This is a genomic window from Pseudocitrobacter sp. 2023LY-00077 (assembly GCF_055796175.1).
On record NZ_JBSPEI010000012.1, the window covers coordinates 56,467 to 114,137 of the forward strand.

The window sequence follows — 57,671 nt, forward strand, 5'->3', positions numbered from 1 at the left end:
GCCGTCAACGGTACAGTAAGCCTATTGCCTGCGCGGGAATCCGCGATACGTTCCCGGACACGCTATCTGATTGAAAAGGGCTGCATTACACGGGAAGATACTTTCTTTAATGACAGTAAACGGACGTTGCACGTCAGTATAACCGGCGCGGTGTTTTCTGATGACATGTCTGTCGAATTCACCGGTTACGCGCAGACCAGCAAAACCCCGACATCCCTGTGCAGCCCTTATGGGCCGCTGCAAAGCGCATTCGTTGCCCGGCAAGAGATCGCCGAAAGTGATTGTTTTAAGGTGAGCTGGCGAGTGTGTTACTGACGCGTCACTTTTCAGGATGAGATACGATGGCAATACGGCGTGGTTACGGCAAGGATGTTACGTTACTTGAAACGATCGATCTTGATGAAACCGCGCTGTGTTTTAATCCCATGAAAAACACGCCTGCCGATTATTATCATTTTCATGAATGTACGGAACTGCTTTTTATCAGCAAGGGCGTGGGAATTGCCGTCGCAGAACATCACCAAATTACGGTCAAACCAGGGCGTTTGTTTGTGTTTCCGCCGGGCAGGGTGCATAAAATTCATGTCGAGCAGGATTCACGTAACCAATATCATCGGACAACGCTTCACTTTAATAGCGCGGTACTTGAGCCGTATCTCCGCGATTTCCCTCGGCTGCAAAAACGCTTTTGTCAGCTCAGCCGTTATGGCGAAAAGATACGCATCTTTGATGTTTCTGACATGCAGGCAAATTTTGAAGCGCTTTTCGTTCTGTTTGAGAAACGCTATTCCGCCTCTAAATCCACCGTCAACGACAGCGCCTTTCTGCTAATGCAGTTAATAAGCCTGCTTCCCGAGCAGGAAGAGGAAGAGTCGCTCGTCGTAGAGCAAAATGCATTTTCCCGAGAAATCATTGGCTGGATTGAACAACACTTCCAACAACATTGTTCTTTGAAAACGCTTGCCGGAGCGATGGGCAGTTCTGAAGGGCATGTTTCAAGACGTTTTCGTCAGGAAACCGGCGGAACGCTTCAGGAGTATCTGGTGATGCGCCGAATTCGGCACGCCTGCGAATTGCTGGTGCATACGCGGCTGTCGGTCAAAGAGGTGGGGGCGCAATCAGGATTTAACGAATATGCCTGGTTTATCACCAGTTTTCGAAAATATATGGCCAGGACGCCCCTGCAATATCGAAAATCATATAGTCTACGAGGATAGCGGGCGTGAATACGTCCTGGCCCTAATGAGCCAGGACGTTGAGGTTACGCTTTCAGCGCAGCCAGCGCCGCATCGTAGTCTGGCTCGTTGGTGATTTCGTCAACCAGTTGGCTGTAAACCACGTTGTCGTTCTCATCGATAACCACAACCGCACGCGCCGCCAGGCCTTTCAGTGCGCCGTCAGCGATACCCACGCCGTAAGTTTGCAGGAATTCTGGCGCACGCAGGGTGGACAGGGTAACCACGTTGCTCAGGCCTTCTGCGCCGCAGAAGCGAGACTGGGCGAAGGGCAGGTCAGCAGAAACGCACAGCACAACGGTGTTGTTCAGCTCGGAAGCCAGCTGGTTGAATTTGCGAACGGATGCCGCGCAAACGCCGGTATCGATGCTTGGGAAAATATTCAGCACTTTGCGTTTGCCCGCATACTGGCTGAGTGCGACGTCAGAGAGGTCTTTCGCGGTCAGCGTGAAAGGTTGAGCTTTGTCGCCTGCCTGCGGAATAGCGCCTTGAACAGAAACGGGATTGCCCTGGAAATGTACAGTTTGTGACATGATAATCTTCCTGTTTACATATAATTAACGTCGAAACTAGTGTATGTCATCAGGTGTTAACACGGCAAACCCTATTTACCGTTGTCCGTAAGGAGTATGGGATGAGAAATGTAAGAGTTTTTGAAGAGGCGTGGCCGTTACATACACCGTTTGTTATTGCGCGCGGTAGCCGCAGCGAGGCGAAAGTGGTCGTGGTTGAGCTGGAGCAGGACGGCATTAAAGGCGTCGGCGAATGTACGCCTTATCCACGCTATGGCGAAAGCATCCCTTCTGTGATGGCGCAGATTGTTTCGATTGGCGAACAACTGGAGAAGGGGCTCACCCGTGAAGCGCTTGCGCAATTACTTCCAGCGGGGGCGGCGCGCAACGCGGTGGATTGTGCGTTGTGGGAGCTTGAAGCTGGCCTTGCGAAAGCCACAGTACCCGCCATGCTCCATCAGACACTGGCAAAAACAGTAACTACGGCGCAAACCGTGGTGATTGGCACACCAGAGCAGATGGCGGCCAGTGCCAAAGCGCTTTTCGAAGGCGGCGCGCGCCTGTTGAAAGTGAAACTGGACGATCGTCTGATTGCCGAACGCATGGTGGCTATCCGCGCCGCTGCGCCGGATGCAACATTGATAGTTGATGCTAATGAGTCGTGGCACGGTGAAGGTCTGGCGGCGCGCTGTCAGCTGCTGGCCGATCTCAACGTGGCAATGCTTGAGCAGCCGCTGCCTGCTACAGATGACAGCGCGCTGGAAAACTTTATTCATCCGCTGCCTATCTGTGCTGACGAAAGCTGTCATACGCGGGCGAGCCTGCCCGCGCTTCGTGGGCGATATGACATGGTCAATATTAAGCTGGATAAAACAGGTGGCTTAACCGAAGCGCTGGCCCTTGCGCAAGAGGCGCGCGCGCAGGGGTTTTCCCTGATGTTGGGTTGCATGCTCTGCACCTCGCGCGCCATTACCGCCGCGCTACCTTTGACACCGCAGGTTACCTTCGCGGATCTCGACGGCCCAACCTGGCTGGCGGTAGATGCAGAGCCTGCGTTACATTTTACTACCGGTCAGCTTCATCTTTGAGCTGCCGCGCGCCAGCGTAGCAGGGCGGTCATCGCGCCGAGATATTTCTCGCTCGCTTCATCCGAGGAGATGGGCGGGAACTCGGCGGTGATACAGTGCAGGCCAATATCGTTGCACCAGCTGCCAAACGAGCCCGGCGTCTCATATCCGACGCTGCCGACCAGCGGCAGCGCGAAGGATTCAGCCAGCCAGCGGCCCAGTTCGGTGTGACGCGGGTCCTCAATACAGGCCAGCGGATCGTGAAAAGAGACAACCCAGGCGGGGTGGATCTGATGAATCAGCTGGCAAAGCGCCTCGCTTTCTGGCTCAGAACCGGGGCTATCCCCCGTCAGCAGCACGACGTCACGGCTGTCTGCCGAACTGTTCCAGCGATACACGGTTTCACCGGCTTTCCAGTTTGCCGACGGGAAATTACGATTTAAATCAACGCCGTTGGCATTGGCGCGTAACCCCAACTGACAGCCATCCGGATTCACCGTTAACACCACATGATGCCGTCGCAGCTCGGGCGAAAGCGTCCGCAGCGCGCAGGAGAGGGTGACGATGGAGGAATTTTCGTCGCCATGTGTCCCGGCAATAATTAACCCACTGGTATGATCGGCGAGGGGCGCGGGAAACCAGATAAGCGGCGCGCCCAAAAGTGAACGACCATAGTGTTGCGTACCGGGCGGAAAAGCGCCCCGCAGGGCGCGAGGACGAGTGGCGGACATAGAGAATCCTGATTATGAGTACTGATATAAGCAGTGTTGTGCAAAATTCACCGTGAATCAAATGGTTTCCGAATCAGAAAAACATTCGTTATATCAATTTTATGTGATAAGCCGTTTGCATTTAAGACGCCTGAAACAAATAATATTTTCATCAAGTTGGCTTATTAAGGGGATGTCATGAAGTATCCTTTCACGTTGTCGTGCTGTGCGTTATGGCTCAGTAGTCTGAGTTCTGTTGCCCTGGCGGCAGATGTACCCGCCGGGACGGCGCTGGCAGCGAAGCAGGAGCTGGTTCGTCACATTAAAGATGAGCCTGCGTCTCTGGACCCGGCAAAAGCGGTAGGCCTGCCGGAAATCCAGGTGATCCGTGACCTCTTCGAAGGGCTGGTTAACCAGGATGAAAAAGGGAACATTGTTCCCGGCGTTGCGACGCGCTGGCAGAGTAATGACCATAAAATCTGGACCTTCACGTTGCGTAACAACGCAAAATGGTCCGACGGTACACCTGTCACTGCTGAGGACTTTGTCTATAGCTGGCAGCGTCTGGTTGATCCTAAAACCACCTCACCGTTTGCCTGGTTTGCGGCGCTTGCCGGCATTAATAACGCCCAGGCGATTATTGATGGTAAAGCGAAGCCGGAAACCCTGGGCGTGACAGCAGTCGATGCGCACACCTTGCGTATCCAGTTAGATAAACCGCTGCCGTGGTTTGTGAATTTGACGGCCAATTTCTCGCTCTATCCGGTGCAAAAAGCCAATGTTGAAAGCGATAAAAACTGGACGCGTCCAGGCAAGCTGATTGGCAATGGCGCATACGTACTGGCCGACCGTGTGGTGAATGAAAAACTGGTGGCAACACCCAACGTTCATTACTGGGATAACGCTAAGACGGTGATTAAAAAAGTCACCTTCTTACCGATCAATCAGGAATCGTCGGCCACGAAACGTTATCTGGCCGGGGATATTGATATCACCGAGTCCTTCCCGAAAAACCTGTATAAGAAACTGCTGAAGGACATTCCGGGACAGGTCTATACCCCGGCACAGCTCGGTACGTATTATTATGCTTTCAATACCCAGAAAGGGCCGACGGCGGATGCGCGCGTCCGTTTAGCACTGAGCATGACCATCGACCGTCGCATTATTGCGGAGAAGGTGCTGGGTACCGGCGAGAAACCGGCATGGCACTTTACGCCGGATGTCACCGCAGGATTTAAAGCCGAGCCAACGCAAATGGAGCAGAGCAGCCAGGCGGAGCTGAATGCCCAGGCGAAAACCTTATTGCAGGCGGCTGGCTATGGCCCGAATCGACCGTTGAATTTGACGCTGCTGTATAACACCTCGGAAAACCACCAGAAGATTGCGATTGCGGTGGCATCAATGTGGAAGAAAAACCTGGGTGTAGATGTGAAGCTGCAAAATCAGGAGTGGAAAACCTATATCGACAGCCGCAATACCGGCAATTTCGATGTGATCCGCGCATCCTGGGTGGGCGACTATAACGAACCGTCAACCTTCCTGTCGCTGTTAACGTCGAACAATACCGGGAATATCTCCCGTTTCAGCAATCCGGCGTATGACAAGGTGGTGAATCAGGCTACGCTTGAGAACACTGAAAAAGCGCGGAATGCCGATTACAACGAAGCAGAGAAAATTCTTGCTGAGAAAGCCCCTATTGCGCCGATTTATCAGTATACCAATGGCCGTTTAATTAAACCGTGGCTGAAGGGTTACCCTATTGAGAACCCGGAAGATGTGGCGTATACCCGTACAATGTATATTGTGAAGCACTAAGTTTACGCTCACCCCCTGACGCACTGCTGTGCGTCAGGGGTTTTTACGCATGCTTCATCATATTTCGTCGAATGGGAATAGGCGGCGCAACGCTGCTCGTGGTGGTGATATTAAACGGCATTCGGTTTAATGCCGCATCAATATCCTGTGGCGGTACCGGCTCAGAGAACAGCGAGCCCTGCAAAGCATCGCATCCCAGTTGCGTCAGCAAACGCTGTTGTTCTTCCGTCTCAATGCCTTCTGCCACTACATTCATATTCATTGAATGCGCGATATGAATAATTGATGAGACAATTTTCACATTTTTACTGTCATCACGAATATCCTTCATAAAGCTTCGGTCTATTTTCAACTCCCGGGCGGGCAGGTTTTGTAACAACAACATATTGGAATAGCCGGTCCCAAAGTTATCGATGGATACGGTCAGGCCAATACGATTGAAGTCGTGGAATATTTGTAAGCTGCGATCGAGACCGCGCATGGCTGTCGTTTCGGTTAATTCAATGGTTAGCCGAAGCGGTGAAAGATGATATCGTGAAAGCGTATTGCACAGTAATTCGTAGATATTCTGCTGTTCGAACTGGTTAGCCGAAATATTAATGGAAAGCGTCCAGTCATCATGACCCTCTTTGCTCCACTGACGCAATTGCTTGCAGGCCTGGTCGATTGCCCAGTTGCCCACCGGAAGAATTAAACCGGTATTTTGCAAGGTCGGTAAAAACACACTCGGCAGTAAAATCCCTTTTTTGGGATGACGCCAGCGCAGCAACGCCTCGAAACCGTAAATGCGATTTTCCTGAACGTGATATTTGGGCTGATACCACAGCTCAAACTGATTACGTTCCAGCGCCTGCGTTAGGTCCTGTAACAGATGTGCCCCTTGCCACGAGCTATCGAGCATTGCATCACCATAGACTGCCCAGCCGTTACGCCCATTGCGTTTGACATGATACATCGCGGTGTCCGCGCACAGTTTGAGTTCTTGTGGAGAATCACCGTCAGCAGGATACATACTGATGCCCGCGCTCAGGGAGATTTGCAGGATTTGACCGGAGTGATAAAAAGGCCGACGAATACTCTCAACCATGCGATTACACAGTTCCGCCATTTCAGATTCGGTGCTATGAGGCGCCAGCAGAATAAACTCATCGCCGCCAATGCGGGCAAGCGTCATTTTGGGAGGCAGGCAGGTACTCAGCCGATTGGCAACGGAAACCAGTAGGTTGTCACCGACATGGTGGCCCCATGCGTCGTTAATCAACTTGAAACGGTCGAGATCCATCAACACCAGGCCAAACTCAGCGCCGGTAAGCCGCGCCTGTTGCAGGCAAGCTAGAAGCCGCATGTCGATCTGGCTACGATTCGCCAGCCCCGTCAGCCCGTCATAGCGTGCCTGTTGTTCGAGCTGCTTATTCAACTGTTGCAGGTTTTCGGTCAGGCGGGTGGTGCGCATTTGCGAATCTACCATCGAAATCACCAGCATCGTGCCCAATAGCAGTAACGTGATGGCAGAAACCCAGACCGAAAGCCCTTCTTCGCCAACCTGATGAACGTGGTTTGCCATCATATGAGCGTGGCTTGAAAATGTGGCGGCGCTCATCCCGGTGTAGTGCATCGCGGCAATGGCGATCCCCATTACCATCGCTGCAGCGATACGACAGAGCAGCACGCGCTTGCTGTTCAACCGCAAGCTGAAGGCCAGCCATAGACCCACGCAGGAGGCAATAACCGCAATCACCACGGAGATGATAATTCGTGGGATATTCCAGATAATGCCGTCATGCATCATCAGCGCTGCCATGCCGACGTAGTGCATCGTGACAACGCCGCTACTGAGTAACACGGTCGCGAGCGCCAGCCGCTTTGGCGATAACGTCGGCCCGGCAACGGCAATGTTAATCGCCAGGGTGGCCGCCAGAATCGCGGCCAGCAGCGAGAGCAGGGTTAATTCCAGGTGATAGCTCATCTCCATCGGCATTTTCATCGCCAGCATGCCGATGAAATGCATAGACCAGATGCCAATGCCTAAGGTTGCGCCACCTGAGACGCGCCAGAACATAGCCGCATTTTTATTGGATGCAGCAATTTTCCCTGCGCTATCAAGGGCCACGAAAGATGCGATGAACGCCACCAGAAATGAAATGCCAACCAGAACCGGGTCCCACGAAACATGCAGCATCATGTCATCCACATTTCTTAGATTTTGGAATTAATCTATCAGGAATAATCTGAAATAAGCTACAGAAATAACATGATAGATCACGGCTTTTTAACGGATTGACGGTATTTAACTGAAATAAGTATTGCTGAATCGCGTTAAACTAAAAGGGCGCAGATAATTTATTTTAAAATACCCATAACGATGATGTTGTTTAATTTGTTGGGTGTTATTTAATTTTATTGAATATGTGATCCTCATAAGATTATGTAAAAATATATTCTTGCGTGTAGCCGAAGCCTGAGCATTGGCAATAGTGCTTTTTCATTAAAATGCTTTATTGGACGGATATGGATGCTTTTATGAGCAATTTCAGCGTGATGGACGCAGGAGTGATTGCGTAACCGGGGCAGATGGCTAGACTAGCAGAAGGGCGAGTTGTCAGTGGAGGTAAAGTGGAAGCCATAAAGGGATCGGATCTTAATGTACCGGATGCTGTGTTCGCATGGATACTCGATGGCAAGGGTGGGGTAAAGCCGCTCGAGGCGAGCGATGTGATCACCAAAGAAAATCCATGCTGGCTGCATCTGAATTACACCAACCCGGATAGCGCGCAATGGCTGGCGTCGACGCCACTGCTGCCAAATACCGTGCGCGATGCGCTGTCCGGTGAAAGCCTGCGCCCGCGCGTGAGTCGGATGGGCGAGGGCACGTTGATTACGCTGCGCTGTATCAACGGCAGCACCGATGAACGCCCCGATCAACTGGTGGCGATGCGTCTTTATATGGATGAGCGGCTCATTGTCTCCACGCGTCAACGCAAGGTGCTGGCGCTGGACGATGTGATTAGCGATCTTGAAGAAGGGAGCGGGCCAGCAGACTGCGGCGGCTGGCTGGTGGATGTCTGTGACGCGTTGACCGATCACGCCAGCGAATTTATTGAGCAACTGCACGATAAAATCATCGATCTGGAAGATAACCTGCTGGAGCAACAAATCCCCCCGCGCGGTTTTTTAGCGCTGCTGCGTAAACAACTCATCGTGATGCGTCGCTACATGGCCCCCCAGCGCGATGTTTACGCCAGACTTGCCAGCGAACGTCTGCCGTGGATGACGGACGATCATCGCCGCCGTATGCAGGATATCGCCGATCGCCTGGGGCGTGGGCTGGACGAAATTGACGCCTGTATCGCGCGTACGGCAGTCATGACCGATGAAATCGCCCAGGTGATGCAGGAATCCCTTTCTCGTCGAACCTATACCATGTCGCTGATGGCGATGGTGTTTTTACCCACCACGTTTTTAACCGGTTTATTCGGTGTCAACCTGGGGGGGATACCCGGCGGCGAATGGCATTTAGGCTTCTACTCCTTTTGTATCATGCTGCTGGTACTCGTCGGTGGTGTTACCTGGTGGTTACATCGCAGTAAATGGCTGTAAAAATTAACCTTTTTAACAGTAATTGAACACAAAAACGGCAATTAAATTGAGCGAGGTCAATAAACGATACCCCCAATCAGGGCAATATCTCTCTCGCAGGTGAATGCAACGTCAAGCGATGGGCGTTGCGCTCCATATTGTCTTACTTCCTTTTTTTGAATTACTGCATAGCACAATTGATTCGTACGACGCCGGCTTGAATAGTCGGCTTTTTTTTGCCTGAATTCCTGCGGCATCTACCCTTAAAGAACCAACCTGATTTTTAGAGGGGAAGATGATGTACCAGGTATTACGACTCGACGCATACCTTCACATTCATTCGGTTCCGACCGATCCCATTCCGGTAGAGCCGCCTCCGGGGCGAGATCCCATCCCGCGTCCGCAGCCAATGCCGGACCCGCCACCGGACGAAGAACCGATTAAATTGTCGCATCAGACGCGCAGATCTGCGAGGATACGCGCCTGCTGACGATAGCCTTTTACCGCGAGAAAATATTGTGACCGCTTTTTCAACACTGAATGCACTGCCCACCGCCCAGATCGACAACCTTAACGATCTGGGCTACCTCTCTATGACCCCTGTTCAGGAAGCTGCGCTGCCCGCGGTGCTCGCCGGGAAAGATGTCCGCGTACAGGCGAAAACCGGGAGTGGGAAGACGGCGGCATTCGGGTTGGGCCTGTTGCAGCATATCGACGCCGGGCGTTTTCAGACGCAATCGCTGGTGCTGTGTCCAACGCGCGAGTTAGCCGATCAGGTGGCCGGTGAGATCCGCCGTCTGGCGCGCTACCTGCCGAATATTAAAGTGCTGACCTTGTGTGGCGGCCAGCCGTTTGGCGCGCAGCGCGATTCCCTCCAGCACGCGCCGCACATTATTGTCGCCACGCCGGGCCGTTTGCTGGATCACCTGCAAAAGGGCACGGTTTCACTGGAGAATCTGCAAACGCTGGTGATGGATGAAGCTGACCGCATGCTGGATATGGGCTTCAGCGACGCCATTGATGAAGTGATTCGCTTCGCACCAGCCAGCCGTCAGACGCTGCTGTTTTCCGCCACCTGGCCGGAGGCTATCGCCGCGATCAGTGGCCGCGTTCAGCGTGATCCCGTCACCATTGAAATCGACAGCGTGGATGCGCTGCCTGCTATCGAACAGCAATTTTTCGATGTTCCCCGCCATGGCAAAATTGCCCTGCTGCAAAAACTGCTGACCCAGCATCAGCCTGCGTCATGCGTCGTGTTCTGTAATACCAAAAAAGATTGTCAGGCGGTATTTGAAGAGCTCAATGCCGCAGGTCAAAGCACGCTGGCGCTGCATGGCGACCTTGAACAGCGCGACCGCGATCAAACGCTGGTGCGTTTTGCTAACGGCAGTGCACGCGTTCTGGTAGCAACCGATGTCGCTGCGCGTGGTCTGGATATTAAATCTCTGGAACTGGTGGTGAACTACGAGCTGGCATGGGATCCTGAAGTGCACGTACACCGTATCGGTCGTACCGCGCGCGCGGGGAACAGCGGCCTGGCGATCAGCTTCTGCGCGCCTGAAGAAGCGCAGCGCGCGAATATTCTGGCCGAAATGCTGCAACTGAAGCTGAACTGGATGCCGGAACCGTCTCAAAGCCGCATTGCGCCGCTGACGCCGGAAATGGCGACTCTGTGCATCGACGGTGGCAAAAAGGCTAAGATGCGCGCGGGAGATGTGCTGGGCGCGTTAACCGGCGATATGGGTTTAGTGGGTGCGGATATCGGCAAGATTGATGTGCATCCGGCGCATGTTTATGTTGCCGTGCGCGAGAAAGTCGCTCACCAGGCATGGAAGCAGTTGCAGAAAGGGAAGATTAAAGGGAAGGCGTGTCGCGTCAGACTGCTGAAGTAATGCTTTAGTCAGGCCGACCCGATTGTCGGCCTGACGCATGCGTTTATTTTACTTCAACCACATTCAGACGCAGCTCATCAAGCTGTGCATCGTCCTCTTCAGGCTGCCAACCCGCCGGTTGTAACGGCATCTCTTCCCGGTCAAACGCCAGATCGCCGCCGTTAACCACTTCAGAACCGTGCGTAATTCCTTTGAAATCGAACAGTTCGGTGTCACACAGATGTGATGGCACCACGTTTTGCATGGCGCTGAACATGGTCTCAATGCGGCCTGGATAACGCTTATCCCAGTCGCGCAGCATATCGCCGATAACCTGACGTTGCAGGTTGGGCTGTGAGCCGCACAGGTTGCAAGGGATTATCGGGAAGGCTTTGGCTTCAGAGAAGCGCTCAATGTCCTTCTCGCGGCAGTAGGCCAGCGGTCGGATGACAATATGTTTGCCATCGTCGCTCATCAGTTTCGGCGGCATCCCTTTCATTTTCCCGCCGTAGAACATGTTCAGGAACAGAGTCTGTAAGATATCGTCACGGTGATGGCCGAGGGCGATTTTGGTCGCACCCAGTTCAGTCGCCGTACGGTAAAGGATCCCGCGACGCAGACGTGAGCAGAGCGAGCAGGTGGTTTTGCCTTCCGGGATCTTCTCTTTCACGATGCCGTAGGTATTTTCTTCAACAATCTTGTACTCGACGCCCAGTGTCTCCAGATACTCCGGCAAAATGTGCTCCGGGAATCCTGGTTGCTTCTGGTCGAGGTTTACCGCCACCAGGCTAAAGCTAATCGGTGCGCTTTGTTGCAGATTGCGCAAAATTTCCAGCATGGTATAGCTGTCTTTACCGCCGGAGAGGCAAACCATAATGCGGTCGCCATCTTCAATCATGTTGTAGTCAGCAATGGCTTCACCGACGTTACGACGCAGGCGCTTTTGCAATTTGTTGAGGTTGTATTGCTCTTTTTTACTAATGTCTTGATTCTGTTGCATTTAATGATTACTCAAAAATCGAAAGGAGCGCGATGCATACGCGGAAACGTCCGCTAAGCATAGGCTAGCCTGAGTTAGCTTACGACTGTGTGGCGTGTATGGTACGGATTACGGCGACGAATGCCAGCATGTTTTGCAGTGGCGTTGCCTGACGGCGACAGCTCATGGGGCTGTGAATCAGCCTGCGAACCAGACCCAGGCTAATAATGATGGTGTTGGGGCGATGGTTAATCCGCAATCATGCGACAGCTTCACTCTGAGAGACGGGCGATAAAATGTTCTCACTGTGTAATAGATAATTGTCTTTTGACCAATAACTACGAGTCAGGCTGTGCAGGTCCACGACCCATTTGAACACGCCTGCATGAGCCAGCTCAGTATAAAATTGCTCATAAGTAGATTCCCCTGAGAAAATTCGTCTGGCTGCCTCACGTGTTAATTCGCTACAGGAACAACCATTTACCTTCACCAGGCGCCGATGATTTTTTAAGGAGATATACGAATCAGTACAGGTAATGAGTTTAATATTACCCGTCGCAACAAAATAGATGTAATGAGAGATGTTGTTACGGCGTAAATCCGATGACAGAGAAATAAAGTCCAGGTTATGCCTTACTCTTTCAAAAAAACCATAAAATTCATCATGTAACTCCATTTCTTCCTCGTATATTGTGTTGAGTTCTAATAATTATAATTGATGTCGTAATGATCAAGTTTTAGTGTTATTTGGATTCTAATAGTCACTAACTGTTATTTTATATGGCTGGGTAAAAAGGAACAGCGTTTCAATTGTTACGGAGTATTGCTATCAAGGCCTGGACGCGGCAGAGAACAGTGCAATAAGTCTCGACATTATTGATTACTCGAGCATTTCGACTCTTCTTTTATAGAAAGAGGAGGAGCCTGTTTTGTCTTGAAATGTATAGGGTTATCCTTGCAGGTAAATGTAAGGTGCGTTTTGGTTATACAGATTAAATGTTTCTTCTTTTCATTGAATATCTCAAAAATGGCTTATACTGTTACAGGCTAAGACAAAACGTTAACAGGAGAGTATGCGATGAAAAAAGTATTGTTAGGGACAATGGCTGCGTTATCTATGGTGGCATTTAGTACTTCTGCAGCAGACCTGATTTCCAAGGATGAAGCCCATCACTTTAAACTGGAATACATCGGTAACGTTTCAGTAGGCGCAACCAATGGACAGGTTTCTTCTCCGTCCGATCTGCACAAAAAACTGTCCGAGCTGGCGGATAAGAAAGGCGGAAAATATTACGTGATTATCGCGGCGCGTGAGCATGGCCCGAACTTTGAAGCCGTTGCAGAAGTCTTTAAGTAAAAGCTAAAGCATTCGTAATTGATAAGGCTCGCTTCGGCGGGTCTTTTTTGTATTTTAAGGCCATTAACGCGTTATGCGTGAAACTGGATGTTGTCGAGTGGACCGTGTCGCCGCATAATAACGCCGACCTCCGCAGGTGCGGGGTTAAGTTCGAGCTTTTACTCGTGACTGAAGGAATTGTAATGGAACGGCGTAATTTTCTAAAAAGCGCAGCCGCACTCTCCACGCTGGGTCTTGTCAGCCCGGTCTTCTCCGAAAGTAAACAGGTTGCTCAACCTGCTGTTGTCTCCTCAGGCAAAGCCCGTCGTTTCGTGATGACGCAAACCTATAGCCTGAAAGCGCCGAAAGGGTCTGAAGGGCTGGTGAATTTGTGGATCCCGGTGCCAGAAGATACCGCCTTCCAACAGTTACTCGATCTCTCCTTCAGTGGTAACTATCAGAAAGCAACGCTCAATGCCAACAACCGCTATGGCGCAAAAATGTTGTTTGTGACCTGGGCTGATTCGAAAGGTGCGCTGGATATTAAAGTCGAAATGACCATTGAAACACGCGACTGGGAAGTGCTTAAAGAGAATAAACTGGCGGACTGGCAGTTACCTGAAAGCGATGCCGTAATTCCGGATGAAATTAAACCGTTCCTGCAGCCGACAGCCCATATTCCGGTTGATGGTCTGGTGAAAGAGACCGCGCTGAAGATCATCGGTAAGGAAAAAGCACCGATAAAACAGGCTCGCCTGATTCATGACTGGGTCAGCACCCATATGCATCGTGACGATGCGGTGATTGGCTGCGGTACCGGTGACGTCGGTGAGATTCTGAAAACCAATAAACTCGGCGGAAAATGTACCGATATTAACTCCGTGTTTGTCGCGCTGTGCCGCGCGGTCGGTATTCCGGCGCGTGAGATGTTTGGTATTCGTCTGGGCTCAACCATTAAGCTTGATAGCTATTCCAAAAAAGCCTTTGGCAGCGCGGATGCTCAGGGTGTAGCGAAAGTGAGCGGGGGGCAGCACTGCCGCGCGATGTTCTGGCTGGCGGGTTTTGGTTGGGTGCCTGCGGACCCGGCGGATGTGACAAAAATGCGCCTCACCGAGAAAAAAGAAAACGGTGACCCGGCGGTGAAAGCGGTTAACGACTATCTCTTCGGCAACTGGGAGATGAACTGGGTCGGCTTTAACCACGCACGCGATTTCGCGCTGTTCCCGGCGTCTGAACAGGGTGACATTAACAACCTTGGCTACCCGTATGCGGAAGTGGACGGCGACCCGCTGAACTTCTACGATCCTGCGCTTTTCAGCTATGACTATGTCAGCGTCGAACAGCATTAAGGGCGGGCTGGTTACGCTTCTGGCGGCGGTTATCGCCGCCGGAGCGTCAACGCTGTGCTGCATCGGGCCGCTGTTGTATCTGGTATTTGGTATCTCTGCGGCGGGGCTTATCGGTATTCCTGGCGCAACCTGGTTACAGATCCCTATGTTACTGCTGTCGCTCGGTCTGATGGCGCGCGGTTTCTGGCGTTTATATCTGTCGCCGAAGCCCATCTGCGTGAACGTGGTGAGCCGTCGGGTACTGGTGTGGCTGTACTGGCTGTCGGTTCCGCTGGTGCTGGCTCTGCTCACGTATCCGTACGTGTTGCCCTGGATTTGGGAGATGATGGAATGAAAAAGCTACTGTGTATCGCGTTGCTGCTGGCCGCGCCCCTGAGCTGGGCGGGTGACAAGCTGGTGACCATCGATGTCGGTGAAATGAACTGTTCGTTGTGCGTGATTTCCATAAATCAGGCGTTGCGTAGCACCGATGGTGTGATTAAAGCCAAAGCGTCGTTGAAGACTCGTCAGGCGCTGGTAACTGTTCCTGACAACTTTGATAATCAGCGACTGCTCGCGGCAATTGCGAAGACCGGTTTTAAAGGCGAAATAAACAACGTCTCTGAAGTACAATAAGGCCTGGTTGGCGAGTCGGATAAAAACGGGCTCGCCACGATTGCCCTCATTGTATTTATATCCTGAATATATTCTATTTTTGGCTGATCGGCGCCATGAGCTCTTTTAAACGTTCATAGCGTTGCTCTGGGGTTAAATAATAGACCAAAAAGGAATTTTTAATTTTTGGCTCCCGCTGCCAGAGCTTTTTCATAATCTGAAGATATGATTCAATGTTTTTCATTGTGCACCTCCTGTGGTGTGATAAAAATATAACCCACAAAAAGATGAAGAAAAACGGATGGGATGGTTTGAAGTGTTCCGGGTTTAGGAAATGCCCGCCGTTGCCAGCGGGCGATAACGCTTAGAACTGATATACCAGACCGACACTGACAACGTCATCGGTAGAAATACCGTTGTTGTTGTAGAATGCATCGTCTTCGTCCAGCAGGTTGATTTTATAATCAACGTAGGTGGACATATTTTTGTTAAAGAAGTAGGTCATACCTACTTCAGCATATTTCACCAGATCTTTATCACCCACATTTACGCCGTTTGTCGCTTGCAGATCGATACCCTTGGACATCAGGAAAGAGAGGGACGGGCGCAGGCCAAAATCGAACTGGTATTGAGCCGTCACTTCGAAGTTCTGCGTTTTGTTAGCGATAGTATTGTCGAACTCATTACCGAACGGTGTCATATTGCGCGTTTCCGCGTACATGGTTGCCAGATAGATGTTGTTAGCATCGTACTTCGCCCCCAGCGTCCAGGCATCAGCTTTATCGCCGCCTGCTGTGGAGTTGTTGACCTGCTCGTTCGTACGATCAGAACTGGTGTACGCGGCACCCAGGGTGACCCCCATACCGGTGTCGTAGGTGGTCGAGAGACCGAAGCCGTCACCGTTGGAATTCTTCATGTTACGTCCGTTGCTGTTACCTGTGCCTTCCTGGTCCCAACCCTGGCTCTCATCAGATGCCTGATTTTCATTCGCACCCTGGTACTGCAGCGCAAAGTTCAGGCCATCCACCAGACCAAAGAAGTCGCTGTTGCGATAGGTTGCCACGCCGTTAGCACGGCCTGTCATAAAGTTATCTGCTTTGGTGTACGAGTCGCCGCCGAATTCCGGCAGCATATCGGTCCAGCCTTCAATGTCGTACAGGACACCATAGTTACGGCCATAATCGAAGGAACCGTACTCGCCAAACTTCAGGCCCGCGAAAGCCAGACGCGTCCATGACTGATCGCTGCTGGACTCAGTATTGTTCGCCTGGATGTTATATTCCCACTGACCGTAGCCAATCAGCGTGTCGCTAATCTGTGTTTCGCCTTTAAAACCGATACGCACATAGCTCATGTCGCCATCGCTGCTGGTATCATCAGAGAAATAATGCAGACCATCCACTTTACCGTAAAGATCTAATTTGTTGCCATCTTTGTTATAAATTTCTGCTGCGTGAGCGGCGCCTGCGCAAAGCAGTGCAGGGATGACAAGGGCCAGTACTTTTCTTTTCATTTAATTATTCCTTTAGATTGTTTTTATACACTCGATTCCCGTTAGGGAACTCACGCATGCTAATTGAGTCAAAGAAGAGATGGTAAAAAACAATTGTTACGGAATAAGTAAAATCTCAAGAATATAATTCCTGTGAAATGATGATAATTGTGGTGAATATATTCAGCAAATATATATAAAATAAAAATTATACAAGGCGATATTTTCGCAGTAAGATGCCGCCGTTATATGCCTTTATTGTCACACACTGTTTTATTGACGTGTGCCGTTTTTATTTTCGTCTTTATAAAAGACAAGCCCGAATAACAATTCGGGCTTTTTTTCTACTGATTGAGCAACAACTTATTCCCCAGCGGTTGGTTTTTCTGCTTTCCCGGCCAGCATCGCAAGGAAGTCATAGCGTTTTTGCAGATCTTCCGCCGCATCTTTCCAGAGCTGCTCCGCCACTTCCGGTTGCTGCGTATTAAGACGGCGGAAGCGCTGTTCGTTCATCAGCGTTTCGTCCAGCGCTGCTGACGGCGGGCGAGAATCCAGCATCAGCGGGATTTTCCCTTCATCGGCACGACGCGGGTCGAAACGGAATAACGGCCAGAAGCCGGATGCGGTTAGCTGACGCATCTGATCGTGGCTGAGTGCCAGGTCGTAACCGTGCTCTTCACACGGGCTGTAGGCGATAATCAACGACGGCCCTGGATACGATTCCGCTTCCTGTATCGCTTTCACCGTCTGGTTAAGCTGCGCGCCCAGCGAAATTTGCGCCACGTACACATGTCCGTACATCATCATGCTTACGCCAAGGTCTTTGCGTGCTTTACGCTTCCCATGCTCGCCAAATTTTGTGACTGCGCCGAGCGGGGTGGCTTTCGAGGCCTGGCCGCCGGTGTTGGAGTAACATTGGGTATCCAGCACCAGAATATTGACGTTCTCGGTCAGACTCATCACGTGATCCAGACCGCCAAAGCCAATATCGTAGGCCCAGCCATCACCGCCAATCAGCCAGACCGATTTCTCGACCAGCGCATCGGCGTCCGTCAGCAGCTCGTGTGCGCCCTCGACATTTACCAGCGCCGCGCGAAGCTGTGCGACCTGTTCCCGGCGGACTTCCGGCGTGGCGTCAGCGTGCAGCGCCTCATTCAGTTCTGCCGGAATGTGTTCTGCAAAGCCGTCCAGCAGACGCATCACGCGCTGGCGATGCTGATCGACCGTCAGGCGGAAACCAAGACCGAATTCGGCGTTATCCTCAAACAGTGAGTTCGCCCATGCCGGACCGCGACCATTAATATCGGTGGTATACGGCGTAGAAGGCAGGTTCCCGCCATAAATTGAGGAACAGCCGGTGGCGTTGGCAATCAGCATGCGGTCGCCGTAAAGCTGGGTCAGTAACTTGATATACGGTGTCTCGCCGCAGCCGGAACAGGCACCAGAGTACTCGAACAGCGGGGTGATCAACTGCGAAGTACGGATATCGATACGTTCCAGTTTGCTGCGGTCGATTTCCGGCAGGCCGAGGAAGAAGTCATAGTTCACTTTCTCTTCTTCCACATGTTCCAGGCGCGACATCATATTGATGGCTTTGATGTCCGGGTTCTGTCGGTCTTTGGCCGGGCAAACTTCGACGCACAAATTACAGCCGGTGCAATCTTCCGGCGCGACTTGCAGAACATATTTCTGACCGCGCATATCGCGGGATTTCACATCCAGCGAGTGCAGAGAAGCAGGGGCGTTATCCATCGCTTCCGGCGACACCACTTTGGCGCGGATTGCTGAGTGAGGGCAGGCGGCGACGCAGTGGTTGCACTGGGTACAGAGTTCCTCTTTCCAGATGGGGATCTCTTCGGCAATGTTGCGTTTTTCCCATTTAGTGGTGCCTACAGGCCAGGTGCCATCTGGTGGCAGCGCAGAGACGGGCAGGGCGTCGCCCAGGCCCGCCAGCATCGCGGCGGTGACGGTTTTCACAAAATCAGGTGCGGCGTCGGAAACGACCGGTGGGCGGTTCGGGCTGCTGGCGACAACCGGCTCCAGCGGCACGGCAAACAGCGATTCGCGGGCCAGCGCCAGCGCCTGCCAGTTACGCTCAACCAGATCCTGGCCTTTGCTGCTGTAGCTTTTGGCAATCGCGCCCTGCAATTCCATAAGCGCGCTATCGCCAGGCAGGATTTGCGTCAGATGGAAGAACGCCATCTGCATCACCGTGTTAATACGCGCTGCCAGGCCGCATTCACGGGCGATTTTCGCGGCGTTAATCACATAGAAACGTGCTTTTTTCTGATTCAGTACCGCCTGTACTTCCTGCGGCAGACGCGTCCATACTTCATCCGCGTGATACGGCGTATTGAGCAGGAAAATACCGCCAGGTTTGAGGCGTTCCGCCATCTGGTACTTATCAATAAACTGTAGCTGGTGGCAGCCGACGAAATCGGCCTGAGCCACCAGGTATGCTGAGCGAATCGGCTCCTCGCTGACGCGCAAATGCGACACGGTCAGACCGCCGGCTTTTTTTGAGTCATAGACGAAATAACCCTGCGCAAACCACGGCGTCGAGTTACCGATAATCTTAATATTATTTTTGGTTGCAGAAACGCTGCCGTCGCTGCCGAGCCCGTAGAAGAGGGCTTCCAGCTTCGCGCGTGACGGCAGACTGTTTTCTGGCAGCGCCAGCGACAGGTTCGTGACGTCGTCATAAATGCCGACGGTGAAGCGCGGTTTTGGTTTTGCCTGCGAGAGCTCGCTGAAGATGGCCAGCACGCATTCCGGGCCGAACTCCTTCGAGGAAAGACCGTAGCGGCCACCGATGACGCGCGGTAGTGTTTCGCGCTCGCCCTGATTAAAGGCTTCCGCCAGCGCGGTCATCACGTCGAGATAGAGCGGCTCGGCCTGTGCGCCGGGTTCTTTGGTGCGATCGAGCACCGCCACGCTACGTGCGCTATCCGGCAGCACCTGTAACAGATGTTGCGCCGAGAAAGGACGATAAAGTCGCACTTTCAGCACGCCCACTTTTTCACCGCGCGCCAGCAGTTCATCAACCACTTCTTCGCAGGTGCCGATGGCGGAACCCATAATAACGATGACGCGTTCCGCCTGCGGGTGGCCGTAGTATTCAAACGGTTTGTAATCACGCCCGGTCACTTCGGCGAAGTCGCGCATGGTTTGCTCGACGTGCTCGTAAACAGCGTTGTACCACGGGTTAGTGGCTTCACGAGACTGGAAATAGGTGTCCGGGTTGGCGGATGTGCCACGGATAACCGGATGTTCCGGGTTCAGCGCCCGGGCGCGGTGCGCGGCAATCTCGTCTTCCGGCATCATCCCACGAATGGTGTCGTCGGCCAGCGGCACAATCTTGTTAATTTCGTGCGACGTCCGGAAACCATCGAAGAAATGAATAAACGGAATGCGGCTCTTGAGCGTGGAGACATGGGAAATCAGCGCGAAATCCTGTGCTTCCTGTACGCTACCGGCGCACAGCATCGCGCAACCGGTCTGGCGGACGGCCATCACGTCAGAGTGATCGCCAAAAATTGAGAGCGCGTGTGTGGCCACGGTACGCGCGGCGACGTGCAGCACAAACGGCGTTAACTGACCGGCCAGTTTGTACAAGGTTGGGATCATCAGCAGTAATCCCTGCGATGACGTGAAAGAGGTGGAGAGGGCACCGGTCTGCAATGCGCCGTGCACCGCACCGATGGCCCCGGCTTCGGACTGCATCTCTACCACGCGGGGCGTATCGCCCCATACGTTTTTCAGGCCGTTGCCTGCCCAGGCGTCGGCCTGTTCAGCCATCGTGGAACTGGGTGTAATGGGGTAAATCGCGATAACTTCGCTGGTGCGAAATGCCACGCTGGCGACTGCGCCATTACCATCAACTGTGATCATTGAGAACACCTTACATTGCGCAAAAAGACGCTCGGGGAAAAATCCGCGAACCTGATAAACATCATTCTGTACGTCGTAAAGCCAACAAAAATCCGCGACGTTACTGGGGATGATTTCTTATAAAGTCTAGCAAACGTCAGGCTGAATCATTTTTGCTTTTGTGTCCTTGATACGGGTCAGTGACCCGCATCAGATGATTCTGGTCATAAAAATTGACAGAAAATGTTTCTGGAGCGCATAAATGCGCGTTCCCTCTCTCGACGGACCGGCTTGTGATGCCTATGATGCATAGGTTTGCTAATTATTTTGCTACGGAGAGAGACACATGCGAGCAGCGTTTTTCGTGGGGTGTGCTGCATTATTATTGTCAGCGTGCAGCAGTGAGCCCGTTCAGCAGGCTACCGCCGCACACGTTTCACCAGGGATGAGAGCCGCGATGTCCAATTCAGGGCAGGCTAATTGCGCCATGATTGGCGGGTCGCTTTCTGTGGCCAGACAGCTCGACGGTTCCAGTATCGGCATGTGCGCGTTACCTAACGGTAAACGTTGCAGCGAGCAATCCCTCGCCGTCGGAAGCTGTGGAAATTACTAACCCGGTTAATTCACCAGGTCAGACAGTTTATAAATCAGCGTGTGCTGCGCCGTGGCCAGGGTCAATTGTGACTCGGTCAAATCAACCTGCGCGCCTTGTGAAAGCATGGTGCTGATAGTTTTATCCAGTTCATTAAGCTGCGGGTCGGTGCAGAACTTGCGCGTCATCGCCAGTTCTTTCACTTTCAGCTCACCGTCAGATACACGGCCCGTGCCATTGAACTGGTTACACATATTGCCGGAAACGTGTAGCTGATGAATGATACCCGTTTGCTGGCCGAAACTGAGTTCCAGCGGCGTTTTACTCTTCGCTAACGCTTTGCCATCCACGCTTTCCAGTACGAAGCGGTGGTGCTGAAGTTGTTCTGCACCCGTCGAGACTTTGCTGTTGTAGACACATCCCGCCAGCAGTGCAACGGCTGCTACCAGGCAGACCTTTCTGTTCATTAGTATCCCCGAGAGATTATTCACACAATCAATGTTTCTGGAGTGTAACTTTACAACCAACAGAGTCTGTGGGGATTATCTGAAAGTGCTTCGGGGAAATCTTATGCGGGCATCAGTATCATCTTATGCCCGCATGCAATAAATCTAGCGATCGGCGACTCTTTTTCCAAGCGTATCAAAGAGATGGAGATGGGATTCCTGCACGCAGAGCGTTAGAGTTGTGCCCGGAGTGAAGCTCAACTGCTGGAAAGATTTCAGACAAAGTGAATGTCCGTTAAGGTCCATCCACACCAGTGTGGAATCGCCCTGAAGCTCACAAAGCCGCGTTTGAGCCGTCAGGGTGAAATCACCCGACTGCTGGTACTGAATGTTTTCCGGGCGGATCGCGACGAACACTTTTTCGCCCTCGCTAACGCCGGTTAGCGGACGAGAAAGGGGGAAAGTGAGCGTGTCCGTAATCTGTAGCGCACCCTCGCGCCAGACGGCAGGCAGAATGTTGATTTTAGGCGTGCCGATAAACTCCGCGACAAACAGGTTTGCCGGATGATTGTAGAGCTCGAGTGGCGTGCCAACCTGCTCAATTTTTCCTTTATATAACACCACAATGCGGTCAGCGAGGGTCATTGCTTCAACCTGATCGTGCGTTACATAGATCATGGTGTTTTGCAGGGTATTATGCAGTTGCTGAATTTCCTGGCGCATTTCGACGCGCAGTGCGGCATCCAGGTTGGAGAGCGGTTCGTCAAACAGAAACAGCTCAGGCTGCTGGACAATCGAGCGGCCAATCGCCACGCGCTGGCGCTGGCCGCCGGACAAGTTTTGCGGCAGTCGGTCGAGCATTTCATCCAGCTTAAGCATTGCCGCCGCCTGAGTGATGCGTTTTTCAATTTCATCGGCAGGCGTGCGCAGATTACGCAAACCAAACGACAGATTTTCTTTCACCGTCATATGCGGGTATAGCGCGTATGACTGGAATACCATCGACAGATTTCGCTTTCCGGCGGCAACGTCCGTGACGTCGCGATCACCCATTTTAAGCGTACCGCCATCGGGCGACTCCAGCCCGGCGATAATGCGCAGCAGGGTCGATTTCCCGCATCCTGATGGCCCCACCAGCACGATGAACTCCCCGGAAGCGATCTCCAGCGACAGGTTCTCAATAATGGTGCTTTTATCATAAACCTTGTGAATGTTTTTCAGACTTAGCGCGGTCATAGCGGCTCCTTGTCATTTGCGTACGCGGCAATCAGGGTGAGGAGTTCGTCCGTTTTATCCGCCAGCAGGGCAGCATTGGCGCGGGTTTCCACATTCAGTCGCAGCAGCGGCTCAGTGTTGGAGGCACGCAAATTAAAGCGCCAGTCGGCGAAATCGAGACTCAGGCCGTCGCAGTCGTCGCGTTGTGCTTTTTCATGCTGATAGTGCTGCGCCACGCAGGCCATCACATGCGCGGGATCGGCAACGGTCATATTCAGTTCGCCGGAAACGGGAAAACGCGCCTGTGCCAGGGTCACTAAAGAGGAGAGAGAGCACTTACCCTGGCCGACAATTTGCAGCATCAGCACCAATGGGATCATGCCGCTGTCGCAGTAGCCAAAATCACGGAAATAGTGATGACCGCTCATTTCACCGCCGTATATTGCGTCTTCCTCACGCATCCGAGCTTTGATAAACGCATGGCCGGTTTTGCTGATAATCGGTTTCCCGCCAAACTGACTGACCCTCTCCAGCGTGTTCCAGGTCAGGCGCGGGTCCAGAAGAATGGTGCCCCCCGTGACCTGCTGGAGAAAATGCTCGGCAAATAAGCCCACGAGATAATAACTTTCAACAAATTCGCCGCACTCGTCAAAGAAGAAACAGCGATCAAAATCGCCGTCCCAGGCGACGCCAAAATCGGCGTGATGTGCAATGACCGCCTGACGGGTGGCCTGACGATTCTCTGCCAGCATCGGGTTAGGAATACCCGCCGGGAAGGTGCCATCGGGTTGATGGTGAATGCGGATAAACTCGACGTTGATGCCGCGCGATTTCAACCCGGCGTCCAGCGCATCGAGCGCCGGACCAGCAGTACCGTGCCCGGCATTCACCACAATGCGTAACGGACGAACCGGCGCATGGTGCATAAATCGCAGCAGGCAGGCGACCCACGCCGGACGATTATCATAATGAATCACCTGGCCGCGATGGACGGTGGGGGGAAATTGGTTCCGTTCGGCCAGCGCTTTCACTTCCAGCAATCCATTATCATTGCTGACCGGGCGAGCCTCTTCGCGCACCAGCTTCATGCCGTTGTAGTTGGCCGGGTTATGGCTGGCAGTGACCTGAATACCGCCATCAGCACGCAGTTCGCGGGTGGCGAAGTAAATCTCTTCGGTGCCGCTCAGGCCAATATCAATCACATCGACGCCGCTGGCGATGAGCCCGTCGATCAGCGCGCTTTTCAGCGTTTCAGAACTCAGGCGGATATCGGCACCGACAACCACCCGGCGCGGATGCAACCACGCCGCCCAGGCGCGGCCGATGCGAAAGGCGATCTCCGGGGTAAGGTTGACGCCCACTTCGCCACGAATGTCATAGGCTTTATAACAAGTTAGTTCGTCCATAATCTACTCTTCGGTTTATCTAAAATCTCAGGCCGATTCCCGGATAACGAGCTGCCTTGGCAGTTCATGGTGGGTGACGGGCCCGGTGCTCAAAAGCAGTTCTACGGCGATTTCGCCTTTGCGTTCCGCGTTCTGCGCGATGGTGGTTAGCCCTACGCCATTCACCTCAACCGCCAGGTTATCGAAGCCGGTGACGGCGACCTGTTCAGGCACCGCCAGACCGGCGCGTTGACAATAGCGAATCGCGCCGACGGCAAAGCGGTCAGAAAGGCATATCAGGACGGTGATGTCGGGATGGGCGGTGAGGAGCGCCTGTGCAGCGGTTTCACCGTGCTCTTCATCGTGGCGAGTTTCGTAGAGCCAGCAGCGCTCAACATTTACGTTATTAGCAAGAAAAGCGTCGCGACAGGCGTTGACGCGGGTCAGCATCAGGATGTTATCGCCAGTGATTGGCTCGCGAAGCGAGCGCATTCCGAGGACATTGGCCTGTGACGCGAAGGCGATAATGCCAAAGCGACGATGACCTTTGCCCAACAGATAGTGGGCGATGTCGTGCATCGCTCCCGCGTTGTCGATGGAAACGCTGCTGTAGCCCGGAAACTGGAAATCCAGCGTGACCACGCGCTGGCCGCGAGCCAGGATCTGCTGGATCACATCCGCGCTGTTATGTGTGGCATTGAGTATGTAGCCATCGACCAACGCGGTGAGCGGGGCGGTTCCGGTCTGCTGCGGTTTACGCAGGGGAATTAGCGCCAGGTTGACGTCCTGCGCTTCACAGCGCGAGGCTATCCCGCGCATCAGCGCAATATCATGGGGATCGATAAACACATAGCTCATTGAGTCATTAAAAATGACGCCAATGGTATTGGCATTCCCGGTACGCAGGGCGCGCGCCAGTTTGTCCGGCCCCTGAAAACCGATTTCACTGGCATAACGTAAAATATGTTCGCGTAATTCTGGCGACAATTTTTCCGGGTTATTCCAGGCATTAGACACGGTGGTGTGTGAGACGCCTAATGTTGCCGCCAGGGATTTAATCGTAATACGCGGCGTGGCTGTATTATTACTTGAATTTATTTTCATTTAATAATTCATATTTGTTATTTATGTATTCTTGGTGTCTATGTGTTTGTCTTTTTTTTAAGATCTACAGGCGCAGAGTTTAACGTTAAACAAAAATCGTTTTGTGATTTGTTTAACGTTAAACAGAAAAACAGAGTGCTAATTTACACGCCATTAAATATCAGCTTTCAACAATTTAATTGCCCTTTCTATGGAAGAGGAGAGATAAAGTGAAGACCGCAATGATTGCTAAATTAACGGCGTCAGCGTTACTGATGCTTTCACTGTCTGGCTGCGGGCCAGATGAAAAACCAGCGGATGAAACGGCGAAAGCGCCAATTAAAATGTGGGTTGCGCCGAATGAGAATGAAGAAGCGTTCTGGAATGTGATGGTAAAAGAGTGGAATAAAGATCCCGCTCATACGCCCGTTGAATTTACAACTATTCCTGCGGCAAATAGTTCTGAAGAAGCCATAATGAATGCATTGGCTTCAGGAACGGAACCCGATTTATCCAGCAATATTTTTATCGGTTTCGCCAGCCAGCTCGATGAAATTGGCCAAACCGAAGATCTGTCAAAAATGCCGGGTTACGATGAGCTTATTAAAAATCGTCAAATGACGAATATTCTTCCGGCATGGAAACTGAACGGCAAACAGACAGTGTTGCCGATTTATGTTAACCCCATTGTCTGGTGGTGGCGCGGCGATTTGCTCAAGAAATACGGTTTTGATCATGTGCCTACGCGCTACGATGAACTCTATCAGCTGGCGGAAAAACGCGCGCAGGATAACAATGGCTACACCATCCAGCTCACCGCAGGGAAAAACTGGTGGGAGCGTTGGTTCGACCTTATCCCACTGTACTACGCGCAGAGCGGTGGCCAATCTTATATCGTTGATAATAAAACCCAGTTTAACGATCCGTCAGGGCTGGCTGTACTGACATTTATGGGGAAAGTCTTCAACAGCAAATGGAGCAGTTACGACTTCACTTCAGCGGACGATCCGCTGGCAAGTGGGCAGGTACTGGCTTCCGCACGTGGCCCGTGGGATCTCGCGCGTTACCGTAAGCAGTACCCGGAAGTGCTGAAATCTATTCAGATTGGCCCGATGCTGACGGAAAACGGTACCGCTCATCCGCACACTTTTGGTGACAGTAAAGGGATGGTTATCTTCAATTCCAGTAAGCACAAAGCCGAAGCCTGGGCATTTATGCAATGGGTGTTCAGCAATGCCGAACACGACCGTACCTGGCTTGAGCTGACCGGGATGCCGCCAGCGCGCGCTGACCTGCTCAGCAACCCAACCTTTGTCAGCTACTTTGATAAAAACCCGCTGGAAAAGGAAATTGCCTCCTGGGTTGATGTTGCGCTGCCGCCGGTTGCTACCACGCAAACTACCGAAATTCAGCGCAGCATGACGCAAATGCTGGAAGAGGTGATTTTCAATAACACCGATCCTGTTAAAGCGCTGGAAAAATCAACCCAGGAAATTAACACCCTGCTGGCTAAATAAGGGGAAATAATGGCTGGATATGATTCCCGCACCGGAGGCCTTTTGGCCTCCACCTGGGTCGGTTATTCGCTTTTATTCTGGTTTTATCCACTGGCATGGCTGGCGGTGTTAAGCGTGACGCAGTGGCAATTTATCGGTACGCCGAAATTCACTGGCCTGCAAAATTTAATGGGCGTGATGCAGGATAAATTATTCTGGCAATCCATGTGGAACGTGTGCCGTTTTCTGATGTGGTATTTGCCGATAGTTTTTATTTCATCAATGCTATTTGCGGCAGGTCTGAAGAAAATTAAGTATGGTAAATCGTTTATTGCTCTCAGCTTTCTTTTGGCCAATATTTCATCGGGCGTGGCATACTCGATCGTATTTTCAAAACTGTTTAGCGAATACGGCCCGGTGAACCAATTCTTACGTGAATGGTTGGGCGTCTCTGTGCCGTGGTTTACTAACCCGGACTGCGCCATGTTATCGATTGCGCTGATTGTGACCTGGAAATTTGTCGGCTATTACGGGCTTATTCTTTATTCCGGCATGTTGGCTATCCCGAAGGATATTTACAGCGCAGCATTGCTGGATAAAACCGGAAAATTCAAACAGAGCTGGGCAATCACCTTACCGATGATGAACGCGCAAATCGTGATGGTGGTGGTGCTGGCGATGACCGTGGCTTTCGCCATCTTTACTGAACCGTACCTGATTACCGGCGGCGGCCCGCTTAACAGCACTACCAGCCCGATGGTGGTGATGTATGAAGTGGCGTTCCAGAAGATGAAGCCCACCTGGGCGGCGACCATGTCGATTATTGTGGCGGCGTGCAGCTTCCTGGCGATCTGGATCTTCCGCAAACTGTACGAAAAAAATATCGAGATTGTGTGAATGAAAAAGCTCACTCCCATGAGTCTTATAATCCACGCGCTGATGTTTCTGTTGGCGCTCACCTGGCTCTATCCGTTTATCTGGATGGTCATCTCGTCGCTGAAACCGACGGCGGAAATCTATACCACTGGTTTGTTCTCCGGTCATTTAACGCTGGAGAACTACACCTTTTTGTTTGATAACAGCAATCGCGCCGACAAACCGTTTTTACGTACGCTGTGCAACTCACTGTTTGTCTCGATCACCATTACCGCCTGCGTGACAATCACTTCCATGCTGGTGGGGTATGCGGTGGCGAAAACGGAGTTTCGTGGCAAAAATGCATTTCGTAACCTGTTGATTGTGCAAATGGTCTTCCCGGTATTCATGTTCATTATTCCGCAGTTTGTACTGATGCGGGAACTGGGGCTTATCAACAGCTACAGCGCGATGATTCTGCCGTATGCCATGAGCGCGTGGGGGATTTTCATGGTGTCGCAAAGCTTTAAGGGCACGCCAAACGATTATCTCTATGCGGCACGTCTCGATCACGCCAGCCTGTGGGGGATCCTGCGTCACGTCATGATGCCGCTGAATAAATCCATTCTGGCGATCGTCGCATTGTTCACCTTTTCCAGCTCGTGGGACAACTTCCTGTGGCCGCTTATCGTGATGCGCGAAGTGGACAAAATGCCGTTCTCCGTGCTGCTGGCGACCTTTAGTAAATCGTATGGCGTATACCTCGGCCCGGTACTTGCCGGTTCAGTGGTGCAAATGCTGCCGATCGTCATTCTGTTTATTGTGTTCCGCAAATACTTCCTTGAAGGGATGTCGTTATCACTCAAATAAGGCGCGCTATGGACAGTAAACCGTGGTGGCAGGCGACAACCTGCTATCAAATTTATCTGCCGTCGTTCTGCGATGGCAATAACGACGGGCTGGGCGATTTCCCCGGCCTTATCTCAAAACTTGATTACCTTCAGTCGCTTGGGATAGGTGCGGTATGGATTACGCCGTTTTATCCGTCACCGCTGGTGGATAACGGCTACGACATCAGCGACTACTGCGCGGTGGATGAACGTTTTGGCGATATGGATGATTTTCGCCAGTTGGTGGCTGGCTGCCATGCGCGCGGTATTCGCGTCATTATCGATCTGGTGGTAAACCACGTTTCGTCTGAGCATCCCTGGTTTAAGGATGCATGGAATAACCCGGCCAGCCGCTATCGCGATTACTTTATTTTTCGCGACCAGCCCAATAACTGGCAGTCGTTTTTCTCGGGTAGCGCGTGGGCCGCAGAGCCCGATACCGGGCAGTACTATTACCATAAATTTGCCCCGCAGCAGGTTGACCTGAACTGGGCGAATCCGCAGGTGGAACGAGAAATTCATCGCGTCATTGATTTCTGGATTGCGCAGGGCGTCGATGGGTTTCGCTTCGATGTGATTAACTTCCTCACCACCGATGGCGTGCTGGCCGATAACCCGCAAGAAGAGGGCGAGCAGAAGCACGAACACGATATCAACCAACCGGGCATTATTGCGACTCTGGAACGGCTTTGCCGTTATGTTCGTCAGCGTGGGGATTTTTTCCTGATTGGCGAGATTGGCAGCGACGACCTGGCCGTACTGAAGCGTTATCAAAGCCCTACGCTTATGGATGTAGTGTTTAACTTCAACATTGGTAGCCAGAAAACCTTCAATGTCACCCAACTCTACCAGGCATTGAACGCCACGCTTGAACAGCAGACCGGCCTGCCCACGCTGTTTTTCTCCAGCCATGACATGTCACGCATGATCAGCCGCTTTGGCGAAAACGAACGGGATACCGCGCGGGCGCTGGCGGTGCTGGCCCTACAACTGACCGTCAGTGGCGTACCGTTTATTTTTCAGGGCGAAGAGCTGGGGCTGACGGACTATCGACCGCAAACCGCAGAACAACTGTTTGATATCCAGGGTATCACGCATTATCAAACTGCGCTGGCGGCAGGGAACTCGCCTGACGCTGCGCTGGCTCTGGCGATGGATCACTCGCGCGATGGCTCTCGAGCGCCTATCCCCTGGCGGGATGCGCCCAATGGGGGTTTCTCAACGGTCGCGCCATGGATGCCTGTCACCGCTGATTTCGGTGCGCTGAATGCGCAGGCGCAGCAAGCGGATGCGTCATCACTCTGGCATCAATACCAACAACTGATTGCACTTCGACGCTGTACCGAGGCGTTAAACCACGGCCAGCAAGGCCCGTTAACATTAAGCAACGCGTGCATCTCGTTTTCACGTCGCAGCGCCAGCGAACAGGTGTGGGTCGCGATTAATTTTGGCGATCCGCAGCCCAACCCGTGGCACACCCTCGCGGCCGACGTTCTCTATGGTGATGACGCCCCCGAGATTGCGAAGAATCGCTGTTTAATTAAAAGGAGAGTTTATGAACAGGCACAGTAATAACCCGCTGATCACCCCGGCAGACATCGTGCCTTCTCTGCCTGGCAGGAAGGTGGAATGCGTGTTCAATACCGGTGTGACCGAGTATGGCAATGAAATCATTCTGCTGCTGCGCGTAGCGGAAAGCGTGATTAGCCGCGATCCCAATCTGATCATCGTGCCGCTGCTGGAGAAAACGGACGCGGGCTGGGTGGAATCGACCACGTCGTTTGATAGACGCGATGATCGCTATGATTTCAGCGATCCGCGCACCATTGTTCTGAAGGACGACCCTGCACAGGTCTGGCTGACGTCGATGTCGCATCTGCGTCTGGCACGAAGCACGGATGGCGTGAACTTCACCATCGACGATCATCCTTTTATTATCCCCGACACCCAATATGAAGAATTCGGTTGCGAAGACGCGCGTATCACCAAAATCGACGACACCTGGTACATCAACTATTCCGCCGTTTCCTCGCTTGGGATCTCCACTGCGCTGGCGATAACGCGCGATTTTCTCTCTGTTGAGAAGAAAGGGCTGATCCTGTGCCCGGATAACCGCGACGTCTGTTTCTTCCCGGAAAAAGTGAATGGCCGCTATATGGCGTTGACGCGCCCGGCACCGTGTCACTTTGGCCACCCGGAAATCTGGATTTGCGAATCGCCGGATATGCTGCACTGGGGTAACCATCGTCACCTGCTTGGCCGTTCCGGCGATGAGTGGGATGCGCGCAAATCCGGCGGCGGTGCGCCGCTGATTAAAACCGAGCGCGGATGGCTGGAGATTTACCACGGCGTCGATGCCGATCAGCGTTACTGCCTCGGCGCGTTGCTGCTCGATCTGAACGATCCCACCATCATTCTGGCGAAATCACCTGTGCCATTGTTAGAGCCCGCCGCACCGTATGAACTGGAAGGTTTCTTTGGCAACGTCGTGTTCACCTGCGGGGCGCTGATTCGAAATGATGTACTGCACGTCTGGTACGGTGCAGCGGATGAGTACACCGCGCTGGCGACATGGCCGCTGGATACCCTGTGGCGTCACCTGAGGCTGGTGTGATGGTCGTCCGCGTCAGCGAACTCTATCAGCGCTATCTTGCGCAACGTATGCCGCGTAAGTGTGGAAAAATACGTTTTCACGGCGTGAAAGGCGTGGACGTTTATAATTCGTCCGCGCCATTTCGCGATGCGGATCGGAGGCTTATTGCCGCGCGTGTGGAAGCACGGGCGAGCGAAATGTCGCAGGTCTGTTTTTTTGAGTGGGATGGGCTTAACGATGCGTTGCTGGTGGAGGATGCGCCGCGTTTCGCGCTTCAGGACCCCTTCGTTTGCTGGATAGATAACCAGCGCGTTGTCGGTGGCGTAGAGGTCGAATTTGATGCGCATAACCAACCTGTACGCTGGCGCACCCAGTTTTGGGCGGGGCCATCGATTTTCCATATGCGTCTGATGACAAAGGGCCCGTGGGGAATGAAGGATATTCGGCTTGTCTCTTTGCCTGACGCACGTGTGCTGGTATTTACCCGGCCCCAGGGCGCGATTGGCGGGCGCGGGATGATTGGCTGGACGATCGTTGATACGCTTAAAGATCTCAATGCGTCATCGATAGACAAAGCCACTTTATTACATCACGTTGAAAGTATGGACTGGTGTGGCGTAAACGCAGCGCAGTTACTGCCTGACGGGCGTGTTGAGGTGCTGGCGCATGTAGCGCATTTTGATTCGGAGTTGAACCGCCACTACTATGCGGCGCGGTTTATCTTTGATTATCACAGTGGGCAAAGTTCGCCAATCGAGATCGTTGCGTGTCGCGATGATTTTCTGCCGGGTGAGAGCAAGCGCGACGACTTGCGTGATGTGGTGTTCCCTGCGGGATGGTTACAGATGCCGGAGGGAAGGCTGCTTTTCTGCGGAACAAGCGACTGCGAAGTGCAGTGGCTGGCGTGCTGAACTGCCGTCTGCTCTCACGTAGGCCCGATAAGCGTAGCGCATCGGGCATTGTGCAAGACTGCCGGATGCGGCTATGCCTTATCCGGCCTACAAGCGTTATCTTCGTTTGCCGGGCAAGCGCCACCCGGCAAACCGCGCGCACTTACGCCAGGGCGTTCGGGCAATCTGCGCCTTTGTCGATCTGACGCAGGTTTTCCAGCGTGGTTTCGGAAATACTGGTCAGCGCTTCGGCGGTCAGGAAAGCCTGGTGCCCGGTAAACAGCACGTTATGACAGGCCGACAGGCGACGGAACACGTCATCCTGAATCACGTCGTTAGACTTATCTTCAAAGAACAGATCGCGTTCGTTCTCGTACACGTCCATCCCCAGCGAGCCAATCTTCTGATTTTTCAGCGCATCAATTGCGGCCTGAGAATCAATCAGCGCACCACGGCTGGTATTGACGATCATCACACCGTCTTTCATCTGGGCAAACGCCTCGGCGTTCAGCAGGTGATAGTTTTCCGGCGTCAGCGGGCAGTGCAGGGAGATAACGTCCGACTGAGAAAACAGCGTCTGCAGGTCGACATATTCAACGCCCAGTTCCAGCGCAGCAGCGCTTGGATACGGATCGAACGCCAGCAGACGCATACCGAAACCTTTCAGGATACGCAGCGCGGCAATGCCGATTTTCCCGGTACCAATCACCCCGGCGGTTTTACCATACATAGTGAAACCCGTCAGACCTTCCAGCGAGAAGTTGGCATCACGGGTACGTTGATACGCACGGTGAATACGGCGGTTCAGCGTCATCATCATGCCAATGGCGTGTTCGGCGACGGCTTCCGGCGAATAGGCCGGAACGCGCACTACGCGCAGGCCAAGCTCTTTAGCCGCATCGAGATCGACGTTGTTAAAGCCCGCACAGCGCAGGGCGATGTACTTGACGCCATTTTTCTTCAACTCTTCCAGCACCGGGCGGCTGCCGTCATCATTGACGAAAATACACACCGCTTCGCAGCCGTGAGCTGTTTTGGCGGTTTTTTCCGTTAACAGAAAGTCGAAAAATTCAAGCTCAAAGCCATAAGCCTCATTCACATTTTGCAGATACTTTTTGTCGTACTGCTTTGTGCTATAAACGGCGATTTTCATAAGACTTTTCTCCGGTGATTTTTGAGCCAGATTAGCATGGCTAAAATTATCTTACAATTTATAAAAAATAGTTGATAACCAGTCTGATAGAGACGCTCCTGAAGGTCAGTATAAGACCTTTATTCTTTTCCGTATCAGATAATAATCTCCTGTTCGGGTTCGATTTACCTGTGATAGAAGCGCTATCCTCTATATGTGGCTAAAGGGGTAAGTTTCAACTTAAATGCTTCCGTTTCGCCAGCGCAGGCTACGCTATTAATGCACGTAAGCTTTATCTATCAGGTCTGGCATGACACAATATTGGCCATTCACGGCTTTTACGCTTGATAAATCTGGATATTAATTAACCCATGAAGGGTAAATACAAAGCCGCTTTAGCGCTACTTCTGCTTATTATTCTCCTGCCGTTGACGCTGGCGATGACGCTGGGTTACTGGGTGCCGACGCTCGTCGGGATCTGGCTGCCGGCCGGAACCCGCATCGCTTTTGAACAAAGCCCCAAAATTACGCGTAGCGGATTACAAATCCCTGACCTGAGATATTTCGCCGGTGAATGTGCCCTGGCGCGTCTGGAGAATGTTTCGCTGTCTCACCCCAGCCGCTGGCAACTGCATGCCGGTAGCGTCAATATTGATTCCGCGTGTTTCAGCAAACTTCCTCAATCGGATGCGGTACCGGGTGCGCCGCGCACGCTGGCAGAGTGGCAGTCGATGCTACCGAATACCTGGCTTACCATTGATAATCTGCGTTTTGCACCCTGGGAAAAGTGGCAGGGTAAGCTTGCGCTTTCACTGACGGCGAAGCGTCAGGAGATTCATTATGACGGGCCCGACGCGAAACTCAGCGCTCGCCTTGAAGGGCAATCCCTGACGGTCAGCCAGTTTGAAGCGCAGGTGATGGATAATGAACCGCCGCTGAAGCTGGTGGGGAAATTTACCATGCCGCTGGTACCGGACGGTTTGCCGGTGCAGGGGCATGTTGAATCAACATTCCAGTTGCCGCAAATTTCCCCGCTGGTGGATGCAGAACTGGACTGGAACGGCAATCAGGGGCAACTGCTGGCAATGGCGCGGGGTGAGCCGGACCCCTTGCTCGATCTTCCCTGGACGCTCACCGAACAGCAGCTCACGCTTAGCGATGGTCGCTGGAGTTGGCCTTTCCAGGAAGGCATTCCGCTCAGCGGGCGCGTGGGTCTGAAAGTTGATGACTGGCAGAAAGGGCTGGAGCAGATGCAAATCGCCGGCCGCCTGAACGTGCTGACCTCAGGCGATGCGGGTAAAGGTAACGCCGTGCTGACGATTGGCCCCGGCAAACTCAGCATGGAAAACAGCGATATGCCGTTGCAGCTGACGGGTGAGGCCAAACAGGGAGATTTAATTCTCTATGCGGTGCTGCCTGCGCATCTGAAAGGTATGCTCACCGACCCCTCGCTGACTTTCCTGCCCGGCGCGCTGTTGCGTTCGCGGGGGCGAATTATTGATTCTTTGAATATCGATGATATTCGCTGGCCGCTGGCAGGCGTTAAAGTCGCGCGTCAGGGGGTGGACGGTCGCCTGCAGGCGATTTTAAAAGCCCACGAAGATGCCGCAGGCAATTTTGTTCTGCACCTTGATGGGAAAGCCGATAACTTTTTGCCGGATAAAGGGACCTGGGAATGGCGCTACTGGGGCGATGGTCACTTTACGCCGATGCAGGCACGCTGGGACGTGAAGGGCACCGGCGCATGGCGCGACAGCGCGATCGTGCTCAACACGCTCTCTACCGGATTCGATAAATTGCAGTACGGCACCATGACGATGGCGAAACCTCGTCTGGTGCTGGAGGAGCCCATCCACTGGGTGCGTGATGAACAGCATCCTTCCTTCAATGGTGCGCTCTCGCTCGATGCTGAAGAAACCACCTTTACCGGCGGCAGCGTTTTGCCACCTTCAACGTTCAAATTTAGCGTTGACGGGCGCGACCCGACTTTCTTCCTGTTCAAAGGTAACCTGCGCGCGCAGGCGATTGGCCCGATACAGCTCAGTGGCCGTTGGGATGGCGAGCGTCTGCGCGGCCAGGCGTGGTGGCCGAAACAGTCGCTAACCGTCTTCCAGCCACTCGTTCCGCCGGACCTCAAAATGGCGCTGCGCGATGGCGAGCTTTATGCGCAGGTGGCGTTTTCCGCTGCCGCCGGGCAAGGTTTTGAAGCGGGCGGACACGGTGTGCTGAAGGGCGGTAGCGCCTGGATGCCATATAACCAGGTCAACGGGGTCGATTTTGTGCTGCCGTTCCGCTTCAAAGAGGGCGTCTGGGATTTAGGCACGCGTCACCCCGTCTCACTGCGTATCGCCGAAATCGTCAACCAGGTCACGGCGAAAAACGTCACCGCCGATTTACAAGGCACCTGGCCGTACAGCGAAGCATCGCCGCTTCAGTTAAGCAACGTCAGCGTCGATATTCTGGGCGGCAAGCTCACCATGCAACAGCTTCGCATGCCGCAGCATGACCCGGCGCTGCTGCGCCTGCAAAATATCTCGACCAGCGAGTTGATTAGCGCGGTGAATACCAAACAGTTCGCCATGTCTGGTGCGATGAACGGCGCGCTGCCGCTGTGGCTGAATAACGACAAATGGATAATCAAAGACGGCTGGCTGAATAACCCCGGCCCGATGACGCTGCGCGTGGATAAAGACATGGCGGATGCGATTGTCGAGGATAATATCGCTGCCGGGGCCGCCATTAACTGGCTGCGCTATATGGAAATTTCCCGTTCGTGGACGAAAATCAATTTAGATAACCTCGGGATGCTGACCCTGGATGCGAGAATCAGCGGCACCAGTCGTGTCGATGGCAAAAGTAATACGGTGCATTTAAATTACACGCATCAGGAAAATGTTTTTGATTTGTGGCGAAGCCTGCGCTTTGGCGACAATCTTCAGTCATGGCTTGAGCAACACGCGACGCTTCCGGTGCCGCGGTGTGACGGCGGCAAGGAATGTAAGGAGCAATAATGAAAATCACCATCGCCATGCTGGGCTTGCTGGCAACCACGCTGCTGTCGGGCTGCACGCCACGCATTGAAGTGGCCGCGCCAAAAGAGCCTATCACCATCAATATGAACGTGAAAATTGAGCATGAGATCCACATTAAAGTCGATAAAGACGTGGAAAATCTGCTGAAATCACGCAGCGATTTGTTCTGAGGTCAGGATGATGAAAAAACGCATATGGGCGCTGCTGGCGCTGGGGCTTTTTAGCGTACAAGCGATGGCGCTGACGTTGAATGAAGCCCGTCAACAGGGACGCGTGGGCGAGACGCAAAGCGGCTATATCGCGGCCTTAAAGCAGGATAAAGAGACGATGGCGCTGGTGCAGAACATCAACCAGGCGCGTAGCCAGAGCTATCAGCAACTGGCAGAAACGAACAATATTCCGGTCGATGACGTGGCGAAACTGGCGGGCAAAAAGCTGATCGCCAAAGCGCAGCCCGGTGAGTATGTTCAGGGGCTGAACGGCAAGTGGGTCCGCAAATAATCAGCGGCTCTTACGGCGGTACTCGCCTGGCGTCAGGCCAAAACGCTGTTTAAAGGCCGTTGAAAAATGGCTCTGGTCGGTGAATCCCCAGTTAAAACCAATCCCGGCCAGTTTCTCATCTTCCCCTGCGTGACGAATCGCCTCGGCACAAAAATCGAGGCGACGGTTGCGAATATACTGCGCGACGACCAGCCCCTTATCGGCAAACATGCGGTACAGGCTGCGCACCGACATTCCCGTCTCCCCGGCGAGCCACTCCGGGCGTAGCGTCTCTTCACGAATATTATCGTCAATCAACGTGACCACCTTTTGAAACTGACGCTCGCGGCGCGGCGGGGTGGATTCACGCTGATGCAACACCGGGCGTAGCAGGCACACCATCGCCTGCAATGCGGCTTCGCTTTCACTCTCGGACATCGCCGTGTTGTTCATGCTCTCCTGCAACAGGCTATGGCTCAGCTGCACCATTGGCAGGTTAGAGGGCAGGCGCTCCGCGCAGCCGATCTTCTGGTGCGGAAAATGCTGCTCCAGCAAGGTGCGCGGCAGCAGAAGCGAAATTTGTCGCGAATCCTGTTCCCAGTACAGTGAACACGGGCGAGAGGCATCAATCAGAGAGATATCACCCGCACCAATCACTACCTGACGCGCGTCCTGCTCCATCATCGCCTGGCCACTCAACTGAAACACCGTATAAAACCAGGCGTCATCACCCCCTTTGATTTCCTGCGAGGTGCGAAACAGCGTTGCGCCACGGGTGGTGACGGTACTGAGTTTTAACCCTTTGGCATAACTAGTTTCCAGCTCGCCGACAAAATCGTCCGCCAACGGATTCCCGGCAAAATTGCCGCATACCTGATTAATCTGGGTCAGCCACTGCTCAAAATCACGATTTACAACGGGGGTCATGGCTCTGTATCGCTCTGTTAAATGTTTTATCAGTGTTGCATTTATGTTGCACTAAACGAAGCTAATGACGCTGACTATAGGAAAGAAGTCTCACAAGTTATAGGGGGGAAGCCGACTATTGTCGCTATTTGCGGAGCCTGTCACAGCAGACAAAGCGAATGTCACGGGGAAAAAAGCGCCATTGTCACAGAGTGAGTAGACTGAAATCACGATGGGTAAGTAATAAGGAAAATCTATGTCAGAGGCAAACGTAGCGGTACTTAATAACGTACAACAATTTCTCGACCGCCAGCACGGTCTCTGGATCGATGGCCAACAGGTGCCGTCACAGAGCGATAAAAGGCTGACGATTTTTAACCCGGCGAGCGGGCAGGCAATCTCCTCGACCGCCGATGCCAGCGTGGCAGATGTTGACCTGGCGGTCATGTCGGCGTGGAAAGCGTTTGTGTCGCGCGTTTGGGCGGGGCGTTTGCCGGCAGAGCGTGAACGCATCCTGCTGCGTTTTGCCGATCTGGTCGAGCAGCATAGCGAAGAGCTGGCGCAACTGGAGACGCTGGAGCAGGGCAAATCCATCGCTATTTCCCGCGCTTTTGAAGTGGGTTGTACCCTGAACTGGATGCGCTATACCGCCGGGCTGACGACGAAGATCGCCGGTAAAACGCTGGATCTTTCCATTCCATTACCGCAAGGCGCGCGCTATCAGGCGTGGACGCGTAAAGAGCCCGTGGGCGTGGTTGCGGGCGTGGTGCCATGGAACTTCCCGCTGATGATTGGTATGTGGAAAGTGATGCCTGCGCTGGCAGCAGGTTGCTCCATCGTCATTAAGCCGTCCGAAACCACGCCACTCACCATGTTGCGCGTAGCGGAACTGGCGGTAGAAGCAGGCGTCCCGGAAGGCGTATTTAACGTGGTGACCGGTTCCGGCGCGGTGTGCGGCGCGGCGCTGACGTCGCATCCCCACGTGGCGAAAGTGAGCTTCACTGGATCGACCGCGACGGGTAAGCAGATCGCGCGTACCGCCGCCGATCGTCTTACCCGCGTGACGCTGGAACTGGGCGGTAAAAACCCGGCGATTGTGCTGAAAGATGCGAACCCGGAGTGGGTAATTGAAGGCCTGATGACCGGGAGCTTCCTCAACCAGGGCCAGGTGTGCGCCGCCAGCTCGCGCATTTATATCGAAGCGCCGCTGTTCGACACGCTGGTGAGTGGTTTTGAGCAGGCGGTGAAGTCGTTGCAGGTGGGGCCGGGGATGTCGCCATCAGCGCACATCAACCCGCTGGTTTCGCGCCTGCATTGCGATAAAGTGCTCTCATTCCTTGATGATGCCCAGGCCCACAATGCCGAGCTGATTCGTGGCGCAAACGGCCCGGCGGGCGATGGTTACTATGTTGCGCCTACGCTTGTGGTTAACCCGGACGCGAAGCTACGTTTAACCCGTGAAGAAGTCTTTGGCCCGGTGGTAAACCTGGTGCGCGTCGCCGATGGCGAAGAAGCGTTGCGCCTGGCGAATGACACCGAATATGGCCTGACCGCCAGCGTCTGGACGCAAAATCTGTCACAGGCACTGGAATACGGCGACCGCTTAGAAGCTGGCACAGTATGGGTCAACAGCCACACCTTAATCGATGCCAACCTGCCGTTTGGCGGGATGAAGCAGTCCGGCACCGGGCGCGACTTCGGGCCAGACTGGCTGGATGGCTGGTGTGAAACGAAATCGGTGTGTGTGCGGTATTAAGTTTATCCTTCATTAAAGGCGATAACAGTGTTTAGCCTGTCCACTTTCAACAGGAAAGAGGGCAGGCTAAGCATCCCCTCATTATAAATCTCCTCGCACATCCGACCTCTTCTCTTTTCGATATGATTTCATGCTGGTAATATAAATCGTGCAATGCCTTAATAATTGATTGTTGTTATAAAGAAACATATTTAATTTGTCACGATTATAGTCGTGATTGGTGCCTTATATCTATACAGGGAATTATGTGATGAACATCTCAAAGGATGCAGGGAAAATACTTGGTATTTTCGGTTGGGCGAAATTTAGATTTATAGGATGTATAGTTTGTGCAGTAATATTCATTGGTGTTGCAATTCTTTGTTTTTCTTTAATGAACATCCCCACTTCAAGAGAAGCTGCGCACGGTGGGGCTTATTTTGATACGACGGGTTGGCCTGTATCACCCTTTATCTTATTTATGAGCGTCGGTGGTGGGTTGTTGATTCTGGCAGCGATTACTTTGCTCGTTGCCAGGTCGGTTAAAGCAAAATATACCTTCACCGTGTATGAAGGGGGCATAGCCAGTCGATGTGGCGGGAAAGAGACCTATATCCCCTTTAGAGATATTGAGGATGTCTATCTTTTCTCTGTTGGTCGTGGAAATTACTCGGGTGAATTAAATTCACTGGCTTACCGTAAGTCCAGACAAAATGACTGGATTATCATTTCGCTGTTAAATACCGGTTCGGAAAAGCTGATTTCCTTGTTCCGGCAGCTTCATGCTGAGCAAAGAAGCAGAGCGTTGCAGAAAAAAATCGAGCAGGGACAAAAGGTGAGGTTTGACTATGTTAGCGCGAAGAATGTGTGGTTAAAGCGGGCATTCGCATTACGAATTGCAGATTATTTAAAAATAGATGCATCCTTAAAGCCTCTTTATCTGACGAAAGAGGGGATTGTTATTGATGAGAAAAACATCGTCATCAATAAGACGGATTGCATAACGAATGACAGCTGGGTAGAAAATCTGTATGTGCTTGATAGTCATGGTAGCAAGAAATTCTCAATGATGTTTCCAACGATAATTTCTGGGGATGCCTTTATTACGACTTTAAATAAAGTAATTGAAACGAAAGATTAATGCTCGATGTAGGCCGGATAAGGCGTTTACGCCGCATCCGGCATCAACAAAGCGCACCGTGTCAGCAATCAGGAACGGCGCAAAGCGCCGTTCCTGCTACTCACCCTATCACTTCTCTTTCTTCGCCCCCAGCGTCGGGGTTTCATCAAAGAAGTTCCACGGTTTCAGCAGCGTATGCACCCACTCCGTTGGCATAATCGGCCACTCTTCGGCGCGGGCGACGTGCGTGGTGCCGGTCGTCATCCACACTACCGTATCGGTGTTGTCCAGCGACTCATTGTCTTTGGTGTACTGACCGAGCCCGGTATCGTGCGTTGAACGGTTCGGGTATTTCCCTTCCGGGAAACGCTCGTCCGGATGATAACGCGTCACCCACAGCTGTTTATCCATAAAGCTCAGGCGGTGGTAAATCCACTCATCTGGGGCGAACTGCGCGCCTTTCGCGACCGGATGCGTGCCGCCCGCGTACGGGATAATCTGATAGGAAACCGGGTTACCCATGCGGTTTTCTTTGTTCGGGTTGCTCAGCAGACGAATGGTACCCGGGTCAAATTTCTGCGCCGCATCCTTTTCATTGCTGATGGCGTACTCGTTGATCTGCATAGTACTGGTACGCGGGCCGCCTGCGGTATTCGGTTTCACTACCGGGTCCATCGCCACCAGGCTGTTGTTCTCACCATCAACGTCGAGGTCGAGGCGGAAGTTGTAGATATGCTGGTGGGTGGTGCCGACAATATTATGGTCGATCAGCGTACCGTAACGCGTATCGTCTTTCGCGCTCGGGTCGTGCATGGTTTTGGCCTTCACGCCTTTCACTGCTTCAATACCGGTTGCGCCCGCATCAATACCGATGGTGCCATTTTCGTGGAAGATCCAGTCGAAAATGTAGTCGTAGTTACCTACGGTGCTTATCCAGCGCACAACCAGCTCACGACGCTGGGTGCTGACGTTCGGCTGGCCCATCTCCTGGTGCTTATACTCCGGCCCGGCATAGCGTTCGAATACGGCAATCGCGCGCGGGATCTCGGTTGGCGTGCCGGTGTAGTCGGCGATGGTCTCGTTCAGCAGCACGGCGTTAGACGGCGCATCTTTACCGCGCGCGATAGGTGAGGTAAGAGTACCCATGCCGTAGTCACCGGAATCCAGGTACGCTTTGAAGTACCAGCCGATATCCGGGTCGCCGTAAGGCACGATCATCCCGCCCAGCGATCCTTCATACATCACTTTACGTTTGGTGCCGTTGTCGTTAAAGGTCACCGTGGAAATCATCGGCCCGACGCGGGAGTTCATGCTCAGGTGGAAATCCCAGTTACGCCAGTGGATCATATCGCCGGTGATGGTGTAGTTTTTACCTTCCGGTTCAATGATATCCAGCGGTTTCACCGAAGGTGCGACGCGGTCACGGCCATCGTAGGCGCGCGCGGCCATCGGTACCGGGATCACCGGGCCTTCTTCCAGTTTCACAATTTTTTTCTGTTCCAGGTCAACAACCGCGACCAGGTTTTCAATCGGATGCGCCCAGTAGTTGCCATCGCCCACGTCCAGGTAACTGATGACTTTCAGCAGGCGCGCATCCTGTTTCAGGCCGTCTTTACCGTCAAAATAGCCCACGGTGAGCGGGGTGGTGATCACTTTTTTCGGGTCGTTGATGCCGCGTTTTTTCAGCGCTTCCGCGTATTCAGTGCTGGCGTTAATGATGTTCTGCACGCTGACGAAGTCGTCAATCAGCACCATACCGTGCGCATCTTTGATGGGTTGCCAGGAGAGGATCTTTTTGTTTTGCAGATCGACGACGCCTTCGATGATGTGCTTACCATCCAGCATGATGACATCCGCTTTACGCGGCTCGGTTACGGCTTTGCCTTCCAGCGCAAAGGCCCACACGGCGGCTTTCTCAGGTGAACGCAGCGAGATCTCGGTAAAGCGGGTGTTCGGTTTGAAATCTGGTGAGGCTTTGACGACCTCTACGGCTTGCTTGATTTCGTCCGCACTCAGGGCGTTAAGCGGGTGCGGGGCTTTCTCAACCTGGAAGGTTTGATCAAGACCAGACTGGAAAACATCGTTGATGAATGTTTCAGAAACCCAGGCTTTGTTGTCTTTCATCACCACCGGCACTTGCAGATTCAGCGGCTGGCCGTTGACGATCGCGGTTTTAGCGCCCGGTTTTACTTTAACGTAAGCGCCATCTTTAATCAGCGTGAAAACTTGTGCGTAGTCATCCCATTGCACATCGGCCCCAAAATCAGCCAGTGTTTTATCCATCGGCACCATGTGGGCTTCGCCGCCGTGGGCGAAAACCGGCGATTGCCAGGCGCAAAACAGGGCTACGGCCAGAGCCAGTGCCGTCTTGCGGGGAGAAAGAATAGAGGAGCTTCCCATTTTAAACCTCGTCTTGTTGTTGTGTTTCTCGCTCGCTACCGCTCTCTGCGGGCGGTTTTTAACGCTTTCACCCTATCAGCCCTGCGGTAAAGTCGTTTGCCTGCACCTGCCAGGTTGTTTGGCAGTTTTGCCAGATATAAAAAATGCCTCCGGGGAGGCATGGTTGTGGGGGCTCTCCCTCACCCCGGCCCTCTCCCACAGGGAGAGGGTGAAAACCTGCTCATTGGGAAACATGAGTGCGGTCGGTTCCCTCTCCCAGTGGGAGAGGGTTAGGATGAGGGGGGCGCCTTAGAAATCCCCGTTCTGCCGCGCTACCAGTGTGAGAATGGAATACAGCGCAACCGCCTGCTGATGCTGGTTGTAAATCTCAACCGACCACTCCACCACGCCGGTGGGGGTCTCTTCCGCCGTTTTCTGGCGTTTGATGGTTTTATGCTTACAGGTCAGACGAACCTGAATGGTGTCGCCCGGTTTGACCGGCTCGATGAAGCGCAGGTTTTCCATACCGTAGTTGGCGATAACTGGCCCGACGCCTGGGTCAACGAACAGGCCCGCAGCGGCGGAAATCAGGAAGTAACCGTGGGCCACGCGCTCGCCAAACAGCGACTCGGCGGCGGCGAGTTTGTCCATATGCGCGTAGAAGTGGTCACCGCTCAGACAGGCGAAATTCACGACATCCGCTTCGGTGACTGTGCGACGATGGGTCAGCAGGCTGTCGCCGGGCTGGATCTCTTCGAAGTATTTACGGAATGGATGGACGCGATCTTCCACCACTGCCGCGCCGCGTACCCACTGTTTTCCAATGGCGGCGAGCATGGTCGGGCTGCCCTGAATAGCGGTACGCTGCATGTAGTGTTTTACCGAGCGTAATCCGCCCAGCTCTTCACCACCGCCCGCACGGCCTGGGCCGCCGTGTACCAGTTGCGGCAGAGGGGAACCGTGTCCGGTCGATTCTTTGGAGGACTCTTCGTTCAGTACCTGAATACGCCCGTGCGCGCGTGCCGCGCCGAGAATAAACTCGCGCGCTAATGCGCCATCGGCGGTCACCAGCGTGCCTGCCAGGCTACCTTCACCCGCACGAGCCAGCGCCAGCGCGTGGTCGCGGTTCTGATACGGCATCAGGGTCGCAACCGGGCCAAAGGCTTCAATGGCATGCGCGGCTTTGATCTCATCCGGCTGCGGGCAAAGCAGTAACGTTGGCGGGAAGAACGCCCCGGCAGCTTTGTCGTCCGCTTTGCCACCCAGCAGAATCTGGCATCCCGCGGCAACCAGCAAATCTACTTTCTCCTGCACATCCTGACGCTGATCGATATTGACCAGCGCCCCCATCTTCACGCCTTCCTGCGCCGGGTCGCCAACAACGATTTTTCCCAGACGCGCAATCAGCGCTTCACTGACAGCATTGATTTGCTGCTGCGGCACGATGATACGGCGAATAGCGGTACATTTTTGCCCGGCTTTGGCCGTCATCTCGCGCACGATTTCGCGGATGAAGAGGGCGAATTCCGGTTGCTCTGGCGTAACGTCATCGCCCAGTACGCAGCAGTTCAGAGAGTCGGCTTCCATGGTGAATGGTATCGACTTCGCTACGATGTTGGGATGCACGCGCAGCTGTTGCCCGGTGGCGGCGGAGCCGGTGAAAGTGACCACGTCCTGGCTGTCGAGCTTTTCGAGCAGATCACCCGCGCCACCGCAAATGACGCTTAACGCGCCGTCAGGCACCAGGCCGCTGTCGATAATCGATTTCACCATCGCCTGAGTTAGCTGGGCGCTGGCGGTGGCCGGTTTGATAATCGCGGCCATTCCGGCAAGCCAGGTCGGCGCCAGTTTTTCCAGCATGCCCCAGCAGGGGAAGTTAAAGGCGTTAATGTGTACCGCTACACCTGATTTTGAAGTCAACACATGGCGCGCGGCAAATCCACCCGCTTTCGAAAGCGGGATCAGCTCATCTTCCGGCCACAGTGTGTCATCCGGCAGTTCGCGATTACCCAGACCTGCGTAGGTAAACAGCGTGCCGATGCCGCCTTCGATATCCACCCAGCTATCCGCGCGTGTTGCGCCGGTTTGTGCCGACAGCGCATAGAAATGTTCTTTTTCCGCTAACAGGTGTTTAGCCACCGCTTTCAACATGGCGGCACGCTCAATAAAGGTCATTGCCTGGAGCGCGCTGCTGCCTTGCTCAATGGCATAACGGCGGGCCTGCGCCATATCCAGCCCTTCGCTTGAGACTTCCCACAGCGCGTCGCCGCTGATGGCATGGTGAATGGTACGGGCGCGCCCCTGGCCGGTTTGCCATGCGCCGGATAAGAAGCTGGCTAACTGCTGCATCGCTATTCTCCAAATGTTACGTGATTTCGTTATACATAGTTAAATTGTGAATCATAAATCGCAAGCTGATTTTTAATGATTTTTTAACATTGTGATCGCTGCGTACTTTGCATAATGATTTAAATCATTGTTTATAATCGTTTTGTTCAATTGCTTTGCGAGAGCTGTCACATAATGCACAAACAAAATTTGTGGTTTTATTTAACTAATGTGTAACTTCTAAGAAATAAAGTGATTCACATATATTCATCGTGTGAATGTTTTTGGAATCATAAAAGGTGATGACGTGACAGAAGAACAACGCTTTAACCAGCGCATCGCGCAGGAAACGGCCATCGAACCGCAGGACTGGATGCCGGACGCCTACCGTAAAACGCTGATCCGCCAGATTGGCCAGCACGCCCACTCCGAAATTGTCGGCATGCTGCCGGAAGGTAACTGGATCACCCGTGCACCGACGCTGCGTCGTAAAGCCATTCTGCTGGCGAAAGTACAGGACGAAGCGGGGCACGGCCTCTATCTCTACAGCGCAGCGGAAACCCTCGGCTGTGCGCGTGAAGACATCTACCAGAAGATGCTCGATGGACGCATGAAGTACTCCTCCATTTTTAACTATCCCACCCTGAGCTGGGCTGATATCGGCGTCATTGGCTGGCTGGTCGATGGCGCAGCGATTGTTAACCAGGTGGCGCTGTGCCGTACCTCTTACGGCCCGTATGCCCGTGCGATGGTGAAAATCTGTAAAGAAGAGAGCTTCCATCAGCGTCAGGGTTATGAAGCCTGCATGGCGCTGGCGCAGGGTAGCGAATCTCAGCGTCAGATGTTGCAGGACGCCATCAATCGTTTCTGGTGGCCGGCGCTGATGATGTTCGGGCCGAACGACGACAACTCGCCGAACAGTGCCCAGAGCCTGGAGTGGCGCATCAAGCTGTTTACCAATGATGAACTGCGTCAGCGCTTTGTCGATAACACCGTTCCGCAGGTTGAAATGCTGGGGATGAAGGTACCTGACGCGGATCTGCATTTTGATGAAGAGAGCGGGCACTACCAGTTTGGTGAAATCGACTGGAACGAGTTTAACGAAGTGATCCATGGCCGCGGCGTATGCAATCACGAACGCCTGACAGCAAAACGCAAAGCCTGGGAAGAGGGCGCGTGGGTGCGGAAAGCCGCGCTGGCGCATGCGCAAAAACAACAAAACCGCAACGCGGCATAAGGAGAAGCACGATGAGCAATGTTTACTGGCCGTTATATGAAGTTTTTGTTCGCAGCAAACAGGGGTTATCCCACCGTCACGTCGGCAGCCTGCACGCCGCCGACGATGCAATGGCGCTGGAAAACGCGCGCGATGCGTACACCCGCCGCAGCGAAGGCTGTTCCATCTGGGTGGTGAAGGCGAGCGAGATCGTTGCCTCTCAGCCGGAAGAGCGCGGTGAGTTTTTCGACCCGTCGGAAAGCAAGGTCTACCGCCACCCGACGTTTTACACCATCCCTGATGGCATCGAGCACATGTGAGGTTGGTGATGACTAAAAATTCCGTCGCGATTTATGCCCAGCGTTTGGGCGACAACGGCCTGGTGCTCTCGCATCGTCTCGGCGCCTGGTGCGGCCATGCGCCGGAGCTGGAGATTGACCTGGCGCTGGCGAACATTGGCCTCGATTTACTCGGTCAGGCGCGCAACTTCCTGAGCTACGCCGCCGAATGCTACGGCAGCGGCGATGAAGACACGCTGGCCTATGGCCGCGAAGAACGCCAGTTCAGCAACCTGCTGCTGGTGGAACAACCGAACGGCAACTTTGCCGATACCATCGCCCGTCAGTTTCTGATGGACGCCTGGCACGTCGCGCTTTACAGCCGCCTGGTGCAGAGCCGCGATGCGCAAATTGCCGCTATCGCCGCCAAATCGATTAAAGAAGTGCGCTACCACCTCCGATTCAGCCGCGGCTGGCTGGTGCGCATGGGTGACGGTACGCCGGAGTCCGCGCAGAAAATGCAGCAGGCGCTGAACAACGTCTGGCGCTTTACCCGCGAACTGTTCGAAGTGGATGCCGTTGAGCAGGAACTGATTGAGCAGGGCATTGCCGTTGATGTGCGCGAACTGAAAGACGAGTGGGAGACCACCGTACGCGGCGCGCTTGCCGATGCCTGCCTGCAACTGCCGGAAGAAGCGGCTTTCCGTACCGGCGGGAAACAGGGTCTTCATACGGAACATCTGGGGCCGATGCTGGCGGAAATGCAGTATCTGCAACGTATCTACCCCGCACTTCAGTGGTAATCAGGAGGTCATAGTGCAACGAATTGCCGCGATAGCACCCTCGAAAGTGCATGAGATCTGGCGCTTACTGAGCGAGATCCCCGACCCGGAAGTGCCGGTGTTAACCATCACCGATTTAGGCATGGTGCGCAGCGTCGCGCCGCAGGGTGACGGTTGGGTGATTGGCTTTACGCCGACCTATTCCGGCTGCCCGGCCACGGAGCATCTGCTGGGCGCTATCCGTGACGTGATGACCGAACACGGCTTCACGCCGGTCAATATCGTGCTGCAACTCGACCCTGCCTGGACCACCGACTGGATGAACGCCGATGCCCGCGAACGCTTACGTCAGTATGGCATTAGCCCGCCGCAGGCCCACGCCTGCCACGCATCGGTTCCTGAGGATGTGACCTGCCCACGCTGCGGCAGCACGCATACCTCGCTTATCAGCGAATTTGGTTCGACGGCCTGCAAAGCCTTGTACCGCTGCGATAGTTGCCGCGAACCCTTCGACTATTTCAAATGTATTTGAGGTTGCCATGACGACGTTTCATTCGCTTACGGTGGCAAAAGTGGAACCGGAAACCCGCGATGCGGTGACCATTACTTTTGCCGTACCCGACACGTTACGGGAGGCTTACGCTTTCCGTCCTGGTCAGCACCTGACGCTGAAAACCCGCATTGGTGGTGAAGAACTGCGCCGCTGCTACTCCATCTGCCGTACCGGCACGCCGGGGCAGATTAGCGTTGCGGTAAAAGCCATCGAAGGCGGGCGTTTTTCCCGCTTTGCCCAGAGTGATATTAAGCAAGGCATGGCGTTTGAGGTGATGGTGCCGCAGGGCCACTTCGGCTATCAACCGCAGGCTGAGCGTACCGCACGCTACCTGGCGATTGCCGCCGGTTCTGGCATCACGCCAATGCTGGCGATTATCGAAGCCACGCTTACCACCGAAGCCAATAGCCAGTTCACACTGATTTACGGCAACCGTAGCAGCCAGAGCATGATGTTCCGTCAGGCGCTGGCAGACCTGAAAGATAAATACCCGCAACGTTTACAGCTTATCAACCTCTTCAGCCAGGAGACGGTCGAAAGCGAATTGCTGTCCGGCCATATCAACAGTGAAAAACTGCACGCGCTGGCGCGCAATTTGGTGCAGTTCGATCAGCTTGATGAAGCGTTTATCTGCGGCCCGGCGGCGATGATGGACGACGCGGAAATCGCGCTGCGCGCATTAGGCATGCCGGAGAAAGCGATTCACCTGGAGCGCTTTAACACACCGGGCAGCACCATTAAGCGCGTCTCTACCGTACAGGCTGAAGGCCGCAGCGTGACGATTCGTCACGATGGGCGTGACCGTCAGATCTCCCTGAATGCAGAGGATGACAGCATTCTTGACGCTGCGCTGCGTCAGGGCGCTGACCTGCCGTATGCCTGCAAAGGCGGCGTCTGCGCCACCTGTAAATGCAAGGTGTTGCGCGGTGAAGTGGAGATGGCAACCAACTACAGCCTTGAACCCGATGAAGTGGCGGCGGGCTATGTGCTGAGCTGCCAGGCGCTGCCGAAAGGCGATGGCGTAATTGTCGATTTTGACGCGAAGGGGATGGCATGAGCGAACTGATCGTTGCACGCCACGAGCGCGTGCTGTTGCTGACGCTGAATCGCCCGCAGGCGCGCAATGCCCTGAACAATGCCTTGCTGGAGCAAATCGCCAGCGAACTGGAAAAGGCCGCGCGCGATGCGGAAATTTCTGCCTGCGTCATCTTCGGCAATGACCGTTTCTTCGCAGCTGGCGCAGATCTAAACGAGATGGCGGCCAACGATATGCCCGCCACGCTCAACGATATTCGCCCGCGTTTATGGGCGCGAATAGATGCGTTTAATAAGCCGCTGATTGCCGCCGTTAATGGCTATGCGCTGGGCGCAGGCTGCGAGCTCGTGCTGCTGTGCGACACGGTGGTCGCGGGCGATAACGCCCGTTTCGGCCTGCCGGAAATCACCCTCGGCATTATGCCGGGCGCGGGCGGCACCCAGCGTTTAATTCGCAGCGTCGGTAAGGCGCTTGCCAGCCGTATGGTGCTGACGGGTGAAGCGATTGACGTTCATCAGGCGCAGCAGGCCGGGCTGGTGAGCGACGTCTACCCGGCGGGCTTAACCCTCGAATACGCCCTGAAACTGGCAAAGACCATCACCCGCCATTCACCGCTGGCATTACAGGCGGCAAAACAGGCGCTGCGTCAGTCGCAGGAAGTGGGGCTGCATGCGGGTCTGCAACAGGAGCGCCAGCTGTTTACGCTGCTGAGCGCAACCGAGGATCGTCAGGAAGGCATTAATGCCTTCCTGCAAAAACGCCAACCAGAATTTAAAGGACGTTAATCGTGGATGCTTTTATTTTGAGTCATGTTGAGCAGGGCGTAATGACCATTACGCTTAATCGCCCGGAACGTCTCAACAGCTTTAATGATGTGATGCATCAGCAACTGGCCGAATGCCTGAAGCAGGCGGAACGCGACGACACCATCCGCTGCCTGCTGATTACCGGCGCGGGACGCGGCTTTTGCGCGGGGCAGGATCTGAACGATCGTAACGTCGATCCCAACGGTCCGGCACCGGATCTGGGGATGTCCGTTGAACGTTTTTATAACCCGCTGGTGCGCCGTCTGGCAAAGCTGCCGAAACCGGTGATTGCTGCGGTGAACGGTGTCGCGGCAGGTGCAGGCGCAACGCTGGCGCTGGGCTGCGATATGGTGATTGCCGCGCGTTCAGCCAATTTTGTGATGGCGTTCAGTAAGCTGGGGCTGGTGCCTGATTGCGGCGGCACCTGGCTGCTGCCGCGCACTGCCGGTCGTGCACGCGCCATGGGGCTGGCGTTGCTGGGCGACAAAATGAGCGCCGAGCAGGCGCAACAGTGGGGCATGATCTGGCAGGTGGTGGATGACGCAGAACTGGCAGATACCAGCCTGACGCTGGCACGCCATTTAGCCACCCAGCCGACCTACGGTTTAGGGCTTATTAAGCAAGCGCTGCTGGCATCCGAAACTCACACGCTGGATCAACAGCTGGATATGGAGCGCGATTTCCAGCGTATGGCAGGACGCAGCGATGACTATCGCGAAGGCGTCAGCGCGTTTCTGGCCAAACGTCCACCACAGTTCAGCGGGAAATAAGCCATGAGCCATGAAATCAAAACGGTTGCGGTGATCGGCAGCGGCACGATGGGCGCAGGTATCGCCGAAGTGGCAGCGGCGGCAGGGCACGACGTGCTGTTGTTTGATATCAATCAGGATGCGCTCACCCGCGCCATTGATGGCATCCGTCAGCGTCTGACCTCTCGCGTGTCGCGCGGCAAGCTGAGCGTGGAAGCGTGCGAAAGAACGCTGAAAAAAATCTATGCGGTGGCGGATATCGCTTCGCTGGCGCCAGCTAACCTGGTGATTGAAGCAGCCTCTGAACGGCTGGAGGTGAAGAAAGCGCTCTTCAACCAACTGGCAGAAATCTGCCCGCCGCAAACGCTGCTGACCAGCAACACCTCGTCGATTTCGATTACTGCGATTGCCGCGGACGTGCGTTTCCCGGAGCGCGTGGCGGGGCTGCACTTCTTTAACCCGGCGCCGGTGATGAAGCTGGTGGAAGTGGTGAGTGGGCTGGCGACGTCGCAGGAAGTGGCTGACGCCCTGTGTAACTGCGTGGCCGCGTGGGGCAAAAAGCCGGTACGCTGCCGCTCAACGCCGGGCTTTATCGTCAACCGCATTGCGCGTCCATTCTACGCCGAAGCCTGGCGTGCGCTGGAAGAACAGGTTGCGGCACCAGAAGTCATTGATGCGGCGCTGCGTGAAGGCGGTGGCTTCCCGATGGGCCCGCTGGCGCTGACCGACATGATTGGTCATGACGTGAACTTTGCGGTCACCAGTTCAGTATTTAATGCCTTCTGGCAGGACCGCCGCTTCTTGCCGTCGCTGCTGCAACAGGAACTGGTGCTGGGCGGGCGATTTGGCAAGAAGAGCGGGCAAGGTGTGTATCGCTGGCCGGTTGAAGCCGTCTCTGACCCGTATCTGGCAGCGGTTTCAGCCGTTGCTGGTGAGATTACAGAAAATGGTGACAGTGTCACAATTGACGATCTTCTGCTGATTGAAACGCAAGGTGAAACCGCGCTGGCGCTGGCAATGCGCCATCAGCGCCCGGTTGTGGTGTTTGACCGTATCGAGGGTGATGTGGTGGTGCTGGCTGCCGCGCAAATCAATGCGCAGGCCGATACCGATAAAGCCGTGTACTACTTCCAGCAGCAGGGCAAAAAAGTGCTGAAAATTGCCGATTATCCGGGGCTGTTGGTGTGGCGTACGGTGGCGATGCTGGCGAACGAAGCACTGGATGCGGTGCAGAAACACGTTGCCAGTGAACAGGATATCGATACGGCGATGCGCCTTGGCGTGAACTACCCGAAAGGGCCGTTGCAGTGGGGCGCTGAGCTGGGCTGGCAGAACGTGCTGCGCGTACTGGAAAACCTGCAAGCCCATTACGGCGAAGAACGCTACCGTCCATCTTCTTTACTGCGCCAGCGCGCGCTGCTGGAGAATCACCATGAGTAACGCCTGGCGTAATGCCCACGCAATGTATGAGCGCGACACCTGCGCACAGGCATTGGGTATCGACATTATCGAAATGGATGAAGGTTATGCGGTGCTCACCATGACCGTTGCGCCGCACATGTTGAACGGTCACCAGACCTGCCACGGTGGGCAACTGTTTTCACTGGCGGATACCGCTTTCGCTTACGCCTGTAATAGTCAGGGGCTGGCGGCAGTGGCTTCCGGCTGCTCGATAGATTTCCTGCGACCAGGCTTTGCGGGCGACAAACTTACCGCCACCGCCCGGGTAAAACATCAGGGTAAACAGACTGGCGTCTATGACATTGAAATTGTGAACCAACAACAAAAAACGGTAGCCCTGTTTCGCGGTAAGTCCCACCGCATCGGCGGCACGGTAACAGGAGAAGCCTGATGCGTGATGCATTTATTTGTGACGGAATTCGTACCCCAATTGGCCGCTATGCGGGCGCGCTGTCGGGCGTTCGCGCCGACGACCTCGCCGCCGTGCCGCTGCGTGAACTGCTGGTGCGTAACCCAAAGCTCGACCCAACGCGTATTGATGATGTGATCCTCGGTTGTGCTAACCAGGCCGGGGAAGATAACCGCGATGTGGCGCGTATGGCGCTGCTGCTGGCGGGCTATCCGCAGGATGTTTCCGGGACCACCATTGACCGCCTTTGCGGCTCTGGCCTGGATGCGATTGGCTTTGCGGCCCGCGCGATTAAAGCCGGTGATGCCGACCTGCTGGTGGCGGGTGGCGTGGAGTCGATGTCGCGTGCGCCGTTTGTGATGGGCAAGGCCAGCGCGCCTTTCCAGCGCCAGGCCGAGATGTTTGATACCACCATCGGCTGGCGTTTTGTGAACCCGCTCATGCAGCAGCAATTTGGTACTGACAGCATGCCGGAAACGGCGGAGAATGTAGCTGAATTGTTAAATATCAGCCGCGCCGATCAGGATGCTTTTGCTTATCGCAGCCAACAGCGTGCCGCGAAAGCCCAGCGTGATGGCGTGTTTGCTGAAGAGATTGTCGCGGTACGCGTGCCTGGCAAAAAGGGCACCTTTACTGAGGTGCTGGATGACGAACATCTGCGCCCGGAAACCACGCTGGAACAGCTGGGCAAACTGAAAGCGCCGTTCCGCGCGAATGGCGTGATCACGGCGGGTAACGCCTCGGGCGTGAACGATGGCGCGGCGGCCCTGATCATCGCCAGCGAGCAGCAGGCCCTCGCGCAGGGGCTGACGCCGCGCGCGCGTATCGTTGCCATGGCGACCGCAGGCGTGGAACCGCGCCTGATGGGATTAGGCCCGGTACCTGCCGTGCGTAAAGTGCTGGAGCGTGCGGGTTTAAGTATCACTGATATGGATGTTATCGAACTGAACGAGGCCTTCGCTGCACAGGCGCTGGGCGTGCTCAGACAGTTAGGGCTGCCGGATGAAGCGCCGCATATTAACCCGAACGGAGGCGCCATCGCCTTAGGCCATCCGTTAGGTATGAGCGGCGCGAGACTGGCACTGTCCGCCAGCCTCGAGCTGCAGCGCCGTCAGGGCCGCTATGCCCTGTGTACGATGTGTGTTGGTGTGGGTCAGGGCATTGCCATGATCCTGGAGCGTGTGTGAGCTAATTTTTACCTGCGAGTACCCTATAATGACAACAAATACAAAGCTGGACCCAATCGAAAAAGCATCGCTGGACGAACTGCAGGCACTGCAAACGCAACGCCTGAAGTGGACCCTGAAACACGCCTACGAAAATGTGCCGATGTATCGCCGCAAATTCGATGAAGCGGGCGTTCACCCGGATGACTTCAAAGAACTGAAAGACATCGAAAAATTCCCGTGCACCACCAAGCAGGATCTGCGTGATAACTATCCGTTCGGCATGTTTGCCGTACCGATGGAGCAGGTGGTGCGCGTGCATGCCTCTTCCGGCACGACCGGTAAACCGACCGTGGTCGGTTACACTCAGAATGACATTAATACCTGGGCCGATATTGTGGCGCGTTCGCTGCGCGCAGCGGGCGGTACGCCGAAAGATAAAATCCACGTCGCTTACGGTTATGGCCTGTTCACCGGCGGGCTGGGCGCGCACTACGGCGCGGAACGTCTGGGGGCAACGGTTATCCCGATGTCCGGTGGCCAGACTGAGAAGCAGGCGCAACTTATCCGTGATTTCCAGCCGGATATGATTATGGTCACGCCGTCTTACTGTCTGAACCTGATTGAAGAGCTGGAACGCCAGATGGGCGGCGATGCGACGCAATGTTCCCTGCGCGTCGGCGTGTTTGGCGCGGAGCCGTGGACGATGGCGATGCGTAAAGAGATTGAACGTCGTCTGGGTATTACCGCACTGGATATCTATGGTTTGTCGGAAGTCATGGGCCCGGGCGTGGCAATGGAGTGTATCGAAACCGCCGATGGCCCGACCATCTGGGAAGACCACTTCTATCCAGAAATTGTTAACCCGAACGATGGCACGGTGCTGAATGACGGTGAACATGGCGAACTGCTGTTTACAACGCTGACCAAAGAAGCGCTGCCGGTAATTCGTTATCGCACCCGCGACCTGACGCGTCTGCTGCCGGGCACCGCACGCACCATGCGCCGTATGGATCGCATCAGCGGACGCAGCGACGATATGCTGATTATTCGCGGTGTGAATGTCTTCCCGTCTCAGCTGGAAGAAGAGATTGTGAAGTTTGAACATCTTTCGCCGCATTACCAGCTGGAAGTTAACCGTCGCGGTCATCTTGATTCGCTGTCGATTCAGGTAGAGCTGAAAGAGAGTAGCTTGTACCTGAGCCACGAACAGCGCTGTCAGGTGTGTCATCAGTTGCGTCATCGCATTAAATCGATGGTCGGGATCTCGACGGATGTGACCATCGTTAACTGCGGCGCGATCCCGCGTTCGGAAGGCAAAGCGTGCCGGGTGTTTGATTTGCGTAAGATTGCTAACGTGTAACTTTCACCCTCACCCTAACCCTCTCCCTGAGGGAGAGGGAACTGTCTGCTGCGGTCTTCTCCCTCTCCCTTTGGGAGAGGGCCGGGGTGAGGGGAAACCTATGCTATGATTCATAAATCAAAACAATAACAACAGGATGAATCAGATGAGTAAAATCGATACTTTCATTCAGCAGGCCGTGTCATCAGTGCCCATTAGCGGCACGTCGCTGATCGCCTCGCTGTATGGTGATTCCCTGTTGCATCGCGGCGGTACTGTCTGGCTGGGTAGCCTGGCGGCGATGCTCGAAGGTCTGGGATTTGGGGAACGTTTTGTCCGTACCGCGCTGTTTCGCCTCAACAAAGAGGGCTGGCTGGATGTAGAACGCATCGGCCGCCGCAGCTTTTATCGCCTGAGTGATAAAGGCCAGCGCTTAACTCGCAGGGCGGAAAATAAAATTTATCGTGCGGAAACGCCGGCCTGGGATGGCACCTGGCTGTTGTTACTCTCAGAAGGTCTGGATCGCGCAACACTTTCAGACGTCAAAAAACAGCTTATCTGGCAAGGGTTTGGCACGCTAGCGCCCAGTCTGATGGCCTCGCCGTCACAAAAGCTGGCCGATGTGCAATCGCTGCTGCATGAAGCGGGTGTGGCGGAAAACGTTATCTGCTTTGAAGCGCATTCTCCACTGGCGTTGTCGCGTGCGGCGTTAAGTGCCCGCGTGGAAGAGTGCTGGCAACTGACCGAGCAGAATGCCATGTACGACACATTTATCCAGCTGTTCCGTCCATTGCTGCCGTTATTGCGCGAAGTGGATGCAGATGAACTTACGCCGGAACGTTGCTTCCAGATCCAACTGCTGCTGATTCACTTTTATCGTCGCGTGGTGCTGAAAGATCCGCTGCTGCCGGAAGAACTGCTCCCGGCGCACTGGCTTGGGGGCTCTGCGCGTCAACTCTGTATCAACATTTATCAACGTGTGGCTCCTGCCGCGCTGACCTTCGTCAGCGAAAAAGGCGAAACCCCGGTGGGCGAACTGCCTGCGCCGGGCACGCTGTTCTATCAACGATTTGGCGGGTTGCCGGTGAGTGAAGGGAGGTCTTATGCCAGTGTATCAGATTGACGGCTTAACCCCGGTGGTGCCGGACGAGAGCTATGTGCATCCTACCGCCGTATTAATTGGCGACGTCATCCTGGGCAAAGGCGTGTATGTTGGGCCAAATGCCAGCCTGCGCGGCGACTTTGGTCGCATTGTCATTAAAGATGGTGCGAACATTCAGGACAACTGTGTGATGCATGGTTTTCCGGAGCAAGACACCGTTGTGGAAGAGGACGGACATATTGGTCACAGTGCGATCCTGCATGGCTGCGTGATACGCCGTAACGCGCTCGTTGGGATGAATGCTGTGGTGATGGACGGCGCGGTGATCGGCGAAAACAGTATTGTCGGCGCGGCAGCGTTTGTGAAAGCCAAAGCAGAGATGCCTGCGAATTACCTTATTATCGGCAGCCCGGCGAAAGCCATCCGCGAACTCAGCGAGCAGGAAATGGCGTGGAAGAAGCAGGGGACGCGGGAATATCAGGTACTGGTGGAACGCTGCAAAAAGACGATGCATCAGGTTGAACCACTGCGTGCGGTGGAAGAGGGGCGAAAACGGCTGATATTTGATGAAAGTTTGCGGCCAAAATCAGTAAGTTAAATAAAAAGCAGGAATGAATTTCCTGCTTTTTTATTGGTTTTTGTAAGCGATAGTTTTAAGTTGCCTTGAATATTAGTTTCATAAATGAATCATGTCGTAAAAAATAAATGCTATTTTTCGCATCGCCACCTTTCAGGTTATGAATTATTTCTATCTGCAGCATCATAACGCGATAATTGCCACGAATAATGTCTTTGTACATTTACGCGATGAATTGTTTTAGTTTTTCTTAAAAACTCTTTAAGTTGAAATGTGTAGTATTGACAAATAGAATCTTAATTAATATTTAATCATGACCATCCTTTAGATTTAATCGATTCCAAATTTCATTTCAATATTTTGTTTTTATTGATTTTTAGTCAATTCTCTTATGAAGAGTGAGAGGGATTTCTCATGCAAAAGAAAACGTTATTATCTGCTTGTATCGCTTTAGCACTTAGCGGTCAGGGCTGGGCCGCCGATGTCGCGGATACAGATAGCGCATCAGCCGAGCGCAAAGGTTCGCGGGTGGTTTGCCCAACAGATAGGCAAAAGTTAAGCCCGCAAGAATTAAAAAAACTTCCTGCCGAATGTGTGACACACACAGAAAATAATCTCTATCCGTGGCTTGCCATGGGCGCAACAGCCCTCATCATTACTTTTGCGGCAATAGAGTTAACGGATGATAACGGACACCACTCTCATTCTTCTCAACAACCCGTTCCTCCTGTTCCTCCCGTTCCACCTGATGATCATGTCATTCCGCCGGATGACGGTGGAGACGATGTGACACCACCGGACGACGGTGGCGATGATGTAACCCCGCCGGACGACGGTGGCGATGACGTGACCCCTCCGGACGACGGTGGTGATGATGTAACCCCGCCGGACGACGGTGGCGATGACGTGACCCCTCCGGACGACGGTGGCGATGACGTGACCCCTCCGGACGACGGCGGTGACGACGTGACCCCGCCTGACGGCGGCGGTGACGATGTAATCCCGCCGGACGACGGTGGCGACGATGTAACCCCACCGGACGACGGTGGCGATGACGTGACCCCGCCAGACGACGGCGGTGACGATGTAATCCCGCCGGACGACGGTGGCGACGATGTAACCCCACCGGACGACGGTGGTGATGACGTGACCCCTCCGGACGACGGTGGTGATGATGTAATCCCGCCGGACGACGGTGGCGATGACGTGACCCCTCCGGACGACGGTGGTG

53 protein-coding genes (2 of these 53 only partly in view) are annotated in these 57,671 nt (G+C 53.9%); 37 read left to right on the forward strand and 16 right to left on the reverse strand.

Going from position 1 to position 57,671, the window contains the following annotated elements:
* A protein-coding gene (locus ACWWFX_RS16315) for a hypothetical protein (RefSeq protein WP_473224266.1) crosses the window boundary here: on the forward strand, positions 1–315 show its final stretch. It extends 1,338 nt beyond the left edge of the window; the window shows 315 of its 1,653 coding nt (coding positions 1,339–1,653); its start codon lies off the left edge, out of view; the stop codon is at positions 313–315.
* 26 nt (positions 316–341) lie between these two features.
* A complete protein-coding gene (locus ACWWFX_RS16320) occupies positions 342–1,217 on the forward strand; it encodes an AraC family transcriptional regulator (protein WP_473224267.1) in 876 nt (291 codons plus the stop codon).
* Positions 1,218–1,261: 44 nt separating this feature from the next.
* Here the strand turns inward: ACWWFX_RS16320 and tpx are convergent, their stop codons facing one another.
* A complete protein-coding gene (gene tpx, locus ACWWFX_RS16325; protein ID WP_015964609.1) occupies positions 1,262–1,768 on the reverse strand; it encodes a thiol peroxidase in 507 nt (168 codons plus the stop codon).
* A gap of 101 nt (positions 1,769–1,869) precedes the next feature.
* Here tpx and ycjG point away from each other — a divergent pair, with 101 nt between their 5' ends.
* A complete protein-coding gene (gene ycjG, locus ACWWFX_RS16330) occupies positions 1,870–2,835 on the forward strand; it encodes an L-Ala-D/L-Glu epimerase (RefSeq protein WP_015964608.1) in 966 nt (321 codons plus the stop codon).
* Here ycjG and mpaA read toward each other — a convergent pair.
* Positions 2,826–3,545: a murein tripeptide amidase MpaA gene (mpaA, locus tag ACWWFX_RS16335; RefSeq protein WP_276221523.1), complete on the reverse strand. Its 720-nt coding sequence runs from the start codon at positions 3,543–3,545 to the stop codon at positions 2,826–2,828. The genes ycjG and mpaA overlap by 10 nt on opposite strands.
* A gap of 177 nt (positions 3,546–3,722) precedes the next feature.
* On the opposite strand from mpaA, the gene ACWWFX_RS16340 reads away from it, so the two are divergent.
* A complete protein-coding gene (locus ACWWFX_RS16340; protein ID WP_276221521.1) occupies positions 3,723–5,339 on the forward strand; it encodes a peptide ABC transporter substrate-binding protein in 1,617 nt (538 codons plus the stop codon).
* A gap of 43 nt (positions 5,340–5,382) precedes the next feature.
* On the opposite strand, the gene ACWWFX_RS16345 is transcribed toward ACWWFX_RS16340, so the two are convergent.
* Entirely contained in the window at positions 5,383–7,518 is a 2,136-nt protein-coding gene (locus ACWWFX_RS16345) for a bifunctional diguanylate cyclase/phosphodiesterase (protein WP_473224318.1), read from the reverse strand.
* Positions 7,519–7,952: 434 nt separating this feature from the next.
* Here ACWWFX_RS16345 and zntB point away from each other — a divergent pair, with 434 nt between their 5' ends.
* From zntB to dbpA, 3 genes are all read left to right on the forward strand, one after another.
* Entirely contained in the window at positions 7,953–8,936 is a 984-nt protein-coding gene (gene zntB, locus ACWWFX_RS16350) for a zinc transporter ZntB (protein WP_276221564.1), read from the forward strand.
* A gap of 277 nt (positions 8,937–9,213) precedes the next feature.
* Positions 9,214–9,405, forward strand: coding sequence for a proline-rich small protein YnaL (ynaL, locus tag ACWWFX_RS16355; RefSeq protein ID WP_276221562.1), 192 nt, complete (start codon positions 9,214–9,216; stop codon positions 9,403–9,405).
* A gap of 28 nt (positions 9,406–9,433) precedes the next feature.
* On the forward strand, positions 9,434–10,807 hold the full coding sequence (gene dbpA, locus ACWWFX_RS16360) for an ATP-dependent RNA helicase DbpA (protein ID WP_456145462.1): 1,374 nt from the start codon (positions 9,434–9,436) through the stop codon (positions 10,805–10,807).
* A gap of 43 nt (positions 10,808–10,850) precedes the next feature.
* Here the strand turns inward: dbpA and ttcA are convergent, their stop codons facing one another.
* Together ttcA and ACWWFX_RS16370 are read right to left on the reverse strand one after the other, a co-directional pair.
* A complete protein-coding gene (gene ttcA, locus ACWWFX_RS16365) occupies positions 10,851–11,786 on the reverse strand; it encodes a tRNA 2-thiocytidine(32) synthetase TtcA (RefSeq protein WP_276221517.1) in 936 nt (311 codons plus the stop codon).
* Between the two features lie 238 nt (positions 11,787–12,024).
* Positions 12,025–12,441: a DUF1398 family protein gene (locus ACWWFX_RS16370; RefSeq protein ID WP_276221515.1), complete on the reverse strand. Its 417-nt coding sequence runs from the start codon at positions 12,439–12,441 to the stop codon at positions 12,025–12,027.
* 402 nt (positions 12,442–12,843) lie between these two features.
* Between ACWWFX_RS16370 and ACWWFX_RS16375 the strand changes: the two genes are divergently transcribed.
* The 4 genes from ACWWFX_RS16375 (at position 12,844) to ACWWFX_RS16390 (ending at position 15,065) form a co-directional block, all read left to right on the forward strand.
* Positions 12,844–13,122 carry a YdgH/BhsA/McbA family protein gene (locus ACWWFX_RS16375; RefSeq protein ID WP_015964590.1) on the forward strand — a complete coding sequence of 93 codons (279 nt, stop codon included), beginning with the start codon at positions 12,844–12,846 and terminating at the stop codon, positions 13,120–13,122.
* A gap of 182 nt (positions 13,123–13,304) precedes the next feature.
* Entirely contained in the window at positions 13,305–14,450 is a 1,146-nt protein-coding gene (locus ACWWFX_RS16380) for a transglutaminase-like domain-containing protein (RefSeq protein ID WP_276221512.1), read from the forward strand.
* Complete coding sequence (locus ACWWFX_RS16385; protein WP_253897632.1) at positions 14,428–14,784, forward strand: hypothetical protein; 357 nt, start codon at positions 14,428–14,430, stop codon at positions 14,782–14,784. Before ACWWFX_RS16380 ends, ACWWFX_RS16385 begins: the two co-directional genes overlap by 23 nt.
* Positions 14,781–15,065: a heavy-metal-associated domain-containing protein gene (locus ACWWFX_RS16390; RefSeq protein ID WP_456145464.1), complete on the forward strand. Its 285-nt coding sequence runs from the start codon at positions 14,781–14,783 to the stop codon at positions 15,063–15,065. The genes ACWWFX_RS16385 and ACWWFX_RS16390 overlap by 4 nt, the downstream gene beginning before the upstream one ends.
* Positions 15,066–15,138: 73 nt before the next feature.
* Here ACWWFX_RS16390 and ACWWFX_RS16395 read toward each other — a convergent pair whose 3' ends face one another.
* The 3 genes from ACWWFX_RS16395 to nifJ all read right to left on the reverse strand — a co-directional run bounded on the left by ACWWFX_RS16395 (position 15,139) and on the right by nifJ (position 20,427).
* Positions 15,139–15,288: a hypothetical protein gene (locus tag ACWWFX_RS16395; RefSeq protein ID WP_276221506.1), complete on the reverse strand. Its 150-nt coding sequence runs from the start codon at positions 15,286–15,288 to the stop codon at positions 15,139–15,141.
* 120 nt (positions 15,289–15,408) lie between these two features.
* Complete coding sequence (ompC, locus tag ACWWFX_RS16400) at positions 15,409–16,557, reverse strand: porin OmpC (protein WP_473224268.1); 1,149 nt, start codon at positions 16,555–16,557, stop codon at positions 15,409–15,411.
* A 342-nt stretch (positions 16,558–16,899) separates the two neighbouring features.
* Complete coding sequence (nifJ, locus tag ACWWFX_RS16405) at positions 16,900–20,427, reverse strand: pyruvate:ferredoxin (flavodoxin) oxidoreductase (protein WP_473224269.1); 3,528 nt, start codon at positions 20,425–20,427, stop codon at positions 16,900–16,902.
* 325 nt (positions 20,428–20,752) lie between these two features.
* On the opposite strand from nifJ, the gene ACWWFX_RS16410 reads away from it, so the two are divergent.
* Positions 20,753–21,019, forward strand: a complete 267-nt coding sequence (locus ACWWFX_RS16410) for a putative hemolysin (protein WP_015964583.1) — start codon at positions 20,753–20,755, stop codon at positions 21,017–21,019.
* Between the two features lie 5 nt (positions 21,020–21,024).
* Here ACWWFX_RS16410 and hslJ read toward each other — a convergent pair whose 3' ends face one another.
* The 4 genes from hslJ to ACWWFX_RS16430 form a co-directional block, all read right to left on the reverse strand.
* Entirely contained in the window at positions 21,025–21,465 is a 441-nt protein-coding gene (gene hslJ / locus ACWWFX_RS16415) for a heat shock protein HslJ (protein ID WP_473224270.1), read from the reverse strand.
* A gap of 144 nt (positions 21,466–21,609) precedes the next feature.
* Positions 21,610–22,680, reverse strand: coding sequence for an ABC transporter ATP-binding protein (locus ACWWFX_RS16420; RefSeq protein WP_276221498.1), 1,071 nt, complete (start codon positions 22,678–22,680; stop codon positions 21,610–21,612).
* On the reverse strand, positions 22,677–24,065 hold the full coding sequence (locus ACWWFX_RS16425; protein ID WP_276221496.1) for a phosphohexomutase domain-containing protein: 1,389 nt from the start codon (positions 24,063–24,065) through the stop codon (positions 22,677–22,679). Before ACWWFX_RS16425 ends, ACWWFX_RS16420 begins: the two co-directional genes overlap by 4 nt.
* A gap of 27 nt (positions 24,066–24,092) precedes the next feature.
* Complete coding sequence (locus ACWWFX_RS16430) at positions 24,093–25,148, reverse strand: LacI family DNA-binding transcriptional regulator (RefSeq protein ID WP_276221494.1); 1,056 nt, start codon at positions 25,146–25,148, stop codon at positions 24,093–24,095.
* A gap of 221 nt (positions 25,149–25,369) precedes the next feature.
* Here ACWWFX_RS16430 and ACWWFX_RS16435 point away from each other — a divergent pair, with 221 nt between their 5' ends.
* Genes ACWWFX_RS16435 through ACWWFX_RS16460 form a run of 6 tightly spaced genes read left to right on the forward strand, consistent with a single transcriptional unit; the run spans position 25,370 to position 31,872 of the window.
* Positions 25,370–26,644 (forward strand): ABC transporter substrate-binding protein, encoded by a 1,275-nt coding sequence (locus ACWWFX_RS16435; protein WP_473224319.1) that lies wholly within the window; start codon positions 25,370–25,372, stop codon positions 26,642–26,644.
* Between the two features lie 9 nt (positions 26,645–26,653).
* The gene (locus ACWWFX_RS16440; RefSeq protein ID WP_276221492.1) at positions 26,654–27,520 is read left to right on the forward strand and encodes a carbohydrate ABC transporter permease; all 867 of its coding nucleotides are present in this window, start codon (positions 26,654–26,656) and stop codon (positions 27,518–27,520) included.
* Positions 27,521–28,348, forward strand: coding sequence for a carbohydrate ABC transporter permease (locus ACWWFX_RS16445; RefSeq protein ID WP_276221490.1), 828 nt, complete (start codon positions 27,521–27,523; stop codon positions 28,346–28,348).
* 8 nt (positions 28,349–28,356) lie between these two features.
* Positions 28,357–29,940 carry an alpha-glucosidase gene (locus tag ACWWFX_RS16450; protein ID WP_473224271.1) on the forward strand — a complete coding sequence of 528 codons (1,584 nt, stop codon included), beginning with the start codon at positions 28,357–28,359 and terminating at the stop codon, positions 29,938–29,940.
* Positions 29,924–30,982, forward strand: coding sequence for a glycoside hydrolase family 130 protein (locus ACWWFX_RS16455; protein ID WP_473224272.1), 1,059 nt, complete (start codon positions 29,924–29,926; stop codon positions 30,980–30,982). The genes ACWWFX_RS16450 and ACWWFX_RS16455 overlap by 17 nt, the downstream gene beginning before the upstream one ends.
* Positions 30,958–31,872: a DUF1861 family protein gene (locus tag ACWWFX_RS16460; protein WP_473224273.1), complete on the forward strand. Its 915-nt coding sequence runs from the start codon at positions 30,958–30,960 to the stop codon at positions 31,870–31,872. The genes ACWWFX_RS16455 and ACWWFX_RS16460 overlap by 25 nt, the downstream gene beginning before the upstream one ends.
* A 142-nt stretch (positions 31,873–32,014) precedes the next feature.
* Here ACWWFX_RS16460 and ACWWFX_RS16465 read toward each other — a convergent pair whose 3' ends face one another.
* Positions 32,015–33,004: a 2-hydroxyacid dehydrogenase gene (locus ACWWFX_RS16465; protein WP_149464647.1), complete on the reverse strand. Its 990-nt coding sequence runs from the start codon at positions 33,002–33,004 to the stop codon at positions 32,015–32,017.
* A 350-nt stretch (positions 33,005–33,354) separates the two neighbouring features.
* On the opposite strand from ACWWFX_RS16465, the gene ACWWFX_RS16470 reads away from it, so the two are divergent.
* The 3 genes from ACWWFX_RS16470 to ACWWFX_RS16480 are packed head-to-tail and all read left to right on the forward strand — an operon-like array spanning position 33,355 to position 36,516.
* Entirely contained in the window at positions 33,355–35,994 is a 2,640-nt protein-coding gene (locus tag ACWWFX_RS16470) for a YdbH family protein (RefSeq protein ID WP_473224274.1), read from the forward strand.
* Positions 35,994–36,185, forward strand: coding sequence for a YnbE family lipoprotein (locus ACWWFX_RS16475; RefSeq protein ID WP_015964564.1), 192 nt, complete (start codon positions 35,994–35,996; stop codon positions 36,183–36,185). The genes ACWWFX_RS16470 and ACWWFX_RS16475 overlap by 1 nt, the downstream gene beginning before the upstream one ends.
* Positions 36,186–36,195: 10 nt before the next feature.
* Entirely contained in the window at positions 36,196–36,516 is a 321-nt protein-coding gene (locus tag ACWWFX_RS16480; RefSeq protein ID WP_442961931.1) for a YdbL family probable chaperone protein, read from the forward strand.
* Here the strand turns inward: ACWWFX_RS16480 and feaR are convergent, their stop codons facing one another.
* A complete protein-coding gene (gene feaR, locus ACWWFX_RS16485) occupies positions 36,517–37,422 on the reverse strand; it encodes a transcriptional regulator FeaR (RefSeq protein WP_276221474.1) in 906 nt (301 codons plus the stop codon).
* Between the two features lie 235 nt (positions 37,423–37,657).
* Here feaR and ACWWFX_RS16490 point away from each other — a divergent pair, with 235 nt between their 5' ends.
* Entirely contained in the window at positions 37,658–39,157 is a 1,500-nt protein-coding gene (locus ACWWFX_RS16490; RefSeq protein ID WP_473224275.1) for an aldehyde dehydrogenase family protein, read from the forward strand.
* Positions 39,158–39,407: 250 nt separating this feature from the next.
* Positions 39,408–40,277, forward strand: coding sequence for a hypothetical protein (locus ACWWFX_RS16495; protein ID WP_473224276.1), 870 nt, complete (start codon positions 39,408–39,410; stop codon positions 40,275–40,277).
* Between the two features lie 108 nt (positions 40,278–40,385).
* On the opposite strand, the gene tynA is transcribed toward ACWWFX_RS16495, so the two are convergent.
* Positions 40,386–42,656, reverse strand: coding sequence for a primary-amine oxidase (tynA, locus tag ACWWFX_RS16500; protein WP_473224277.1), 2,271 nt, complete (start codon positions 42,654–42,656; stop codon positions 40,386–40,388).
* A 288-nt stretch (positions 42,657–42,944) separates the two neighbouring features.
* Positions 42,945–44,984 carry a phenylacetic acid degradation bifunctional protein PaaZ gene (paaZ, locus tag ACWWFX_RS16505; protein ID WP_473224278.1) on the reverse strand — a complete coding sequence of 680 codons (2,040 nt, stop codon included), beginning with the start codon at positions 44,982–44,984 and terminating at the stop codon, positions 42,945–42,947.
* A 286-nt stretch (positions 44,985–45,270) separates the two neighbouring features.
* On the opposite strand from paaZ, the gene paaA reads away from it, so the two are divergent.
* The 14 genes from paaA to ACWWFX_RS16575 all read left to right on the forward strand — a co-directional run.
* Positions 45,271–46,200, forward strand: a complete 930-nt coding sequence (gene paaA / locus ACWWFX_RS16510; protein ID WP_473224279.1) for a 1,2-phenylacetyl-CoA epoxidase subunit PaaA — start codon at positions 45,271–45,273, stop codon at positions 46,198–46,200.
* A gap of 11 nt (positions 46,201–46,211) precedes the next feature.
* Positions 46,212–46,499 (forward strand): 1,2-phenylacetyl-CoA epoxidase subunit PaaB, encoded by a 288-nt coding sequence (paaB, locus tag ACWWFX_RS16515; protein ID WP_276221454.1) that lies wholly within the window; start codon positions 46,212–46,214, stop codon positions 46,497–46,499.
* A gap of 8 nt (positions 46,500–46,507) precedes the next feature.
* Positions 46,508–47,260, forward strand: coding sequence for a 1,2-phenylacetyl-CoA epoxidase subunit PaaC (paaC, locus tag ACWWFX_RS16520; RefSeq protein ID WP_473224280.1), 753 nt, complete (start codon positions 46,508–46,510; stop codon positions 47,258–47,260).
* Positions 47,261–47,273: 13 nt separating this feature from the next.
* A complete protein-coding gene (gene paaD, locus ACWWFX_RS16525) occupies positions 47,274–47,771 on the forward strand; it encodes a 1,2-phenylacetyl-CoA epoxidase subunit PaaD (protein WP_276221450.1) in 498 nt (165 codons plus the stop codon).
* Positions 47,772–47,778: 7 nt separating this feature from the next.
* Positions 47,779–48,849, forward strand: coding sequence for a 1,2-phenylacetyl-CoA epoxidase subunit PaaE (gene paaE, locus ACWWFX_RS16530; RefSeq protein WP_276221448.1), 1,071 nt, complete (start codon positions 47,779–47,781; stop codon positions 48,847–48,849).
* Positions 48,846–49,613: a 2,3-dehydroadipyl-CoA hydratase PaaF gene (paaF, locus tag ACWWFX_RS16535; protein ID WP_473224281.1), complete on the forward strand. Its 768-nt coding sequence runs from the start codon at positions 48,846–48,848 to the stop codon at positions 49,611–49,613. Before paaE ends, paaF begins: the two co-directional genes overlap by 4 nt.
* A 2-nt stretch (positions 49,614–49,615) precedes the next feature.
* Positions 49,616–50,404 (forward strand): 2-(1,2-epoxy-1,2-dihydrophenyl)acetyl-CoA isomerase PaaG, encoded by a 789-nt coding sequence (gene paaG, locus ACWWFX_RS16540; protein ID WP_015964551.1) that lies wholly within the window; start codon positions 49,616–49,618, stop codon positions 50,402–50,404.
* A gap of 3 nt (positions 50,405–50,407) precedes the next feature.
* Positions 50,408–51,823 carry a 3-hydroxyacyl-CoA dehydrogenase gene (locus tag ACWWFX_RS16545; protein WP_473224282.1) on the forward strand — a complete coding sequence of 472 codons (1,416 nt, stop codon included), beginning with the start codon at positions 50,408–50,410 and terminating at the stop codon, positions 51,821–51,823.
* Positions 51,816–52,235 carry a hydroxyphenylacetyl-CoA thioesterase PaaI gene (gene paaI, locus ACWWFX_RS16550; RefSeq protein ID WP_015964549.1) on the forward strand — a complete coding sequence of 140 codons (420 nt, stop codon included), beginning with the start codon at positions 51,816–51,818 and terminating at the stop codon, positions 52,233–52,235. The genes ACWWFX_RS16545 and paaI overlap by 8 nt, the downstream gene beginning before the upstream one ends.
* Entirely contained in the window at positions 52,235–53,440 is a 1,206-nt protein-coding gene (pcaF, locus tag ACWWFX_RS16555; RefSeq protein WP_473224283.1) for a 3-oxoadipyl-CoA thiolase, read from the forward strand. The genes paaI and pcaF overlap by 1 nt, the downstream gene beginning before the upstream one ends.
* A gap of 28 nt (positions 53,441–53,468) precedes the next feature.
* Positions 53,469–54,782 carry a phenylacetate--CoA ligase PaaK gene (gene paaK, locus ACWWFX_RS16560; RefSeq protein WP_473224284.1) on the forward strand — a complete coding sequence of 438 codons (1,314 nt, stop codon included), beginning with the start codon at positions 53,469–53,471 and terminating at the stop codon, positions 54,780–54,782.
* Positions 54,783–54,918: 136 nt separating this feature from the next.
* Positions 54,919–55,884 carry a phenylacetic acid degradation operon negative regulatory protein PaaX gene (paaX, locus tag ACWWFX_RS16565; protein ID WP_456145484.1) on the forward strand — a complete coding sequence of 322 codons (966 nt, stop codon included), beginning with the start codon at positions 54,919–54,921 and terminating at the stop codon, positions 55,882–55,884.
* Entirely contained in the window at positions 55,865–56,461 is a 597-nt protein-coding gene (gene paaY / locus ACWWFX_RS16570) for a phenylacetic acid degradation protein PaaY (protein ID WP_473224285.1), read from the forward strand. Before paaX ends, paaY begins: the two co-directional genes overlap by 20 nt.
* Positions 56,462–56,854: 393 nt before the next feature.
* On the forward strand, positions 56,855–57,671 hold the 5' end (the start) of the coding sequence (locus tag ACWWFX_RS16575) for a BigA/YdbA N-terminal beta-barrel domain-containing protein (RefSeq protein WP_473224286.1). The gene runs 5,420 nt beyond the window's last position; the window shows 817 of its 6,237 coding nt (coding positions 1–817); it begins with the start codon at positions 56,855–56,857; its stop codon lies beyond the right edge, outside the window.

Coding starts and splice junctions, on each gene's coding strand:
- ACWWFX_RS16465 (WP_149464647.1), bottom strand. CDS start 33,004: ATGAAAATCGCCGTTTATAGCACAAAGCAGTACGACAAAAAGTATCTG.
- ACWWFX_RS16435 (WP_473224319.1), top strand. CDS start 25,370: ATGATTGCTAAATTAACGGCGTCAGCGTTACTGATGCTTTCACTGTCT.
- ACWWFX_RS16480 (WP_442961931.1), top strand. CDS start 36,196: ATGAAAAAACGCATATGGGCGCTGCTGGCGCTGGGGCTTTTTAGCGTA.
- ACWWFX_RS16375 (WP_015964590.1), top strand. CDS start 12,844: ATGAAAAAAGTATTGTTAGGGACAATGGCTGCGTTATCTATGGTGGCA.
- hslJ (WP_473224270.1), bottom strand. CDS start 21,465: ATGAACAGAAAGGTCTGCCTGGTAGCAGCCGTTGCACTGCTGGCGGGA.
- ACWWFX_RS16395 (WP_276221506.1), bottom strand. CDS start 15,288: ATGAAAAACATTGAATCATATCTTCAGATTATGAAAAAGCTCTGGCAG.
- ACWWFX_RS16390 (WP_456145464.1), top strand. CDS start 14,781: ATGAAAAAGCTACTGTGTATCGCGTTGCTGCTGGCCGCGCCCCTGAGC.
- feaR (WP_276221474.1), bottom strand. CDS start 37,422: ATGACCCCCGTTGTAAATCGTGATTTTGAGCAGTGGCTGACCCAGATT.
- tynA (WP_473224277.1), bottom strand. CDS start 42,656: ATGGGAAGCTCCTCTATTCTTTCTCCCCGCAAGACGGCACTGGCTCTG.
- mpaA (WP_276221523.1), bottom strand. CDS start 3,545: ATGTCCGCCACTCGTCCTCGCGCCCTGCGGGGCGCTTTTCCGCCCGGT.
- tpx (WP_015964609.1), bottom strand. CDS start 1,768: ATGTCACAAACTGTACATTTCCAGGGCAATCCCGTTTCTGTTCAAGGC.
- paaC (WP_473224280.1), top strand. CDS start 46,508: ATGACTAAAAATTCCGTCGCGATTTATGCCCAGCGTTTGGGCGACAAC.
- ACWWFX_RS16445 (WP_276221490.1), top strand. CDS start 27,521: ATGAAAAAGCTCACTCCCATGAGTCTTATAATCCACGCGCTGATGTTT.
- paaE (WP_276221448.1), top strand. CDS start 47,779: ATGACGACGTTTCATTCGCTTACGGTGGCAAAAGTGGAACCGGAAACC.
- ACWWFX_RS16345 (WP_473224318.1), bottom strand. CDS start 7,518: ATGCTGCATGTTTCGTGGGACCCGGTTCTGGTTGGCATTTCATTTCTG.
- ycjG (WP_015964608.1), top strand. CDS start 1,870: ATGAGAAATGTAAGAGTTTTTGAAGAGGCGTGGCCGTTACATACACCG.
- ACWWFX_RS16430 (WP_276221494.1), bottom strand. CDS start 25,148: ATGAAAATAAATTCAAGTAATAATACAGCCACGCCGCGTATTACGATT.
- ynaL (WP_276221562.1), top strand. CDS start 9,214: ATGTACCAGGTATTACGACTCGACGCATACCTTCACATTCATTCGGTT.
- ACWWFX_RS16455 (WP_473224272.1), top strand. CDS start 29,924: ATGAACAGGCACAGTAATAACCCGCTGATCACCCCGGCAGACATCGTG.
- paaY (WP_473224285.1), top strand. CDS start 55,865: ATGCCAGTGTATCAGATTGACGGCTTAACCCCGGTGGTGCCGGACGAG.
- paaB (WP_276221454.1), top strand. CDS start 46,212: ATGAGCAATGTTTACTGGCCGTTATATGAAGTTTTTGTTCGCAGCAAA.
- ACWWFX_RS16545 (WP_473224282.1), top strand. CDS start 50,408: ATGAGCCATGAAATCAAAACGGTTGCGGTGATCGGCAGCGGCACGATG.
- paaZ (WP_473224278.1), bottom strand. CDS start 44,984: ATGCAGCAGTTAGCCAGCTTCTTATCCGGCGCATGGCAAACCGGCCAG.
- ACWWFX_RS16340 (WP_276221521.1), top strand. CDS start 3,723: ATGAAGTATCCTTTCACGTTGTCGTGCTGTGCGTTATGGCTCAGTAGT.
- paaI (WP_015964549.1), top strand. CDS start 51,816: ATGAGTAACGCCTGGCGTAATGCCCACGCAATGTATGAGCGCGACACC.
- paaF (WP_473224281.1), top strand. CDS start 48,846: ATGAGCGAACTGATCGTTGCACGCCACGAGCGCGTGCTGTTGCTGACG.
- ACWWFX_RS16370 (WP_276221515.1), bottom strand. CDS start 12,441: ATGGAGTTACATGATGAATTTTATGGTTTTTTTGAAAGAGTAAGGCAT.
- ACWWFX_RS16470 (WP_473224274.1), top strand. CDS start 33,355: ATGAAGGGTAAATACAAAGCCGCTTTAGCGCTACTTCTGCTTATTATT.
- ACWWFX_RS16385 (WP_253897632.1), top strand. CDS start 14,428: ATGTCAGCGTCGAACAGCATTAAGGGCGGGCTGGTTACGCTTCTGGCG.
- ACWWFX_RS16450 (WP_473224271.1), top strand. CDS start 28,357: ATGGACAGTAAACCGTGGTGGCAGGCGACAACCTGCTATCAAATTTAT.
- nifJ (WP_473224269.1), bottom strand. CDS start 20,427: ATGATCACAGTTGATGGTAATGGCGCAGTCGCCAGCGTGGCATTTCGC.
- pcaF (WP_473224283.1), top strand. CDS start 52,235: ATGCGTGATGCATTTATTTGTGACGGAATTCGTACCCCAATTGGCCGC.
- ACWWFX_RS16495 (WP_473224276.1), top strand. CDS start 39,408: ATGAACATCTCAAAGGATGCAGGGAAAATACTTGGTATTTTCGGTTGG.
- ACWWFX_RS16410 (WP_015964583.1), top strand. CDS start 20,753: ATGCGAGCAGCGTTTTTCGTGGGGTGTGCTGCATTATTATTGTCAGCG.
- ACWWFX_RS16490 (WP_473224275.1), top strand. CDS start 37,658: ATGTCAGAGGCAAACGTAGCGGTACTTAATAACGTACAACAATTTCTC.
- ACWWFX_RS16440 (WP_276221492.1), top strand. CDS start 26,654: ATGGCTGGATATGATTCCCGCACCGGAGGCCTTTTGGCCTCCACCTGG.
- ACWWFX_RS16420 (WP_276221498.1), bottom strand. CDS start 22,680: ATGACCGCGCTAAGTCTGAAAAACATTCACAAGGTTTATGATAAAAGC.
- paaK (WP_473224284.1), top strand. CDS start 53,469: ATGACAACAAATACAAAGCTGGACCCAATCGAAAAAGCATCGCTGGAC.
- ACWWFX_RS16425 (WP_276221496.1), bottom strand. CDS start 24,065: ATGGACGAACTAACTTGTTATAAAGCCTATGACATTCGTGGCGAAGTG.
- ACWWFX_RS16320 (WP_473224267.1), top strand. CDS start 342: ATGGCAATACGGCGTGGTTACGGCAAGGATGTTACGTTACTTGAAACG.
- ACWWFX_RS16380 (WP_276221512.1), top strand. CDS start 13,305: ATGGAACGGCGTAATTTTCTAAAAAGCGCAGCCGCACTCTCCACGCTG.
- ttcA (WP_276221517.1), bottom strand. CDS start 11,786: ATGCAACAGAATCAAGACATTAGTAAAAAAGAGCAATACAACCTCAAC.
- paaX (WP_456145484.1), top strand. CDS start 54,919: ATGAATCAGATGAGTAAAATCGATACTTTCATTCAGCAGGCCGTGTCA.
- ACWWFX_RS16475 (WP_015964564.1), top strand. CDS start 35,994: ATGAAAATCACCATCGCCATGCTGGGCTTGCTGGCAACCACGCTGCTG.
- ompC (WP_473224268.1), bottom strand. CDS start 16,557: ATGAAAAGAAAAGTACTGGCCCTTGTCATCCCTGCACTGCTTTGCGCA.